We start from the raw sequence: 57,377 nt of genomic DNA, 5'->3' as shown, positions 1-57,377 counted from the left end.
GGCGGTTTTTTTATCTCTGAATCTAGCGCGTTTACCGAAACTGACCTGCTTCTGGCAAAAAGTCAAAGCCAGCGGTTGATAACTTCGCTTCTAACGCGACTCTATCAATATCGAAAAACGCGACGAGTTTATCTAAGTCGCCAGCAAAATCGTCACGCAGCTTCATGTTGATGATACTCATCAGCATAATTGGGTCCATTGACTCAAAGTTCGCTAAGTTCATTACTTATCCTCGAAATCTGAAATAAGTAAGTTTGCCGCAGCAAATGCTGCTTTTTCTCGAGTATCCTTTGGTAAGGACTCATCAGCAGCGATATCATTTAACGCTCTAACTGCACATGAGATAGCTTGTGGGACATAAGCTTGATCTCCACTACCAATCTGGGCATAAAGTTCACGAATTAGATCACAACAGCCGTATACTTGCATGGCCTTCACTCCAATAAATAGTCACTGCTGTCAAATATACACAGTCGCTCAAAGAAACTCAAAGCAGGTGCTTGTCCTAGCTCAAGGGTTACCTTTGGCTGTTGAATATCTGTTCAATGTTATGTCCTGTTTAACTGTTGTTCTAACTGAAAGGTTACTTCTGGTGACAAGTTGAGTTGTTTAGCGAGTTCTTGGAGATAGGCCTTCTCCATAAAGTTTTGTTCATCAATCACGATCAGCGAAGCGAGATATATTTCAGATGCTTGCTGAGGTGAGCGCGCTAAACGCGCAATTTCAGTCGGAACGAGTGGCTTATTCAGCTCTGAATGAAGAAAACTTTGCAGTTGAAGATCTGCGCCTGCTTGTTTTAGTGTCAGTTCAATTCGTTCCATTTCTTGCTGATCCACATGACCATCGGCTTTCGCTGCTGCAATCATCGCCGTTAAGATCAGTTCGCTGTGGATGCTATCTTCAGCGTTGAAGGTATCTTGCTGAGCATTGTGGTTTGATATCGAGGCGTTTTTATCCTGATAGTCGTTATACACCTTGTACGCCAAAGCGCCTAACGCAGCGACACTGCCAATTTTAAGTGCATTTTTGCCGAGTTTTTTGCTCTTCTTTGAACCCATCAGAAGGGAAACCAAACCGCCTCCGACGGCGCCAGCTCCCAGTGATTTTAAAGTGCCTGAGCTGGATTGTTGTTTGACGTGTTGTTGGCCTTGTTTAACAAGGTCGGAGTTAAGTGCTTGATTGAGTAAACTTTTCAGATCCATCGCATGCCTCCATTGGTTGTTAGCACCATAGCAGGGGCAAGATGAATGGAAGATTAATATTAGGCGAGAGAATAAAAAAAAGACGAGCACCTGGCTATAATGCCAGTCAGCTTAACTGACTGGCATTACGCGAAGGCGACCTTTATTGTTTGAGCTTAATATTCGTGACAGGGGTAAATGGTGTAGCCATCTATAAAGCTGATGCTTTGAATTTCTCGTTTTTTTAGCTCTCGTCGGAGGCTTCCGTGAAGTTGAGCTTTTGTAAATGAGCAGTATATATGTCTGCCTTGTGATAGCTCTGTTTTTAGGAAGTCCCCTAATGAATCGTTGTGTGAAGCAATATACAAATCCTTGTCGGTAATAGGAGTCCTTTCCGAAGATGGTAGTGAGGCTTGTGACAGCATCAAGCATTCTCCTAAGTTGGTTTAATGTTATTACTCATAAATCAAGCGACCCTGAAGGTCATATCTAATTCAGCGCTACCATACATGATAGTTTGGTAATATCTAGCTAGTTGATTACTTAAACATCAAGTTGTCGCATTTTTGGTCTAGAGTGATATAGGACATTTCTTCAAAAGCTCATTTTTGTCTTATTTGTTAGATAGCGGTATTTAGCGTTAACGCCTTGGCTTTCGAAGTCGCCCACGTTTAATTGCTCCCATTTCATCTGAGTAAAAATATTCCAGTGGTTTGAGTGATTTGATTTGCTCTACGGTGAGGTCTATCTCATTTGAGATGTACTTCGCATCTAATGAGGTTTTTTGTTTGCCACACCGGATTCGATTGGATTGAGAGATGACCGTTTTAGGGACTTGCTGCGGTCTCTGGTAAATACTATGCAGGATAAAACCAAACTTTCGACCTAGCTACACAAAGTTTGTTGAGTACGCCCTCTGCTTTGCCACTGCCAAGCTCACACACGGCTAATTCTTCTAGAACAAGGTGTAAAACTCGCCCACCATCCAGACGAACGCACAAAAAGCGGCGAGGTTTTGTCGCCTCAACCGTGCGCGCAATTCGAAAGCTGGCGCGTTTGCATGGCGGCAATCATAAACTCGCGCATGTCGTAATAACGGCGCACATTTAGACCCTGACCACCTAGAAGAGGCGTTAGAGCTAAATCCGTTAAATCAGCATTATCGTTATTAGGCGGCAGTTTGTCGTCTAATAAGGCTAACTCTTATTAATTGATTTTTAAACAAATCAACAAGATAAAAGGAAATATTGTGTCAGATATAGAACCGAGAATTAGTACATTATCTTTTGTAGGGTTCTACGTGAATTCGGCAATTGCCAATAGTCACCTTGAGAGCGTCTCATTACCGCCAAACAAAGTCATTTTGAGTGTGTATAACGTTACTTGTCTATTTTTGACTATGCTAAGCATTTGTTTTATTAGGGTTTAGGCGGTTTTACAAATCCGCGTGTTGGGAGTTCGAATCTCTCCACCCCAGCCATCTTCAATTGCATGTTTATGCAAACAAAAAAGGCCCAGTCATTTGACTGCGCTTTTTCATTTCTGGATGATATTCACATCGTAATATATTGATATTTTACATAATGAACTTTTGTTTTGTACGCTGCTGTTGCAAGTATGATACAGGGTGAAATTATGGCAGTCGCAGAATTTAGGCTTTTATATAGTGCTTTAGCGGCGATTTATGGTGAGGTGACTGGGAAGGTTGACTCGGAGCGAGTGTATCGAACTGTGGTCCCGTTAGTGTTAAATGCCATTGACGCTGGCGCAAAATATAACGATAAAGAAATTCAGGATGCGGTTGATGCACTTCATAAGCTGGCTCCTTACGGTATTAGAAGAATGCAATTCAAGCGTGACTATTTACAATCAATAGATGGGCTAAAACGCTTGCCTCGCAATCCAGATATGCTTTCTCCAGCCTATTGGTGGTAACTATGGGTAACAAGGTTATTTTTTATATTGTTATAACGCTGATGATTTTTAGTCGCGTAGCGCTTTTAACATTAACTGACGGGGCTTTGCTGAGTGAGCAATTTATACTAACAAACGTTTATTCAGTGGGTAGTGATGTAATTATTCTTCTAGGCTTATACTTCAGTGCATACAAGAAAAATGTGCCTTATATTTTTGCGCTAGTCATTGTAATTAATACCATCGTATTTGCGCTATACACGGTTAATGACATGCATAGTATTACTATGACGGAGCGTGAAAACATAGCTTTATGGGTTACTTGGTTTGTTTATTACGCCATGATATTAAAAAGCCTATTTTCGCTAGTTAAAAGACAACCGTTAGTTAGTTAGAAAAACAAAGGCCCAGTTAATCGAACTGGGCCTTCTAGATTGCGAATTCGTGTTTCTTGGTCTTTCTGGACGTGCTTAAAATTTTAATTGTCGATTTTAGGTCATGCTAAGTGGTTGTTTTGTTGTAATGTTAGGCAGATTACTCTTCTGCGTAGCCGTGAATGCTAAGTAGATTACCGTCTAGGTAAGCTTCTTTACCATCTTTCATGACCAAGCGCTCTTCGACTAACCACTTAACGACCATAGGGTAGATTCGGTGTTCTTGTGTTTGAACGCGCTCAGTCAATGTGTCTACGGTATCTTCATCGAAGATGGGTACTTTCGCTTGTAGAATCACAGGACCGCCATCCAGCTGTTCTGTGACAAAATGAACACTAGTCCCATGTTCTTCATCACCCGCGTGAATAGCACGTTGGTAAGTGTTCAACCCAGGGTATTTAGGCAGTAGTGAAGGGTGGATGTTGATCATTCGACCCATGTAGTGGCGAACAAACTCGCCACTGAGGATTCGCATGTAGCCAGCAAGTACGATGACATCAGGTTTGTACTCATCGATTTGCTTCATTAACTCATGATCGAAAGCATCACGGGTATCGAAGCTTTTTGGATCAAGAAAATGAGCCCCAGCCTCAGCCATTTTCGCACGTTCTAACGCGTACGCATCGGCCTTGTTTGAAAACACGGCTGTGACACGGCCACCAGTAATACTGGTATTACAAGCGTCAATGATTGCTTGTAAGTTTGAACCGTTTCCTGATACTAAAACAACGATACTTTTCATACTTGATTGAACTCTACTTGAATACTAGTTAATTTCTACTTGCTCTTCGCCTGATGCTGCGTTGGCAATCTCACCTATGATCCAAGCGTTTTCGCCTTCAGCTTTTAGCAGTTCAACAGCTGCGCTTGCTTGATCTTGAGGTAGCGCAACAATAAGGCCCACGCCACAGTTAAATGTGCGGTACATTTCGTGAGTGGTTACGTTGCCTTTTTCTTGTAGCCATTTAAAAATAACAGGCCATTCCCAACTGCTACCATCAATAACGGCTTTAGTACCTTCTGGTAGTACGCGAGGAATGTTTTCCCAGAAACCACCACCTGTAATGTGAGAAATCGCATGGATGTCGTGTTTCTCAATCATTTTTAGTGCTGATTTGATGTAAATCTTGGTCGGCTCTAATAGGTGTTCACCGATTGTGCGTCCAGCTAGCTCTTCATTTTTGTCTGCGCCAGATACTTCAAGGATCTTACGGATTAGTGAGTAACCGTTTGAGTGAGGGCCACTTGAACCAACGGCAATAAGGGCATCACCAGCGGCGACTTTAGTGCCATCAATGACGTCTTCTTTTTCTACAACGCCAACACAGAAACCTGCAACGTCGTAGTCTTCACCTTCGTACATGCCTGGCATTTCAGCGGTTTCGCCACCAATAAGAGCACAGCCCGCTTGAACACAGCCATCTGCAATACCTGAGACAACGTCAGCCGCAGTGTCGACGTCAAGCTTACCTGTTGCATAGTAGTCTAGGAAAAATAGTGGCTCAGCACCTTGAACGATAAGGTCGTTCACACACATAGCAACAAGGTCGATGCCGATTGTGTCATGCTTTTTCATATCCAAAGCCAGGCGCAGTTTTGTACCCACACCATCTGTACCAGATACTAGAACTGGTTGCTTATATTTAGTTGGTAGTTCACACAATGCGCCAAAACCACCAATTCCACCCATTACTTCTGGGCGACGTGTACGTTTTACAGCACCTTTAATACGGTCAACAAGCGCGTTGCCTGCATCGATATCTACGCCAGCGTCTTTATAGCTAAGAGATGTGTTATCAGCACTCACAGGGAAGTCCTCGGTTTTAAGTTGGATATGAAAACGGCGCTATTCTAACAGTGGATAAACCTATATAGCAAACGTTTGCGCAAGTTTTTTCTTTTGCGCTATGACAAGAAATTGAGAACGAAATCGTTTATAATCCTGAGGTTTGTTTAAATTTTACCTGATATCCGGAGATGGAAATGAAAGTTGTTGAAGTAAAACACCCTCTTGTGAAGCACAAACTTGGTCTAATGAGAGAAGGTGATATCAGCACTAAGCGCTTTCGTGAGCTAGCGACAGAAGTTGGCAGCCTATTAACTTATGAAGCGACAGCGGATTTTGAAACGGAAAAAGTAACCATTGAAGGTTGGAACGGTCCAGTTGAAGTGGACCAAATCAAAGGTAAAAAAGTAACAGTAGTGCCAATCCTACGTGCAGGTCTAGGCATGATGGATGGCGTTCTTGAGCATATGCCAAGTGCACGTATCAGTGTTGTTGGTATCTACCGTGATGAAGAGACGCTAGAGCCAGTACCGTACTTTAACAAGCTAGCGTCCAACATGGATGAGCGTATCGCTCTTGTTGTTGACCCAATGCTAGCAACTGGTGGTTCTATGATCGCAACAATTGACCTTATAAAAGAGAAAGGTTGTAAAGCTATCAAGGTTCTTGTTCTTGTCGCGGCTCCTGAAGGTATCGAAGCGCTAGAAAAAGCACACCCAGACGTAGAGCTATACACTGCGGCAATCGATCAAAAGCTAAATGACAAAGGCTACATCGTCCCAGGTCTTGGTGATGCGGGTGACAAGATCTTCGGTACACAATAAGCGAAGATTGTAATGATTGCGAAAGAGAGCCATAAGGCTCTCTTTTTTTGTCCTACGAAAATCTAGAACGCTGCGCTCCGAGAATCGAGACCGGACTTCGTCCTTCGAGGGAGCTTGTGATGAGAGAGTCGAAAGTTGCAGGCAGTGCTGGTTAGTATTTAAATCAAATTGCCTGAATTTAAAAGAAAAGACCCTGTAAATAATTCTGTGTAACTGTCGGGGTTACATGTATTCAGTGAGTCGGTCTTCGAACATAATCATAAAGCGGTTTAGAGCTTGTCGCCAGTTTCTAATCGGCATCGTCCACTTCTTGGAAGCATCTCGGATAGCCAGGTAGATCACTTTTCGAGCTGATTCATCTGTTGGGAAGAGCTTGCGCTTCTTGATCGCTTTTCTAATAACGCTGTTGAGGGATTCAATGGCGTTAGTCGTATAAATGGCTCGACGAATATCCTCTGGGTAGTTAAACAGGGTGTTGAGGTTGTCCCAATGCGCCGTCCAAGATCGACTGATTTGAGGATACTTACTATCCCATCGGTCAGAGAACTGCTCTAGAGCCAGCAGAGCCTCATCCTCTGTGGCTGATTGGTAGATTTTCTTCAGGTCAATCGTCACCGCTTTGTAGTCTTTCCAAGGGACGTACTTAACCGAGTTTCGCACCATGTGGACGATACAGAGCTGTATTTGCGTCTCTGGGAACGCGGTGTTGATGGCGTCAGGAAAGCCCTTGAGTCCGTCAACGCAAGCGATAAGAATGTCTTTTACCCCACGATTTTGAAGCTCGGTCAGCACGTTGAGCCAGAACTTGGCACCTTCCGTTTCAGAGAGCCACATACCGAGCAGTTCTTTTTGGCCTTCCATGTTGACGCCTAGCGCAAGATAGACTGCTTTGTTGATGACTTGCTTGTCTTGACGCACCTTAACCACGATGCAATCGAGATAGACGATAGGGTAAATCTCGTCGAGAGGTCGCGATTGCCATTCAATCACTTGCTCGAGCACCGAGTCGGTCACCTTTGATATCAGCGTTGGCGAGACATCAGCATCATACATTTCCTTGAACGTTGCGACGATTTCACGTGTGGTCATGCCTTTCGCGTACAGGCTCAATATTTTGTCGTCCATGGATTGGAATCGAGTTTGGTGCTTTCGTACGAGTTGAGGTTCAAAGCTAGCTTCACGGTCGCGAGGGACGTCGATATCGACCTCTCCATCATCAGTGATGATGGACTTACCCGAGTAGCCATTGCGGGAGTTGGAACTGGTTCTAGATTGGTGCTTTTGATATCCAAGATGCTCATCGAGTTCAGCGTTTAACGCCGTTTCAACGGTCACCTTGGTTAACATTTTTCGGAAGTCATCAAGATCAGATTCTGTCTTAATTGACTTTGCTGCTTCACGAGCAAAAGCTTCGAGTGCTTTCTTATCCATATTGTCCATCCTTAGCCTTTAAGGCTTAAGTCTAGACAGTTACACAGAATTCTCGCTTCTCGCTTCTCGCTTCTCGCTTCTCGCTTCTCGCTTCTCGCTTCTCGCTTCTCGCTTCTCGCTTCTCGCTTCTCGCTTCTCGCTTCTCGCTTCTCGCTTATTTCTTCAAACTCAACGTGCCGCCTTGTGACTTAGCTGGGCGCTGCGCTTTTTCTGAAGTAGGTTTGTAGAAAGTCTTTTTAGCAGGCTTGCCTTTCGATTCTGCTTGTTGGTCACCTTAGAGTTTGGAGCATGGCGGAACTCTTCGGCGTTGCGACCTTTAAAGGTACGTTGCTTTTGGTTGCGACGTGCTTTCGATTCTTGGTTCTCTTCACGGCTGTCAAATAGTTTCGCGTCAGTTGCTCGACGAATGCGTTTACCTTTCGCGTCCATCTTAGAAGCTTCTTCTGTGCCACTTGAATCTTCACACATAGCAAGAATTTCAGAGACTTCTGCGTCGGTTAGGTAGCGCCATTGTCCATTTGGAATACCATCAAGCGAAATGTTCATGATGCGGACGCGGCGAAGTTTAAAGACTTCGTAGCCGAGTGCTTCACACATACGACGTATTTGACGGTTAAGACCCTGAGTTAACACGATACGGAATGAGTATTTAGTCTCTCTTACAACTTTACAAGGTAAGGTTACGGTATCAAGAATGTTGACGCCGGAAGACATCTTGTTAATGAAGTCATCACTGATGGGCTTATCGACACGAACAACATACTCCTTCTCGTGGTTGTTACCAGCACGGAGGATCTTGTTAACGATGTCACCATCATTGGTCAGGAAGATAAGGCCGTCAGAAGGCTTGTCGAGACGACCAATTGGGAAGATACGTTTTTTATGGCCGACAAAGTCGACAATGTTGCCTGGTATATCGCGTTCGGTGGTACAAGTAATACCCGTTGGCTTATTCAGAGCGATATAAATCGGTTTGTCGACTGTGGCTGAAATCGGTTTGTCATCAACACGAACGTCGTCACCTGATTGAACCTTAGTTCCCATCTCAGGTACGAGGCCATTAATTGTTACGCGGCCCTGCTCAATCAGTCGGTCTGCTTCTCTTCGTGAACAGAATCCAGTCTCACTGATGAATTTATTTAGGCGTTTGCCAGTATCTTGTGTCATGTTGTTCTCCTAACGTTTCACAACGGCGGTTAATAAAATGTGCTGACCAAAATATCAACACAAAGAGGTCGCGTATTCTAGCACCGAGCGACAAGTTAACCCAGACGTTTTTGATGCCGTTCACGAGTTTCTATTTTTTTCTCAGCACTTTTCCTGAGGAGCACATAAACTGCGCCAGTCCCGCCATGAAAGCGTTGGGCACTATGAACACACTGAACTTCTTTGATTTGCTTTAGCCACCGAGCAACGAAACTCTTCATTAGAGCTGGTGGATTTGAACGTTCCCCTTTGCCGTGAACAATGACAACGGTACGGATATCCATACGCATACATTGTTTTAGGAACTTAGCCATTTCATCTCGAGCTTGTTCTAGTGTTCTTTTATGCAAGTCTAATCTAGCTTGAATAGGGTATTTGGCTAGACGCAGCTTTTTATACACGCCATCTTGGACACCATCACGTTTAAACTCGATGACGTCGTCTGGCTTGATCATTTCCGCGTGGTCAATAGACAGATATTCAGGATCATCTTCAGTCAGCCAAATTGCGGCTTCGCGTTTGGCGAGTTGAGCATCCGTTACTTGATGGTGTTTTTTATGTTCGGTTGTATCTTGCTTGAGAGGTTTTACATCCCCCATCATTTGTTGAAACAAACCGAATTCATCGTCTTGAGACATCACGAGATCTCAGCATGGGAAATTAATAACAGTATTATACTAAACAGGCGAAGGGAGAGGTCAAAATTTTGTAGCGAGGAAATAAAAAACCGAAGCAGACAATGTATCTACTTCGGTGCATAGCGAATTATCTATTCCGAGAAATAGGGCTAAGCGATTCTAGTGAGGAGATTTGTCGTTCATCACTTTGTAGACGATGAAACCGCCATAGAATAGCATTAGACCTAAGGCTCCAAAGATAACAATCATTGAAGATAGTCCTACCGCATTACCAAATAGGAGATCAAGCCAAAAGTCCATAGTTCCTCCGTTGTCTACAAAATGAGATGACAGGGCTTAAGGTAAGCCTTGATTAAATATGCAACACTGATCTGGATCAATTGTTGTTATTAGGTTGCTATTTTGTTTGTCTTGATGTGTTTTTGCTCACACTTTGTCGCCCGTCGATGATGTTTTAGTCAAACGAACTTAATTTTTCAAAAAGTTAGCTAAAACGGCTTGCGTATGTGCTGAGAATCCGTAATATACGCATCCGTTGACGGGCTAAGCCTGAAGAAACAACTCGGTGAATAGCGCAGCTTGGTAGCGCATCTGGTTTGGGACCAGAGGGTCGGGGGTTCGAATCCCTCTTCACCGACCACATTTAGAAAGCCGTAGCAGAAATGTTACGGCTTTTGTCGTTTAAGGGTGTTTCGTCGTTTATGGGCGGAGTAAGCACATTAGTACTTAAATTCACATTGAGCTTTGGTGCTTTGTGACAACTGAGATATTTTGAACCCATTATCTTTGAGTAATTGCAGGACGCTTTGCTCACCGAGTAAGTGCAGCGTGCCGACCACAACGACATAGTTTCCTTTATTGTCAGGAAGCCAGTTTGGATTCGATAGTTTCTCAGCCCAGTCTAAGTTTCTATCGGTCAACAATGCAGACTCGAGTTCCTCGGACATTTCGGCCAGTGTCGCAAATTCATTAAGCTTATCTAAATCGCCTGCCTTCCAGCTGTCTATTAGGCAATGGGTAGAATCTTCAGAATGATCAAACTCCTCGATTGCACTGATTAGCATCTCTTTACCGGCTTGGTCTTGCCCAGTAAGAAGATCAATCTGGAACTGCAAAGACTCGAGACCGATAACGGGTATGTTCCATAGCGTCGCTTTGTTGGCTAAACGTATATCAACGCCATCGGATGCTGAGTAACCAAGATACTCTATTTGCTTGAGCTGGATTGCCAGAGCGACGGCCCAAGGTGGTGAGAGGAGGAGTTCGTTGCCTTTAAGTTGTAGGAGAGTCGCAATGCCCAATAGCTCATCTTGCTGCTGTTTAGATAAAACATCCTTCGCCACTAAATCGATTGGAGGGTACTGAATTCCACTGGTTTGACGGATATCGGTTTCTACAATTAATCCCTTGCTGGCCTTTAGCTGTTTAAAGATTTTCTCGGGTAAGGGATACATGCTTTCATCGCCTACATGTACTGAACCAATGATGGTATAGGTCAATGGGCCTTTTTGAGCTTTCCAGTATAAAGGCTCAGCATTAAGGCTAATTGAAGCAACCAGTAAACTCAGAACCATCAGTATTTTCATTTCAGCTCCTAATACCATGCGGAAAAATCGTTAAATTGCGTCTTTTTGACGTAGCTTAGCGAGAGAAAAATGCGTGTTAATTCACGTTTTTATATTTCCCGCTGTTGTTAATTTTAAGATAGAAACGGCATATTGTGATCTTAATTCACCTCTCATAGTAAGCTTTCCCCAGATAATGTGAATTGCCTCTCAGTAATCTCGTTAAAATAAGTCTGTCGATTTTGACGTTTCGTTTAAATGTCTGTTTTTATTGCGTTTTAAATGCTCATGAAATCTAAATTTTGAGATTGATATTTTTCTGGGGTAAGTAAGATGTTTAAACAAAATCTGATTGCAGCGTCAGTATTGGTAACATTGGCTGGTTGTGCATCATTTCAATAAACGGAACAACGCGTGGTGAATTCACTGGCGGAGAATCTTGATGTTCAATATCAAGTACTCACTAACCACGGTGCAAATGAAGGTCTTGCATGTCAGGGCTTAGGTGCGGAATGGGCATCATGTAATCAAGTCAATATGACATTGGTGAATCAAGGTGAAGCGATCGACTCAAAAGAGTGGGCTATCTATTTCCACAGCATTCGTCTAATTCTCGATGTAGACAATGAACAGTTCAAAATCACACGAGTGACAGGCGACTTACATAAGTTGGAGCCGACAGATAAATTTGATGGTTTTTCTGCTGGGGAAACTATCGTCCTTCCTCTGATCGGCGAATACTGGCAGTTATTCGAAACGGATTTCATGCCAGGCGCATTCGTTGCAGCACCCAATGCTGAGCCTAAAATGATCGCATCTCTAAATACGGAAGATGTTGCGTCGTTTGTTACTGGGCTTGAAGGGAATAACCTAAAACGAACACCGGATGACAACAATGTTTTTGCTAACGCTGTGTCTCGCTTCGAGAAGAACAAAGATCTAAACGTTCAAGACGTATCGACTATCGTTTACCTGTACCTGGTGCGAAATTGGAAAATGGTCAACTTACAATGAATGTCCAGTTCCCAGGCGTTGTTCTTCAATACTCTATTGATGGTGAGACGTGGATGACTTATTCAGACCAAGACCGCCCGATGGTCGCAGGGGAAGTATTTATTCGTTCAGTATCAGCAACGGGTGATAAAGCGAGTCGTGTTACTCGTGTGAAATAGCTTTGCATTGCCAGATAAGCAAAACGCCCAGCCAAAAAGGCTGGGCGTTTGTTATTAAGATAATAAGATAAGCGAGTTACGCTACTTGAGCTTGTTGCTCTTCGACCTGCTCTGCGTTGCTAATTGGTGTTTCTGCACCGTGCATCCAACGAACGAGCGTATTTGAGAACAGAAGTAAGACTACACCAGAAATCGTTGCTGCCACAGCGATGCCTCCGAAAATCGGCAGCGCACCTAGCTCGCCTACGTGTGAACCGATCAAACCTGCGACATAGTTGGCAATGGCATTGAAGCCGAACCACGCGCCCATCATTAGCGATGCAAGACGAAGAGGTGCTAGCTTAGTGACAAGTGAGAGACCAATTGGTGATAGGCAAAGTTCGCCAAGCGTATGGAAGAAGAACGCACCTACCAGCCACAGCATTGATGTCTTAACGCTAGTGTCACCGCCTTGCTCCATTACAGCGCCAACCATGCATAGGAAACCAAGTGCCAAGAAGAAAAGCGCTAGCGCAAATTTAACCGGAGAATTCGGTTCTTTTGGCCCAAGTTTTACCCATAGTGCAGCGAGTAGCGGGGCGAGAGTAATAATGAAGAATGGGTTGAGTGACTGGAACCAAGCCGCTGGAACTTCAAAACTGCCAATCATACGATCGGTATACTGCTGAGTGTAGATGTTCATCAATCCGCCTGCTTGTTCAAAGCCCGCCCAGAAAACGATAACAAACAGCCCCATTACTAGAATGACTTTTAAGCGATCAACTTCTTGTTTGGTTAACGGCTGTTTGGTCGCCGATTGTTTCTTTTCGAGATCACGAGCTGCCGCGGGTACAACGCCTATGTCACCCAGCCAAGACTTAGCTAATGTCATTTGCATGATTAAGCTGATGATCATACCTAGACCCGCGACCATAAATCCGGCCTTCCAGCCAAATTCATTGGTTACAGAACCTGATACGACACCGGCAATCAGAGCGCCTAGGTTGATGCCCATGTAGAAGATAGTAAATGCGCCATCGCGACGGTTATCACCTTCTTGGTAAAGATCACCAACCATAGTGGAAATGTTTGGCTTGAACAGACCATTACCAAGGATCAGCAACGCAAGGCCAAGATAGAAGCTGTGAGTGACGCTCAACCCAAGCATATCGGCAGGCAGAGCGAGTGTGAACTGACCAACCGCCATCAAAGCACCACCAATTAGAATCGAACGGCGTTGACCTAAGTAGTTGTCGGCAAGATAGCCACCTATCATCGGTGTGATATAGACAAGTCCAGTATAGATGCCGTAGAGATCGAGGGCATCTTTAGTCGACCAACCCAATCCACCGTTAATAGTAGTATCGGTCAAATAAAGAACTAAGATCGCGCGCATCGCGTAGTAAGAGAAACGCTCCCAAAGCTCAGTACCAAAAAGTAGGAACAAGCCTCTAGGATGTCCAAAAAATTGTTGATGTTGGTTTGTCATAAGTTTTACTAATTTGAGTTATTACAGTTTTTTATTTTTCTCTACATATACTCCTTAGACTTACTCTCTGCAAATGGCGACTATCTATGGAATTTAGCGAAATTAATTCTAACTAATTGAATTGAATGGTTTATTTTCTTGGTGGGTAAGGGGTATAGTCGTGCCACAAACTTAGTTTCCAAAACTGAGGTGTGTTTTCGAGATTGTTACATTTATGGGGAGTGTGAATGGTTTGCTGGGGGATAAATAAAAAAAGACACCTAAATAGGTGCCTTTGAATCAGTTGCTGCTGGCTTAGTAAGCGTCGTTATGTACGCTCTTAACCGCACGTCCTGAAGGGTCAGCCATATTTTTGAATGACTCATCCCATTCAATCGCTTTCGCTGAAGAACAGGCTACCGATGGACCGCCAGGAACACATTCTGCTGCTGATGGCAGAGGGAACAACTCTTCAAAGATCTCACGGTATACGTAGCCTTCTTTAGTTGTTGGTGTGTTGTATGGGAAGCGGTAAGACGCCGTTTCCATTTGTTGGTCTGTGATTTTCGCTTCAGCCACTTCTTTTAGTGTGTCAATCCAGCTGTAGCCAACGCCATCTGAGAACTGCTCTTTCTGACGCCATGCGATTGAGTCTGGTAGGTAATGTTCGAAACACTCACGCAGGATATGTTTTTCCATCTTACCATTGCCGCACATCTTGTCTGCTGGGTTGAGACGCATTGCGACATCAATGAACTCTTTGTCTAGGAAAGGTACACGGCCTTCGACACCCCAAGCCGCAAGAGACTTGTTGGCACGAGCACAGTCAAACATATTAAGTGCAAGCAGTTTACGTACTGTCTCTTCGTGGAACTCTTGAGCGTTTGGTGCTTTGTGGAAGTAGAGGTAGCCACCAAAGATTTCATCCGCGCCTTCACCTGATAGCACCATCTTGATGCCCATCGCTTTGATCTTACGTCCCATCAAGAACATTGGTGTCGATGCACGAATCGTCGTTACGTCGTATGTCTCGATATGGTAAATCACGTCACGAATGGCATCTAGACCTTCTTGAATGGTGTAAGTCATTTCGTGGTGAACGGTACCGATTTTTTCAGCCACTTCACGTGCAGCTTTAAGATCTGGTGCGCCTTCTAAGCCAACCGCAAATGAGTGTAGTTGAGGCCACCATGCTTCTGATTTCTCATCATCTTCGATACGCATAGCCGCAAAGCGCTTCGCGACCGCTGAAGTGATTGATGAATCAAGGCCACCAGAGAGTAGAACACCGTAAGGAACGTCGGTCATCAGTTGGCGTTTAACCGCGGCTTCCAACGCTTCTTTTAGTTCTTCTTTGCTGCTGCTGTTACCTTGAACGGCCGCGTACTCATTCCAGTCACGAATGTAGTAACGTTGTGGCTCAGAGTCTGTGCTGCTGTAGTAACTGCCTGGAGGGAATTCACTCACGGTTTTACATACAGGCACTAATGCTTTCATTTCTGAAGCGACATAGTAGTTACCATGCTCGTCGTAGCCTTGGTAAAGAGGAATGATACCGATGTGGTCACGACCAATCAGGTATTGATCTTTCTCTTCATCGTACAGTACGAACGCAAAGATACCGTTCAGTTCTTCAAGTAAATCAGCACCCATATCTTGGTACAGGGCTAAGATCACTTCACAGTCTGAGTCTGTTTGGAAGTCGTACTTGCCTTCATAACGAGCGCGGATCTCTTTGTGGTTGTAGATTTCGCCGTTAACCGCAAGGATGTGTTTCTTGTCTGGACTGTATAGAGGTTGCGCACCACTGTTTAGACCTACGATTGCAAGGCGCTCATGCGCAAGAATGGCTTTTGGTGATGAGTAGATACCAGACCAGTCTGGGCCACGATGGCGAAGCTTTTTAGACATTTCCAACGCGACTGGACGTAGCGCTTCTGCATCACTTTTGATGTCTAAAATACCAAAAATTGAACACATACAACTTCCCTTTAAATTTTATTTAATCTGTTAAGTTCAATTTGCCATTCTGATTAAAAAAATCAACCTTCAATGATAAAAAAAATCAATAAAAAGTCATTGTGTTAGATGGCGTTTAATTAAAGTGTGTTTTTGGTGAATGATTTTCACTAAAGGTCGTTTTTTGTTCGCTAGGCATAAAAAAGGCAGCGAAATTGCTGCCTTAGTTTTATTTATGCTTCGAGAACGAAGGTTGTAATTGTTCACAAACATGGCGGGCAAAACCGCTGCCTGCCTCATTGTAGATATTGAATGCCGCATCGACACCATCTTGAATGAGTGCGTCCAACTGATCGGGATACTCAGCAATTGCGGCAATTTGACCTTGGAAGTTACGACGCTTTAACTGTTCGAGCGCGATTTGATTACCTTGGTGGTGCGGCATAGCTAATAGCACCAGCTTAACATTTGCGGTGTCTAAGATGCGCTCCCAGAAGTCTGGGTCGGTCGCATCGCCTGCAATAACGTTTCGACCATGGCTTTTATGAACGTGTGCAGCGTCTTCACGTACTTCAATACCTAAACTGATTTTTCCATAACGTTTACGCAGTTCATCGTAAGCACCTGTACCAATTCGACCCATGCCGAGGATAAGTACTTGAGCGTCTCCAGGGTTGATTAACTGGTCACGTGTGTTTAACGTTTCTGCTGCGTGCTCGCGCAACCAACGACCAGAGCGTTGATACAATGCATGACCGTGACGGTTGATAGGGGCGGCTAAGACAAATGAAATTGATACAGATATCGCCAAGGCAACGAGAATGTCACTGCTCATCCAACCCATTTTATACGCCAGTCCCCCAACAATAAGGCCGAATTCACTGAAGTTGAATAGGCTTAATGATGCCAATAGAGACGTACGGACACGGAACTTAAAGCCGTTAAGTACCAGAAAATAGAGGATGCCCTTGAGAGGCAGTAGCATCAAGAAGAGTAACGCCAACGCAAGGCCTGATAGCGTTGGTTGAGCTGACAGGCCGATATTGAGGAAGAAACAGACTAAGAACAGCTCTTTGAGGTTGAAAAGCGATTTAGATAGCTCTGACGCTTTTTTATGCCCAGCAAGCAGCATTCCGAGGATCAGTGCGCCTAAATCTGGCTTCATTCCAACCAACTCGAATAACCCCGCGCCTGCGACGAGTGCAAAGAAGATTCCAAGTAGAACCAACATCTCACCATGGCCTACCCAGTCAAGCATCTTGTAAAACAGAGGTCTGAGAAGTGGTAACGCGAATAGACCAATAGCATACCACTCGGGGAGTTTACCCGTTGATGCAGTTAAGAAGACAACAGCAAAAATATCCTGCATGACTAAGATACCAATGGCGATGGTACCGTAGGTCGCGTTCATTTCCCCTTTCTCTTGCAGCGATTTCACTGCAAATACGGTACTTGAGAAAGAGAGCGCAAAGCCAAGTAGCAGCAGTTGGTCCACTGACATTGCCGCTAATGAACTTACGCCAAGAAACTTAAAGCAGAACAGAACAACGCTGAAGAGGGCAGTAGAGAGTAGGTTATGAACCGTTGCCCCTGCCCATATTTCTTTGGAGAGTAGGGTTTTAATATCGAGCTTTAAGCCAATGGTAAACAGAAGTAGCGTGACTCCTAAATCGGCCAAAGTGATGATGGTTTCATTAGATTGATAGCCAAATGCATGTAAAGCAAAGCCTGCTAACAAAAAACCGACCAGTGGAGGTAGGTTACATTTGAGCGCAATAAAGCCAGCTAGGAAAGCGGCTGAAATTAAAATGAGTTCCATATAGTTGCGATTTCGTCCTAAAAAAACGGGCTACATATTCGTAGCCCGTTATTCTAACTCAATTAGTTGCTTACTGGTGCAGAAGATTAATCTTCTAACAATTTTTGTAACAAAACGCCATTTAACATGGCACGCTTAACCATAGCAAACGCACCTAAGGTCGGTTTCTTGTCGATTTGAGAGGCTACAATCGGTAATCCGCTATGGAATGTGGTCAAAGATTGATTTTCGACGTTACGGCGGATGGCTGGGAAGACGATCTCTTCACACTGAGTGATATCACCCGCGATAACGACTTTTTGTGGGTTGAATAAGTTAATGGTAATTGCAATTGCTTTACCAAGTTGATTACCCACGCGAACCAGACTCTGTTTTGCTAACTCATCACCTAGGTTGGCGTGTTCGCAGACATCAGATATACGGATAGTTTCAAGAGCAGTCAGACTAGACTCATAGCCTTGTTTAATCAGCTTGTTTACGCGCTCAACGATGGCAGGGTTAGCTGCAACCGTTTCAAGACAGCCAAAATTACCACATTGGCATTGCTCGCCCAGTGGGTCGATCTGGATGTGACCAATCTCACCTACGTTGCGGTTATAGCCAAGGAATACCTGACCATTAACGATGATACCTGCACCGGTACCGCGGTGAACACTGACTAAGATTGAATCCTGACAATCTTTACTCGCACCAAAGTAATGCTCTGCCAATGCCATACCACGCACGTCGTTGCCGACAAAACATTGGACATGGAAAGTCTTTTCAATCACATCCGATAGCGCAAGGTTATCAATAGTGATGTTTGGCATGTATTCAACAACACCGGCTTCTGGATTCACCAGACCCGGTAGAATGACGCCAATAGCGATCAATTGATTGATGCTTGTTTGATGGGTTTGAATAAAAGCCTTTAAGTGAGACAGCAAACCTTCAACTAATTCTTCCTCGGTGGTGTAGAAGAATTCGTTGTAGTCTGAAGCAAGCTCTTTGGCACCTAAATCATAAAGGCTGAATTGAATGTAATCTCGCCCTAGGCGAATCGCGACAGAGTGGAATGGCTCTACTTCTGTTGTGAGTGATATCGCGCGACGTCCACCTGTAGAAGCTTGTTGCGCGACCTCTTTGATTAGGCCGCGCTCGAGGAGTTGGCGGGTGATTTTTGTAACACTGGCAGGAGCCAGTTGACTGACGTCTGCAACTTGGATCCTAGAAATAGGGCCCTGCTGGTCAATCAGTCTATAAACTGCTGCACTATTTAGTTGTTTTACTAAATCTACGTTACCTATTTGTCCGCCATTCATTCTTAATTTTGCTCGTATTGTCCGTTAACAACCGTCGCTTGGACGTTGAAGTCACGGTCAAAAACAGTCAGGTTGGCAATCATACCTTTTTTCACAAGGCCAAGTTTGTCTGCCATACCGATTGCTTTTGCAGGATACAGAGTAGCCATACGCAGTGCTTCGTCCAGAGCGATACCGACGTGCTCAACAGTATTTTGTACTGCTTCAATCATAGTGAGTGCAGAGCCGCCTAGTGTGCCATTTTCATCAACACACTTACCATCTCGGTAATATACTTTCTTACCAACAAAAATAAAGTAATCCATGTCGGCGCCTGCAGGAGCTGTGGCATCGGTCACTAATACTAATTTTTCGCCCTTAATTTTGTGAGCGATTCGAATGTTTGCATAGTCGACATGGAACCCATCAGCAATGATACCTGCATAGACATCTGGCGTGTCGTAAATGGCACCGACGACACCAGGTTCACGACCAACCATAGGTGTCATCGCGTTGAATAGGTGTGTTGCGAAGGTAATACCAGCCTCAAACCCACGTCGTGCTTCAGCATACGTCGCATTGGTATGACCGATAGACACAACAATACCTGCTTGTTTAAGGCGCTCGATATGAACCAAGTCGTTGTGTTCCGGTGCTAACGTGACTTTTGCAATGACATCTGCGTTGTCACACATGAAGTCAATCATGTTGTTATCTGAAGGGCGAATGTAGTCGACGCTATGAATCCCTTTCTTCATGACGTTAAGGTACGGTCCTTCAAGATGAAGACCTAGAGACTGGTTTTGGTATTTGGCGTGGTATTCACGCGCTGCAGCAACCGCTTGACGCATATCTTCGTCAGAGGAGGTGATAAGAGTCGGGAGGAAGCTTGTACAGCCTGACTTTAGGTTAGCTTGATGCATGATTTGCATTGTTTCAGCAGTGATTTCGTCATTGAGCATCACACCGCCGCAGCCGTTTAACTGTAGATCAATAAAACCTGGGCTGACATTAGCACCATTTAGGTCGCGAGTTTCGATACCTTGAGGAAGTTCAGAAACAGGGCATACTGAATCAATAACATCGTTGTTAATGATGACAGCATGGTCAACGAGCACATCGCTGCCAGTATAGATTTTACAGTTAGTTAGCGCATACATAGTTAGCTAATCCTTATAGGTTAGATTCTTAATACTTTTAGGTGTCTAATTGAGCCCTTCTCGTCACAAGGTGGCACTTTATTCGTACGCTTCAATTAGATCGCAAAATATCTTTAGCAAACGGACAATTGGGTCTTCTAAATCACGTCAGTCACCGTGGTCGATGCTGGTGGAACATACGTGTCATATTGGCTCGATAAATGTAGGCGATACCTTATATAACAGTAATCGTAGCTCTTATCTATAATGTAAGAATACCGCGAATATCGGGTAATGAATGCTATTTTTTTGGATTGTAAAATAAGTTTTATGATCTCGCTAGCAAAAACCTTGGATATTGGCTGTTTCTGGTGATTATGATCACAAATGATGAGGTTTTAATTTGCGGAGCAAAATTAATGTCATAAACTGAGCAGGACTAAATTGAGCGACTAAAAAAAGTAGCTCAGCCAAAAACAAAATCCTATAGGGGGAACTTAAGGTGAATATTCTTGGATATGCGCAAAAGTTAGGTAAAGCTCTTATGCTTCCTATCGCAACGCTTCCAGTTGCGGCGCTCTTACTACGTTTAGGTCAAGGCGACCTACTAGATATTCCATTCATGGCGCAAGCAGGTGGAGCAATCTTCAGTCAATTACCACTTCTATTTGGTCTTGGTATCGCAATTGGTCTATCTAAAGATGGCCAAGGCGCTGCTGGCCTAGCTGGTGCCGTTGCATACTTCGTGCTAACAGCAACAGCAACAACAATTAATGCTGACATCAACATGTCATTCTTCGGTGGTATCATCGGCGGTATTATTGCGGGTCACTCATACAACGCTTTCCATGCAACCCGTCTTCCTGAGTGGTTGGCATTCTTCTCTGGTAAACGTCTAGTCCCTATCATGGCAGGTCTATTCGCTCTAGTTGCAGGTGCAATCGCAGGTGTTGTATGGCCAAGCATTCAAAGTGGTCTTGACGCTCTTGCACACGCAGTTTCGACTTCTGGCGCAATTGGTCAGTTCGTTTACGGTACTCTTAACCGTGCGCTAATCCCTGTAGGTCTTCACCACGTTCTTAACTCATACTTCTGGTTCGGTATGGGTACGTGTCAAGAAGTTCTAGTTACTGGTGCTCAAGCTGCTGGTCAGGCTCTACCTGCACTACAACAGCTTTGTGTTGACCCAGCTCTAGCTAAGACTCTTGTTGCTGGTCAAACTCACACATTTGAATTTGCTAACGCTGTAACTCCAGAAATCACTGCAACTGTTAAAGAAGTAACTGAAACAGTTAAGTCTGGTGACCTACACCGTTACTTCGGTGGCGACAAAGCTGCTGGCGTATTCATGAACGGCTTCTTCCCTGTAATGATGTTCGGTCTACCAGGTGCGGCTCTAGCTATGTACTTCGCAGCTCCAGCTGAAAAACGTAGCCAAGTTGGTGGTGCACTATTCTCAGTAGCTTTCTGTTCATTCCTAACTGGTATCACAGAGCCGCTAGAATTCATGTTTGTGTTCCTAGCTCCAGCTCTATACGCAATGCACGCTGTATTCACTGGTCTATCTCTAGTTGTTGCTAACATGTTTGGTACGCTACACGGCTTTGGTTTCTCTGCTGGTCTAATCGACTTCGTACTGAACTGGGGTCTAGCAACTAAACCGTTCACTCTACTGCTAATCGGTCTAGGCTTCGGTGCTCTATACTTCTTCACTTTCACGTTCGCTATCCGCGCATTCAACCTGAAATCTCCAGGTCGTGAAGATGACGACGAAGAAGCGTCAGCTGCTCCAGCAGGCGATGCTAAAAACGGCGACCTAGCACGTCAGTACCTGAAAGCTCTAGGCGGTCATGACAACCTAACTTCAATTGACGCTTGTATCACTCGTCTACGTCTTACTCTAAAAGACCGCTCTGTAGCTGACGAAGTTGTACTTAAGAAGCTTGGTGCTAAGGGTGTTGTGAAACTAGGTGAGAACAACCTTCAAGTTATCCTTGGTCCTCTAGCTGAAATCGTTGCTGGCGAAATGAAAGCAATCGGTGCTAACGAAGACCTATCTGATGTAAAACTTCCATAATAACCTCTGGTTAATTGGTAAGTGACGAAAGCCTCCTTTGGGAGGCTTTCTTGCGTTTGAAGCTAAACAAAACGGATTCGCTGAAAAGCTAACCAGCTTTTGACTGTTATCAATATAAAACAGGGATTATTTGCGAATAAAGCTTCGGTTGTAGTTGTGTATTGATTAAGAATTGTGGATCATTAGTCGTTATATGCTTTGAACATGCTCACGCCTGTTCGAAGATCAATTTCTCTGACAATACTACAACAATTGAGGTGCTATAGATGAGTGAAGCTGAAGCTCGTCCATCGAATTTCATTCGCCAGATCATTGATAAAGATTTAGCGGATGGTACACACACAAGCGTGCATACTCGTTTCCCGCCAGAGCCAAATGGCTATCTGCATATCGGTCACGCTAAGTCAATTTGCTTGAACTTCGGTATTGCTCAGGACTATCAGGGTAAATGTAACCTTCGTTTTGATGATACAAACCCAGAAAAAGAAGACGTTGAATACGTTGAGTCAATTAAGAATGATGTGAGCTGGTTAGGCTTCGAGTGGGATGGTGAAGTATGTTATTCATCAGACTATTTCGACAAGCTTTACGGCTACGCAGTGGAATTAATTAACAAAGGCTTAGCGTACGTTGAAGAGCTAAGTCCTGAGCAGATCCGAGAGTACCGTGGCACACTTACTCAACCAGGTAAGCCAAGTCCGTACCGTGACCGTACTCCTGAAGAAAACTTAGCGCTATTTGAAAAGATGCGAGACGGCGGTTTCGAGGAAGGTAAGGCGTGTCTACGAGCTAAGATTGACCTAGCGTCTTCTTTCATCGTACTGCGCGATCCTGTGCTTTACCGTGTTCGTTTTGCTGAACATCACCAAACAGGCAATAAATGGTGCATTTACCCAATGTACGATTTCACGCACTGTATTTCTGATGCGTTAGAAGGCATTACACACTCAATCTGTACGTTAGAGTTCCAAGACAACCGCCGTCTGTATGACTGGGTTCTTGAGAACATCACTATTGATTGCCAACCTCGTCAGTACGAGTTCAGCCGTCTGAATCTTGAATACACAGTAATGTCTAAGCGTAAGCTGAACCAACTAGTCACAGAAAAACTGGTTGATGGTTGGGATGACCCGCGTATGCCGACAATCTCAGGTCTACGTCGTCGTGGCTTCACGCCTGCTTCAATCCGTGAGTTCTGTAAACGTATCGGTGTGACTAAGCAAGAAAACATGATCGAAATGGGCTCACTAGAGTCTTGTATTCGTGATGATCTGAATGAGAACGCACCACGCGCGATGGCGGTGCTAGATCCTGTTAAGATTGTTATTGAAAACTTCGAGGAAGGTAACATTGAGTCACTGACTGTCGCGAACCATCCAAACAAACCTGAAATGGGCGAGCGTGAAGTGCCATTTACTCGTGAACTTTGGATCGAACGTGAAGACTTCCGTGAAGAAGGTAACAAAAAGTACAAGCGTCTAGTTCTTGGTAAAGAAGTTCGTTTGCGCGGTGCTTACGTGATCAAAGCGGAACGCGTAGAGAAAGATTCAGAAGGTAACATCACAACTATCTTCTGTAGCTACGACAATGAAACGCTAGGTAAGAACCCTGCGGATGGTCGTAAAGTGAAAGGTGTTATTCACTGGGTATCAGCAGATAAAGGCCTACCAGCTGAAATTCGTCTGTATGATCGTCTGTTTACCGTGCCAAACCCAGCAGCAGCAGATAACTTCGCTGAGACAATTAACCCAGACTCATTGGTAAAACTAAACGGCTTTGTTGAGCCTAGCCTAGCGGATGCAGAGGGTGAGAAAGGTTACCAGTTTGAGCGTATGGGTTACTTCTGCGCTGATGCTAAAGACTCTAAAGCCGATGCGTTGGTCTTTAACCGTACCGTTGGTTTGCGTGATACTTGGGCGAAGATCGAAGCTCAGTAATCACAACCAAAGTGACCACAAATGCCAGTCTTGAAACTGGCATTTTTTTCGCTTCAGAGATGAGCACTATGCTTGTTAAAAAAGCACCCTAGGGTGCTTTTTTTATTATTTAGCTTTGTGCGCGTCTGGATTGCCTTTGCACGTACCATCACTGCACTTACCGTACAAGTATAGGCTGTGGTTGGTTAGCGTCACGTTGTATTTGGCAGCAATTTCCTTCTGACGCTCTTCAATTACGTCGTCCGAAAATTCGATAACCTCACCGCAATCAAGACACACTAAGTGGTCATGATGGTGCTGTGTAGAGAGTTCAAACACAGATTTACCACCTTCGAAGTGGTGGCGAGTTACGATACCTGCATCATCAAATTGGTTTAATACGCGGTAAACGGTAGCTAGACCGATCTCTTCCCCTAGATCAATCAGCTTCTTATATAAATCTTCAGCGCTAATATGTTGGCAGTCTGGCTGCTGTAGGACTTCTAAAATCTTAAGTCTAGGAAGGGTTACCTTTAGACCTGCATCCTTGAGCGCTTGGTTATTGTCTGACATATACTTTCCTGTTGATGATCTGCAGTAATTAACAGAATTCAATATTCCTATCATTATAGGGTAGTAAACATCAACAATAAACCACGAACTTCAAGGGGTTACTAGTATTTTTCTATAAACTAGTGCAAAGTCACTGATAAAGGACATCCGACCAGTTACAATCAGTTAACAATTCGCAATTAGACACAGCTAGGGAAGAACAATGAATAAGTCTTTGGCGAAAATCTATAAGCCAGGTGTGGTTAAATTTGCTCTCAACTCATGGCCTCCGTTTTGGGGGGCTGGAATTAAAATCCTATCGATCAGTGATGACTTTCGTGAAGTTAAAATGAAATTGAAGCTGCGTTGGTGGAACAAAAATGCCAACAGAACCCAATATGGTGGCAGTATTTTTTCTTTAACCGATCCAACTTACTCTCTGATGCTGATGGGGATTCTGGGTGAACGGTATTACGTTTGGGATAAGGAAGCCAGTATCAACTTCATTAAGCCCGGCCAGAGTGATCTGTTTGCCGAATTTCGAGTGACAGACGATCAATTGCAAAACATTTTGTCGCAGACGGCGGAAGGTGAGAAATGTTTCCCCGAGTTTGTTATCTATGTCAAAGATAAACAGGGCAACATTGTTTCTGAAGTGCAGCGCAAGCTATACGTGAGGAAGAAACCCCAATTCAGGGATGAGGGTGAACAACAGACCGCATAAAAAAAACCTCCCAATGGGAGGTTTTAAACAACCTGAATTGCGATTAGTCTTCTAGCTCTGCTAAGCACATCTCTTCGTGGATTTGCTTACACCAGTTGATGACGCGCTGTTCAGTCAGTTCTGGTTGACGATCTTCATCAATACATAGACCAACGAATAGGCTGTCGTCGCCTTCGACTAGACCTTTTGATGCTTCGAATTCGTAGCCTTCAGTAGAAGTATGGCCAAGGATAGTGCCGCCTTTCGCTTCAACAATGTCACGTACTGTACCCATTGCATCACAGAAGTACTCTGCGTAGTCTTCCTGATCACCACAACCAAAGATTGCAACTAGCTTAGTTGAGAAATCAATTTGCTCTAGCTCTGGGAAGAAGTCGTCCCAGTCACATTGCGCTTCGCCGTAGTACCATGTTGGGATACCAAGAAGAAGAAGGTCGAAGTTATCGATGTCTTCTTTGCTACTTTTCGCAATATCTTGAACATGAACCAGTTGTTTACCTAGTTGCTTTTGAATCATCTTTGCAACAGCTTCAGTGTTACCTGTGTCGCTACCAAAGAAGATGCCTACACTTGCCATAGATTCGTTACCTTTAACTATTATCTGTTGTGACCTGACTTGATCAGCCTAGACCACCACCTTCCCAACTTAGCTGGATAATGCCTTTAGCAATAAACCCAGCACAGCCAAGAAATAGGACTAACCATACAATGCGACGACCGAAAGGGGGAACATTACCCGCTTGTAAGACATCTTTTATCGCCATACCAATCAAGAAAAAGATAGACGCGAAAAGTAGATCGAGACCAATAGACTCGAGCATATTCATGTAGTCGTAAAGCATGGAATCCCTTTGTGCCAAATTACTTGCGCCGCACTATACCATTGTTGCTCACTAAAGTTAACGGTCAGAGCACAACTGACCTCTCATTCTGTTTTAAGCAATAAATTTACGTATTGCACGCAGCACTTCAGCTGGCTTTTCTGCATGAAGCCAGTGACCAGTATTCGCGATCACATGAGCTTTGGCGTGACGAAATTGCTGTTGGACGAGCGGTTGATGTTCACCAGTGAGGTAATCTGAATCTCCTCCTTTGATAAAGAGGGTCGGAGTGTCAATGGATTCGATAGGTTGCCAGCCGAGTATTTCCGTATAGTTAGCCAATAAGCTCTCTACATTGAAACGCCACGCGAGATGAGTGCCGTTGTTGTATAAGGACTTGCCAAGAAATTGTCGCACGCCTTCGAGTTCAATATGTTGTGCGAGGATATCGAGAGCTTGCTTGCGGTTAGCTGGTTTCTCTGCAGTAACTGCTTGTAGTCCTTGGAAAACATTGTCGTGACGGTTTTGCGTGTATTTCACTGGTGCCATGTCTAAAACGATCAGTTTTTCAACTCGATCTGCTGCCATTTCAGCTACCTTCATGGCCACTTTTCCACCCATTGAATGACCAATAAGAGTGTAGGACTTAAACTCCAGTGATGTCAGTAATTGGTAGACATCCTCCGCCATGAGCGGATAACTGTGCTCTTCGCTCTGAAACGATTGACCATGGTTTCTTAGATCGACACTAACCACTTGATGATCTTGGCGCAAATCTCGAGCCAATAGCCCAAGGTTGTCCAAATTACCAAACAAACCGTGGATCAAAACTATGGTGTGACCCTCACCTTCGACTTTGTAGTTGAGCAGATGTGACATTTTATTTTATTCGTTACCGGTTAACCGTAGAGTCTCTTTAAAGATCTCGCTATAATCCCCCCAGAGTTTAAACATAGAGATTGTGAAAAGCGAATGAAAACAATTGAGGTTGATGAGGATCTATACCGTTACATCGCAAGTCAAACCCAGCATATTGGCGAGAGTGCTTCGGATATCTTACGCCGTCTATTGATGACGGATGTACAGAGCTCGGTAGCACGCCAACCGCAGGTAGCGACGCAACCAAAGGGTGTAGTGGTTAGCAAAGATGCAATTAAAGAAGAGACAGTAGACAGTGTCAAAGAGATACGTTCTCTGCTTATTTCCGATGAGTTTGCTGGTCTTAAAAAAGCGATTGATCGCTTCATGCTTGTTTTATCTACGCTGCATCACATTAATCCAAATGGTTTCTCTGAAGCAACGCAAGTTAAAGGCCGTAAGCGAGTTTACTTTGCGGATAACGAGCAGACCCTACTTGCCAACGGTAATACGACTAAGCCAAAAGCGATTCCAGGTTCACCTTTCTGGGTTATTACCAATAATAATACCAGTCGAAAAAGACAGATGGTTGAGCAACTCATGACGCGAATGAGTTTCCCATCAGATCTCATCGAGAAAGTGACAAACTCGATTTAAAAATCAAAATTATCTGATTCAAACCTCATAATGCGTTACATAGTTCACGTATTATGAGGTTTTTTTATTTCTCTGTATTTTAGAAAGGATGTCAAAATGGCGATGCACCCACGAGCGGGACAAAAAGCTCAGCAGCAAGATCTACACAATATTCCAGCGTTAGTTTCAAATTACTTCCTTCTCCAACCTAATCCTTCAAACCCAGCACACAAAGTTGAATTTGGTACTTCTGGTCATCGCGGTACGGCGGATAAAGTGACCTTTAACGAGCACCATATTCTGGCGATTGCTCAAGCTGTTGCTGAAGTACGTGCTGAAAAAGGAACGACAGGACCACTTTTTGTGGGTAAAGATACTCACGCACTTTCTGAGCCTGCGTTTTCGACAGTGGTAGAAGTGCTAGTCGCCAATGGTGTGCAAGTGATTGTACAGGAAAATAACGGCTATACCCCGACACCTGGTGTCTCTCATGCAATCCTGACGCACAATTTAGTAAACCAAGATAAAGCCGATGGTATCGTTATTACGCCTTCCCATAACCCACCACAAGATGGTGGTATTAAGTACAACCCGACACATGGTGGCCCTGCCGAAGGTGAACTGACTCAGGCTATCCAAGATCGTGCGAATGCACTGATTGCTGAAGGGCTTCAAGGCGTGAAACGCATGCCGTTAGCACAAGCAAAAGCGTCAGAGCTATTCATTCAAAAAGATCTTGTGAAACCATACATCGATGACTTAGTGAATGTGATCGATATGGAAGCGATTCAAAAATCGAATCTTAAAATTGGTGTCGATCCATTAGGGGGGAGTGGCATTGATTACTGGCGTCAGATCGCAACAGCGTACAATCTAGATTTAACCTTGGTCAGTGAAGCGATTGATCCTTCGTTCCAGTTCATGTCTCTAGATAAAGATGGCGTGGTACGTATGGACTGCTCTTCGCCTTACGCGATGGCTGGCCTGTTAGCACTTAAAGATGAATATGATTTAGCGTTTGGTAATGACCCAGATTACGACCGCCACGGTATTGTTACACCGAAAGGCCTAATGAACCCGAACCACTTCTTAGCTGTGTGTATTGACTACCTATATCGTCATCGTGAAGGCTGGGGTAAAGATGTCGCGGTAGGCAAGACGCTAGTATCAAGTGCCTTGATTGACCGAGTTGTCGCGGACTTAGGTCGCGAACTATGCGAAGTACCTGTGGGCTTTAAGTGGTTTGTAGATGGCCTTTACGAAGGTAAGTTTGGCTTTGGTGGTGAAGAGAGTGCAGGGGCGTCTTTCTTACGTAAGGACGGTACGCCTTGGTCAACCGACAAAGATGGCATTATTTTATGTCTGCTAGCCGCTGAAATTACCGCAGTAACTGGCAAAAATCCTCAGCAATACTATGAAGAGCTTGCAGCTAAGCACGGCACTTCTGAATACAACCGTATTCAAGCTGTGGCGAACGGCCCGCAAAAAGAGGTACTGAAGAAGCTTTCAGCTGAAATGGTGACGGCGGAGACTTTAGCGGGTGATGCTATCACAGCGCGTCTGACTCATGCTCCGGGCAATGGCGCAGCGATTGGCGGTCTTAAAGTAACGACTGAAAATGGCTGGTTTGCAGCGCGTCCGTCAGGTACCGAAGATATTTACAAAATCTATTGCGAGAGCTTTAAAGGTGCAGAACACCTGAAACAGATCGAAGCCGAAGCGCAAGAGATTGTGAATCAGGTTTTCGCTAAAGCTGGGCTTTAAAGCGAAGGTGCCTCTTAGGTTACGCTTCGTCCTTCTAGAAGGCGAGCAATGGTCTGAAGTTGCAGTTTCAGTATCAAGAAAGGGTTGACGCCGAGCGTCAGCCCTTTAATTTTTCGCTACTCGCTACTCGCTACTCGCTACTCGCTACTCGCTACTCGCTACTCGCTACTCGCTACTCGCTACTCGCTACTCGCCCCTGGCCAACTATCCGGCACAACAAACCAAAACTGTCCTTCTTTACTCTGTGCATGCACAAAGCGCCCGTTCGGTTTATCTATCGGGGTGTCAAATAGTTCCGTCCCTGTGGCCCACTGTGGTTTTTCAAGTGGGTAGAGTGGCTCTCCAATCTGCTCCCACTGACTTTGATAACACCAATAGCCACTAATCTGACTGTGATTCAATCGATAGCCTAAACACTGTTGAGGAACCTCTTCAGGGGAAAAAGGATTGATATAAAGTCGACCTTGCAGGAGTAAGTGCTCTGACAGATCTTCATATTGTGGGTACTGTTTTAAGAACTCAGGACGAGAGCTCATCTTGAGTTGATGAGATAACATTCTATTGAGTTTGATATCGAGTTGGTCGTGAGCATTCGGCCCATACCATGTACCTTGGTGCAATAGGTAGAACTTTATGGCGACTTCCCAATGCTCCAATCGGTGCTCAATAGTGTTGTTTAAAATGACATCAATGGCACCAAGCGTCTGACCTGACGGCTGGTTGACCTGAATCTCTTCGGCTTCTAACTGATAGTGACCGCTATGCTTGAGTAGCTCTGTACACAAATATTGATAGAGAAAACCGAGTCTAGGATTACCACGATATTCACTCGCTTCCAGTGGGGGAGGTATCAAGTGTTCAAGGCTCTCTAAAGGGGCTTTTAATTCAAATAGTGAAGGCGCAGCCGCTATCCAGTGATAGAAACGTTCGAGTTGGCTCATCCAAAGACCTGATAATTTGGGTTTGGCACTATTGTAACGAGCTGCTGGTATCGTTGCTATGGTTGGAATACACTTTGAAGCAACTAAGTAAACAGTCATCGATCGGACAAGAGAATGAACAACTTAAAACTAGAAAAGATTCTGAATGAGAAGCTGTCTCCGCAGTTGATCAAGGACTATGCGCCAAACGGGCTCCAAATTGAAGGCAAAGAGACCATTGAGAAAGTCGTGACGGGCGTAACCGCTTCACAGGCATTGATTGATAAAGCGATCGAACTCAATGCGGATGCAATTATTGTCCATCACGGTTATTTCTGGAAAGGCGAACCTGAACCGATTCGTGGCATGAAAGGGAAACGCATTCGTAGCCTGATAAAAAATGATATCAACTTACTGGGTTACCATCTGCCTTTAGATATTCACCCTGAATTAGGTAACAACTCGGAACTTGCACGCCTGCTCGACATTGAGGTCGAAGGGGGAATGGAAGGTCATGAACAATCTGTCGCAATGTTTGGGCGCGTAAACCCGCCTATGTCTGGTGGTGAGTTCGCCCATAAAATTGATAAAGTGCTTAATCGCCAACCTCTGCACATCGCACCTGAAGATGACAGTAAACTCATTGAGACCATCGGCTGGTGCACCGGTGGTGGTCAGGACTACATTGAATTGGCAGTTCGTCTCGGACTTGATGCGTTTATTTCGGGTGAGATATCTGAACGTACGACCTACACGGCTCGTGAAATGGGGGTGCACTACTTTGCTGCCGGCCACCATGCCACTGAACGTTACGGGATCAAAGCTCTGGGTGAATGGTTGGCACAGGAGCACGGATTAGATGTGACATTTATCGACATTGATAATCCAGTTTAGGAAAAGGATGGGCTGTGCCCTTCTAGATACTAAAACGCTTCGCTTCGAGACCGGACTTCGTCCTGCGAGAATTTAGAACGGGCTGCGCCCTTCGAGATTTTCTCGACTCTAAAAAAGGGTTGATGCGTTCACATCAACCCTTTATCTATTCAGAAACTAGAAACTAGAAACTAGAAACTATCTTTCTTATTCACGCTCGTGGATAGGCGAGAATTCACGTTGAACTTCACCTGTGTAAAGCTGACGAGGACGACCGATACGGTTAAGTGGGTCGCTGTGCATTTCGTTCCAGTGTGCAATCCAGCCAATCGTGCGTGATAGAGCAAAGATTACCGTAAACATAGAAACTGGAATACCAATCGCTTTAAGAATGATACCTGAGTAGAAATCTACGTTCGGGTATAGTTTCTTAGATACGAAGTATTCGTCAGAAAGGGCAATACGCTCAAGTTCCATAGCTACGTCTAGTAGTGGATCCTGAATGTTTAGCTCTTTAAGAACTTCGTGACACGTTTCGCGCATTACTGTCGCACGTGGGTCGTAGTTCTTGTAAACGCGGTGACCGAAGCCCATTAGGCGGAACGGGTCATCTTTATCTTTCGCGCGTGCAACATACTCAGGGATGTTGTCTACGCTACCGATCTCTTCAAGCATCTTCAGGCACGCTTCGTTAGCACCGCCGTGAGCAGGGCCCCAAAGTGATGCGATACCAGCCGCAATACATGCAAACGGGTTAGCGCCTGAAGAACCAGCTAGACGTACAGTAGACGTCGATGCGTTTTGTTCATGGTCTGCGTGTAGAGTGAAGATCTTGTCCATTGCGCGAGCAACAACAGGATTAACTTCATACTCTTCACATGGGTTAGCGAACATCATGTGTAGGAAGTTCTCTGCATAGCTTAGGTCATTACGTGGGTAAATGAACGGCTGACCAACTGAGTACTTGTAACACATTGCCGCAAGTGTTGGCATTTTTGACAATAGTCGGAATGCCGTGATCTCACGGTGTACGTCATTATTAATGTCGAGTGAATCGTGGTAGAAAGCAGCTAATGCGCCAACAACACCACACATTACAGCCATTGGGTGAGCATCACGACGGAAGCCGTGGAAGAAGCTTGCGATTTGCTCATGGACCATAGTGTGACGAGTTACTGTTGTTTTGAACTGCTCGTATTGCTCACGTGTAGGGGCTTCACCATAAAGAAGGATGTAACATACTTCTAAATAATCAGCATTATTAGCTAGCTGATCAATCGGGTAACCGCGGTGCAAAAGAATACCTTTGCCGCCATCGATGTAGGTGATTTGAGATTCACAGGATGCAGTGGCAAGAAAACCTGGGTCAAAAGTGAAAAATCCGTTTGCTCCCAGTTTACGAACGTCAATTACTGGTGTGCCTAAAACACCTTCAGTAATTGGTAGCTCGATAGGCGCTTGACCTTCAACGTGAAGGGTAGCTTTCTTATCTGCCATAACAATCTCCTTTGTTTATTATTTAATCCGTCCAGGATGTTTGTGTGACATTTTTGTACGTGTGTTCGTTATCAAAGTCAATTTTTCTCCTCTGATGTGTGCACTTGTTATGATTTTTTGAAGGTGTAACGTTAAAAATCTGGTCTGTGTAGCAAAAATTGTTACATCAATTGTATTAGAATGTTGCCAGCCGTATAGTGGCGCAGTAAATTTTGGTGGAAACCTTATAAATTCAAGGCTTGAAACAAATGTGAGGTGAAGTTTTAATCCTTGTTGTTAACAATTATTTTACAAAATACTCCGACAATTGTTGCAGTCAACTGTTAAATAAATGTTAACTTTTGTAGGTTTGCAATCAAAATTCGTTCATAACTATAAATGCTCAATGGAGCTGAGTGAGCAAGCCCGTGAAAGAAAGAAAGTCAAGACCTGTTAATTTAGATTTACAGACCATTCGCTTTCCGATCACTGCAATCGCATCTATCTTACACCGTGTCTCCGGTGTGATTACGTTTGTGGCTGTCGGAATTTTGCTGTGGTTATTATCCATTTCGCTATCCTCCCCAGTCGGTTATGCAGAGGCTGTTGATATTGTCGACGGTTTCTTTGTGAAGTTTATCTTATGGGGCATCTTAACGGCTTTGGCCTATCACATCGCTGGTGGTGTTCGTCACCTACTGATGGATATGGGTCATTTTGAAGAGCTGGAATCTGGTGCAATGAGCGCTAAGGTTGCATTCGCAGCTACAGCCGTTCTGTCTCTACTGGCGGGGGTAATGGTATGGTAAAACATATTTCATCTTTTGGTCGTAATGGTGTCCACGATTTCCTATTGATTCGTGCGACTGCGATCATCATGACACTTTATACTATTTATCTGGTTAGCTTCTGTGCTTTCACGGATATTTCTTACGTATCTTGGACTCAGTTCTTTGGTGGCACATTCACTAAAGTGTTCACGATGCTAGCGTTAGTTTGTGTTTTAATCCACGCATGGATTGGCTTGTGGCAAGTTCTTACTGACTACATCAAGTGCGCTAAGCTTCGTGGCGGCCTACAGTTAGGCATTATCGCTGTACTGTTTGGTTACTTCTTCTCTGGTCTATTTATTCTGTGGGGTGCGTAAGTGTCTATTCCAGTTCGCGAATTTGATGCCGTTGTAATCGGCGCTGGTGGTGCAGGCATGCGTGCTGCGCTACAAATTTCTGAGCAAGGCCTATCATGTGCGTTGCTTTCTAAAGTTTTTCCTACTCGTTCTCACACGGTATCAGCACAGGGCGGTATCACGGTTGCGTTAGGTAACGCACATGAAGACCACTGGGAACAGCATATGTACGATACCGTTAAAGGTTCAGACTACATCGGCGACCAAAACGCTATCGAGTACATGTGTAAGAACGGTCCTGAGTCAGTTATCGAACTAGAGAAAATGGGTTTACCTTTCTCTCGTTTTGACAACGGTACTATCTACCAACGTCCTTTTGGCGGTCAGTCGAAAAACTTTGGTGGCGAGCAGGCTGCTCGTACCGCAGCGGCTGCGGACCGTACAGGTCACGCGCTTCTACACACGCTTTACCAACAAAACATCAAACACAAAACAACGGTTTTCTCTGAGTGGTATGCACTTGACCTTGTTAAGAATGAAGATGGTGTTGTTCTAGGTTGTACAGCGCTATGTATGGAAACGGGTGAAGTTTGTTACTTCAAAGCTAAAGCGACCATCCTAGCAACGGGTGGTGCAGGTCGTATCTACGCATCAACAACTAACGCTCACATCAACACGGGTGATGGTGTTGGTATGGCACTACGTGCTGGCGTACCTATGCAAGATATGGAAATGTGGCAGTTCCACCCAACGGGTATCGCTGGTGCAGGTGTTCTTGTAACTGAAGGTTGTCGTGGTGAAGGTGGTTACCTCTTAAACAAAGATGGCGAGCGCTTTATGGAGCGTTATGCACCAAACGCGAAAGACCTTGCTGGTCGTGACGTTGTTGCTCGTTCAATGATGATCGAAATTCGTGAAGGCCGTGGCTGCGATGGTCCATGGGGTCCTCACATTAAACTGAAACTGGATCACCTAGGTAAAGAGACGTTAGAGTCACGTCTACCTGGTGTTTGTGAACTGTCTCGTACGTTTGCACACGTTGACCCAGTTAAAGAGCCAATTCCAGTCATCCCAACCTGTCACTACATGATGGGTGGTATCCCAACTCAGGTATCTGGTCAGGCAATCAAGCAAGATGCAAATGGCGCGGACGTTGAGGTTCAAGGCCTATTTGCTTGTGGTGAGATTGCGTCTGTATCGGTTCACGGTGCTAACCGTCTAGGTGGCAACTCACTACTAGACTTAGTCGTATTTGGTCGTGCAACAGGTCTGCACCTAGGTGAAACTCTAGCGAAGCAAGCGGAAGCGAAACCAGCGACAGAAGCGGATATCGAACGTTCTCTAGAGCGTTACAACCGTTGGGAAAACAGCACTGAGGGTGAAGACCCAGCGCAAATTCGTAAAGATCTACAAAGATGTATGCAGAACAACTTCTCGGTATTCCGTGAAGGCGATGCTATGGCTAAAGGTCTAGAAGAGCTGAAGGTAATCCGTGAGCGTCTGAAGAACGCACACCTTGCTGACAAGTCAACTGAGTTCAACACGCAACGTATTGAGTGTCTTGAGCTAGAAAACTTAATGGAAACAGCTTACGCAACTGCTGTAGCGGCAAACTACCGTACAGAAAGCCGCGGTGCGCACGCTCGTTTTGACTTCCCAGATCGTGATGATGAGCAGTGGCTATGTCACTCTATCTACAATCCAGAAACGGAAGGCATGAGCAAGCGTGACGTAAACATGGAACCGGTTCACCGTGAAGCGTTTCCACCGAAAGCTCGTACGTACTAAGGAAAGGAGAATAAGAATATGAAACTGAATTTCTCTTTGTACCGCTACAATCCGGACGTCGACCAAAAGCCATACATGAAAGACTACACACTTGAAGTGGAAGATGGTTCTGACATGATGCTACTGGATGCTTTAATCCTGCTGAAAGAGCAAGATCCAAGCATCTCATTCCGCCGTTCATGCCGTGAAGGCGTATGTGGTTCAGACGGTCTGAACATGAACGGTAAGAATGGTCTTGCGTGTATCACACCGCTATCTGCTCTTAAAGCAGACAAGATTGTGATTCGCCCACTACCAGGTTTGCCAGTGGTTCGAGATCTTATTGTTGACATGACGCAGTTCTACGATAACTATGCGAAAGTTAAGCCTTTCTTGATTGATGACGGTGCTCTGCCGCCATCACGTGAGAATCTGCAAACACCTGACGAGCGTGCTCATCTAGATGGTCTGTACGAATGTATCATGTGTGCATGTTGTACAACTTCATGTCCGTCATTCTGGTGGAACCCTGACAAATTTATTGGTCCAGCTGGTCTACTAGCCGCTTACCGTTGGTTAATTGATAGCCGCGATACAGCAACAGATGAACGTCTATCAAATCTTGATGACGCATTTAGCGTTTTCCGTTGCCACGGCATCATGAATTGTGTAAGTGTTTGTCCTAAAGGACTAAATCCGACGAAAGCTATCGGTCATATCAAAACGATGCTGGTTAATCGTTCGGTGTAATTAACAACAAATTGCCGACCTATCCTAGGTCGGCTCTTAATAGCTCGGCGTAGACCGAAGCAAACGTGAAAACTACTGGTTAAGGGAAAATATGCACAACGGCGTGATGAAGGCGTGGCTCGAGTCTTCACACTTGGCTGGCGCCAATGCAACGTATGTAGAGGACCTCTACGAACTGTATCTAAGTGATCCCGATCTGGTAAGTGAGGAGTGGAAACGTGTTTTTGATGGTTTACCTAAGCCATCAGAAGAGGTGGTCGAACAACCACACTCACGTGTCCGTGACTACTTCCGACGACTCGCTCAAGAAACGAAGCATTACAATGTCCAAGTTAGTGATCCTGATGTCGACGCTAAACAGGTAAAAGTACTTCAATTAATCAATGCTTATCGCTTTCGTGGTCACGAAGCGGCTCAGCTTGACCCTTTAGGTTTATGGCAACGTCCACCAGTGGCGGAGCTAGATCCTTCATTCCATAATCTTACACAAGATGATCTTGAAGAAACTTTCAACGTAGGTTCTTTTGCTATTGGCAAAGATACAATGAAGTTGAGAGACATCCACTCTTCGCTGAACAAAATCTATTGTGGTTCGGTTGGTGCTGAATACATGCACATGACTGACACTGAGCAAAAACGTTGGATCCAGCAGCGTTTGGAATCAGTCGTTGGCCAACCAACGTTCAGCAAGGAAGAAAAACAAGAATTTCTTGAAGAGCTGACAGCAGCGGAAGGCTTGGAGCGTTACTTAGGAGCAAAATTCCCAGGTGCAAAACGTTTCTCGCTTGAAGGTGGTGATGCGCTAATCCCAATGACTAAAGAGTTAATTCGTCATGCCGGTAAGAGCGGTATGCGCGAAGTCGTTATTGGTATGGCTCACCGCGGACGTCTTAACATGCTGGTTAACGTTCTTGGTAAGAAACCACAAGACCTATTTGATGAGTTTGCGGGTAAGCATGGCGATTCGTGGGGTACGGGTGATGTTAAATATCACCAAGGTTTCTCTGCTGACTTCGCAACACCAGGTGGCGATGTCCACTTAGCGCTAGCATTCAACCCGTCTCACCTTGAGATTGTTAACCCAGTAGTTATCGGTTCGGTTCGTGCTCGTCAGGATCGTTTAGGTGATACTGATGGTTCAACTGTGCTTCCTATTACCATTCATGGTGACTCAGCGATCGCAGGTCAGGGTGTTGTAGCTGAAACCTTCAACATGTCGCAAGCTCGCGGTTTCCGTGTTGGCGGTACGGTTCGTATCGTAGTTAATAACCAAGTAGGTTTCACTACGTCAAACCCGAACGATACCCGTTCGACTATGTACTGTACTGACATCGCTAAGATGGTTCAGGCGCCAATTTTCCACGTTAACGCTGATGACCCAGAAGCGGTGGCCTTCGTTACTCGTATCGCTCTTGATTACCGTAATGAATTTAAGCGCGATGTGGTGATCGATCTTGTTTGTTACCGTCGCCACGGTCACAACGAAGCTGATGAGCCAAATGCGACTCAGCCACTGATGTATCAAAAGATCAAGAAGCACCCAACGCCACGTAAGCTTTACGCAGACGTGTTGATTGAGCGCGGTGACTTCGGGATCGATACAGCGACGCAGCTAGTGAATGAATATCGTGACGCTCTAGACCGCGGCGAAGTGGTTGTTAAAGAGTGGCGCCCGATGGCATTACACTCTGTTGACTGGTCGCCATATCTTGGACATGACTGGGACGTTGAGTGGAAAAACGAGTTTGACAAAGGTCGTCTGGTCGAGCTTGGTCAGCGTATTTGTCAGTATCCAGAAAGCCACAAACTACAGAGCCGCGTTAACAAGCTATACAATGACCGTACAGCAATGTTAAGTGGTGAGAAGGCAATTGACTGGGGTATGGCAGAAACACTTGCCTACGCCACTTTGCTTGATGACGGTAAGCGTATTCGTATCTCAGGTCAGGATTCTGGTCGTGGTACTTTCTTCCACCGTCACTCGGTACTGCATAACCAAAATGATGCTAGTACGTTTGTTCCGCTAGCGAACATTCATGATAAGCAAGGTCCGTTCGAGGTCTTCGACTCAGTGCTATCTGAAGAAGCAGTACTTGCGTTTGAGTACGGTTACGCGACGGCTGAGCCTGGCGGCTTAACGATTTGGGAAGCGCAGTTCGGTGATTTTGCTAACGGTGCACAAGTTGTTATCGACCAGTTCATCTCATCTGGTGAGCAGAAGTGGGCACGTCTATGTGGCCTAACAATGCTATTACCGCACGGTTATGAAGGTCAGGGTCCTGAGCACTCGTCTGCTCGTTTAGAACGTTACCTTCAGTTATGTGCTGAACAAAATATGCAAGTTGTTGTTCCTTCAACTCCGGCTCAGGTTTACCACATGATTCGTCGTCAGGTTGTAAGACCGATGCGCCGTCCACTTGTGGTTATGTCTCCAAAATCTCTGCTTCGTCATCCGCTATGTACTTCAACCATTGAAGAGTTAGCAGAAGGCACATTCCAAGCGGCGATTGGTGAGATTGATGACCTAGAAGCTGCGAAGGTGAAACGCGTTGTTTTCTGTTCTGGTAAAGTTTACTTCGATCTGCTCGAGCAGCGTCGTAACAATGAACAGGATGACGTGGCGATTGTTCGTATTGAACAGCTATACCCATTCCCATTGGATGAAGTTAAGGCTGTCATTGAGCAATACACCAATGTAGAAGATTTTGTCTGGTGTCAGGAAGAGCCTCAAAACCAAGGCGCTTGGTACTGTAGCCAACACAACTTCCGTGCTGCCATCCCAGCAGGTGCAGATCTTAAATACGCTGGTCGTCCAGCATCAGCATCACCTGCAGTAGGTTACATGTCAGTACACTTGAAACAACAGAAAGCGTTGGTTGAAGACGCACTTAACGTGAATACAAAAACTTCGGATTAAGAGCTAGAAGTTAAAGGAAGAAACAGATATGACAATTGAAATTCTGGTTCCAGATTTACCTGAATCTGTCGCTGATGCAACAGTGGCAACATGGCACAAACAACCAGGCGACTTAGTTGCGCGTGATGAAGTACTGGTTGATATCGAGACAGACAAAGTCGTACTTGAAGTACCAGCACCTGAAGCGGGTATTCTGGAAGCCATTATTGAAGAAGAAGGCGCAACAGTACTTTCTAAGCAGTTGATTGCTCGTATTAAGCCAGGTGCGGTAGCGGGTGAACCGACTACGGACACGACTGAAGAGTCAGAAGCGTCTCCAGATAAGCGTCATAAAGCGTCTCTAACTGAAGAGAGCAACGATGCACTAAGCCCAGCAGTTCGTCGTCTTCTTGCTGAACACGGCCTCGAAGCTAGCCAAGTCAAAGGCACTGGTGTAGGCGGTCGTATCACTCGTGAAGATATTGAAGCACATCTTGCGAACGCTAAAGCGGCACCAAAAGCAGATGCTCCTGCTGTTGATGCGCCAGCGGCTGCTCGTAGCCAGAAGCGTGTGCCAATGACGCGTTTACGTAAGACGGTAGCCAACCGTCTTCTAGAAGCGAAAAACAGCACAGCAATGCTAACGACGTTCAACGAAGTAAACATGAAACCAATCATGGATCTTCGTAAGCAATACAAAGACCAGTTCGAAGAGCGTCACGGTATTCGTTTAGGCTTTATGTCTTTCTACGTGAAAGCGGTGACAGAAGCACTGAAACGTTACCCTGAAGTCAACGCATCGATTGATGGCGATGATATCGTTTACCACAACTACTTCGACATCAGCATGGCGGTATCTACGCCACGCGGTCTAGTCACTCCAGTTCTAAAAGATTGTGACACACTAGGCTTCGCTGATATCGAAAAAGGTATCAAAGATCTAGCCATCAAAGGCCGTGATGGAAAACTGACGGTTGAAGACTTGATGGGTGGCAACTTCACTATCACTAACGGTGGTGTATTTGGTTCACTGATGTCTACGCCAATCATCAACCCGCCACAATCAGCGATTCTTGGTATGCACAAGATTCAAGATCGCCCAATGGCAGTTGATGGCAAAGTAGAAATTCTGCCGATGATGTACCTTGCGCTGTCTTACGATCACCGTTTAATCGATGGTCGTGAATCAGTGGGCTTCCTAGTGACGATTAAAGAGTTGCTAGAAGATCCAGCACGTCTGCTATTAGACGTTTAATATCGCCAAAACGTCTAGTCAGTCATTCTGGCTAGGCGTGCGATAGTTTTAAAGGCTAGACTAGCTCAACTGTCTGGCCTTCATTTGAATCGTTAAGCTACTAGAAAATAGATCGCGGTTGATTTGAGAAGACCCTACAGACGAGTGCTAAAACAGCGCCGTTATGGAAATAATAAAATAAACGGAATATCAAAATGAATTTGCATGAATACCAAGCCAAACAGCTGTTTGCAGAATTCGGTTTGCCTGTACCGGAAGGTTACGCGTGTGATACACCACAAGAAGCTTTTGAAGCGGCGGGTCGTATCTCTACTGAGAAGAAAGTAGTCAAATGTCAGGTTCACGCAGGTGGACGTGGTAAAGCGGGTGGCGTCGAGCTACACGATACGAAAGACGGCGTTAAAGAGTTCGCACAAAAGTGGCTAGGTAAAAACCTAGTGACTTACCAAACAGACGCGAATGGCCAGCCTGTAACAAAAATCCTAGTTGAAGAAGCATCAAACATTGCTAACGAACTTTACCTAGGTGCGGTTGTTGACCGTGCAACTCGTAAAGTTGTATTCATGGCTTCAACTGAAGGTGGTGTTGAAATCGAGAAAGTTGCAGAAGAAACGCCAGAGTTGATTCATAAAGCAGCTATCGATCCACTCGTAGGCCCTCAAGCTTACCAAGGCCGTGAGCTAGCGTTCAAGCTAGGTCTTGAAGGCGACCAAATTAAGCAGTTTGTTAAGATCTTCATGGGTCTTGGCAACATGTTCTCTCAGTACGACCTAGCTCTACTAGAGATCAACCCTCTTGTCATTACTAGCGAAGGCAACTTGCTGTGTCTAGACGGTAAGATCAACATTGACTCTAACGCAATGTACCGCCAGCCTAAGCTACGTGAAATGCACGATCCTTCGCAAGAAGATGAGCGCGAAGCGCACGCAGCTCAGTGGGAACTGAACTACGTAGCCCTAGACGGTAACGTTGGCTGTATGGTTAACGGTGCTGGCCTAGCAATGGGTACGATGGATATCGTAAACCTACACGGTGGTAAGCCAGCGAACTTCCTAGATGTAGGTGGTGGCGCGACAAAAGAGCGTGTAGCAGAAGCATTTAAGATCATCCTTTCTGATGACAATGTTAAAGCAGTACTCGTTAACATCTTCGGTGGTATCGTACGTTGTGACATGATCGCTGAAGGTATTATTGGTGCGGTTAAAGAGGTAGGTGTAAACGTACCTGTTGTTGTTCGTCTAGAAGGTACTAATGCAGACTTAGGTCGCGAAGTTCTTGCTAATTCTGATGTTGATATCATTGCAGCTGAGTCTCTAACTGACGCAGCTCAGAAAGTTGTTGCTGCTGCGGAGGGCAAATAATGTCTGTACTAATTAATAAAGACACGAAAGTAATCTGTCAGGGTTTCACTGGTGGTCAAGGTACTTTCCACTCTGAGCAAGCTATCGCATACGGCACACAAATGGTTGGTGGTGTCTCTCCTGGTAAAGGCGGTCAAACACACCTAGGTCTTCCTGTATTCAACACAGTACGTGAAGCAGTAGAAACGACTGGCGCAACAGCAACAGTTATCTACGTACCAGCACCTTTCTGTAAAGATGCCATCCTTGAAGCGATTGATGCGGGCATCGAGCTAATCGTAACTATCACTGAAGGTATCCCTACAACAGATATGATCGACGTGAAAGTGAAGCTAGAAGAAACTGGCGTTCGCATGATCGGTCCTAACTGTCCGGGTCTTATCACTCCTGACGAGTGTAAGATTGGTATCATGCCTGGTCATATCCACAAGAAAGGTAAAGTGGGGATCGTATCTCGTTCAGGTACACTAACTTACGAAGCAGTTAAGCAAACTACTGACGAAGGTTTTGGTCAGTCGACTTGTGTCGGTATTGGTGGTGACCCAATCCCAGGTTCAAACTTCATTGATATTCTGAAGTTGTTCCAAGAAGATCCTGAAACAGAAGCTATCGTAATGATCGGTGAAATCGGTGGTACGGCTGAAGAAGAAGCGGCAGCGTTCATTAAAGAGAACGTCACTAAGCCAGTCGTTTCTTACATCGCTGGTGTTACTGCTCCTCCAGGCAAGCGTATGGGCCATGCTGGTGCGATCATCTCTGGTGGTAAAGGTACAGCAGAAGACAAGTTCGCTGCACTAGAAGCTGCGGGCGTTAAGACGGTTAAGTCTCTTGCTGATATCGGCAAAGGTCTACGCGAAGTAACAGGTTGGTAATTCAACCGTTGACACTAAAAGGCTTGGCAATACGCCAAGCCTTTTTTGTTTGTGTTTAAAAGAGTGGTTCACGGCTTCCATCGCTGTCAAATGAATCAGCCCAGTGATATCCACTTAGATATCGAGCTTCTTCTCCAGCGCTATAAGTCTTTCTGTTAAGTTGGCGACTTGCACTTCGAGTTCAGCTATTCGCTCCATTTCAGAACCTGAGCTTTGAGCGGCGACTTCTACCTTGGGTACGTGGTTTGCGCTTTTCCAGCTTTTGATTGTTGTGATCAACGCTGGCATGGGTACAGTCGTGCTCAATCTAGCCTTCACCAGAGCAACCGTTGGCTCTTTCCCTTCTGATTGTAACTGTTCAAGGATACTTCTTAGCTCTTGGCTAACGTCTTGAGTAAGCATAAAACCTCCATTGTGCTGATAAGGGTAATAATACTGGTCCTATGATTTATTGACTAATGGAAAATTAAGAAAAGTCGTGTGAGATATATCTTACAAGTGTTGTAAGACAATCTGTGTTTTAAACGGGCGGATAGATGGAATTTTTGTTGTAAATTATTGATATTTAATGCTTTGGTGCTTTTGTGAACAACGAAGTCAAAAATTATTTTTTACAGATGGATTGTACCTAAACGCTAATAGGGTAAATTAGAACCTGTCGGTAGGATGCTGACTCGGAACAGGAAAACCAAGGATTGGAGTCTTCAGGAAGAAGAATGGTTGACTAGGATAGTTGATCAGGCATGGAGCGAAAGGACATTGTATGGATACGTTCACTAGCTAGGATGGTTGGTGACTAAGGAAAGACAATGGACACCTCGAGGATGAGGTCAGGACAGTATCAGGATGATACTAAGGACACCGCTCAAGGAACAAGTGAAGTGAGCTGACGGGGATGTTAGCTATCAGGATGATTAGGACACCGCTAGGACGGCGAAGTTAGGACAATACTGAAGGATTCAGTAACTATTATGGAAGATGCATGGAGCAACTTTTGTAGCCGGACTGCTGCGAGTAAGACTATAGCCCCGATACTAACGTATCGGGGCTTTTCTTAGATCTCACCTTTAGAAAAACTCAAACAACAACGTGCCAAAAAACGTTCTAGATCAATAAAGATTGCCATCAGTTGGTTTAACTTCTCGGCTTTGTTTTAAAAGACAATTATTGCTGCTTACAAGGATGTGTCATGACGATAGTGACTCGCCGATCGTTATTGGTCCCTTATAACGACTCTCTACAATCTGAATTTTTGATGCTCAACTGTTGTGCTATTAACCGTGCTCAGATGAATGGAGCACAGACGGTATCTTCTGCTAAAAACCAGTTTGAGAAAGTACTCAATGATCGCACCATATTTGCGATGGCAGTGCTTGATAGTCACACAAGAGAGTACATGGGACACGTGTTTATTTCTGATTTAGACACGCTTCCTGAGCTTGGTTATATCTTTGACAAAGAGTACTGGGGCAGGGGTATTGCCAGTGAAGTAGTGCAGGCTTTCTTTTCCAAAGCAGCAAGAGATTTGAACCTAGAGCGAGTTATCGCTACCGCCAATGTCGATCATGAGGCGTCGATTCGAATTCTGAAGAAACTTGGTTTCGTATTGAATGCCCACAAACAAGATACGTTTGGTCCCTATGATGAGTTTGTCTTTACATCCGATGTGGCGGCAACTCCACCTTGGCTAGTTGGAAACCTTGCATAAAGATGTGGCCTTGATAGCAGTCATCACCAAGCGACGAAAACTCGAACTGATAAACCGAATGCCAACGCCAGACACCGTCTGGCGTTTTCAGTTTGTGACCTTTAAGCGCCACGCTCAGCAACTGCAAATCGAGCTCTTTACATTTTCGAGAGGCGATACTTTTCGCTAACTCTGCCTGACGTCTTTGTTGCCAAAAAATTAGGCATACAATGGCAAGTGCGAGGATGGCGAACAGGTCATAAATCATAATTACGCCTTAGCGGCTTGCTGTAGGTTAATCAGTGCTTTTGCCAACTCTTCTGATGGGCTGGAGTGAAGCAAAGGAAGCAGTACCATACGAAGCTCAGGGAGCATAACCAAATCGGCGAATAGCTGGTTAAACAGTGTCTGGTTGCCCGTCTGTGCGAGGCGCAGTAGGAATTGTTCGGCAATATCGGCCTCTCTTAACCAGTGCCAACATCGTCCCGCGATACCAATCAGTACCTCTTGATGACTCAAACGCGCACTTGAAAGAATCTTACCAATGATAGGTTGAGCGATGGCTTCCTCTGCTCCGGATAAGGCTCTCGTGAGCGCGGATAGTAGAAAGAGATCTGGATCGTGACTGTCAATCTGTGTCTGAGCCATTTCGGCAAGGTTTTGTGCGAGTTTTGTTGGTAACTCGGTATGTTCAAGCGCACCTAGCAAGGCATAGAGAGGTTCGGAAGGCAGATGTTTTAGTGCCTTACGAACGTTGACGCCATTTTGTTCCTGCCCAAGTCGCGCACAGATATCGGTCACCCCTTGTAAACCAACTGTGTGCCATTTATCCCATTCCAACTCGCCTGCAAAGTATAATTGCGCATGTTCGTAGTACTGGCTGCAAGGTAAATTCATCGCCGCGCGGACTTGGCTATGAAAGACCGCCATTTTGTCGTCTGCCGGCTTAAAGGTATAGGGATTGTTTGCCAGTTTGTCTTGTTGCTCTTCACTTAGCTCTTGGCTAAGACGCGTGCCCATTGCTTCAATGACATATTTGATGAAGTTACCAATATCTGCTTGTTTAAGTAAGCCACGCTCATCTAATTCAAATTTTAGAAACCAAATCCAAGGCTGCTGCTCTTGATTCCAGTAGGCGATAGCGATGTGTGCCTTACGCTGCATTGGATAGGGATAGGCAAGCTGGCCTTTTTCAGCGTCAGCAAAGACCTTTGCGTCGATCTGTTTAATACGACGTCCAAGATCAAAGACCTGATATTGGCAATCACTGTCGGTAAGGAGTTGAGTGAGAGTATGAATGGTTTCCATTGAAGCAATTGTCCTAACTTTATTTACTCTATAAATGGTATTCTATTGCCAATTTTCAAGGTTCCAAACAAAGATTAATGACAAAAGTGAAACAATTGACCGAGCTTATCGACGAGTTAGAGTTGTTGATGCAACAACTTGGTCAATGGCAAGCGACACCCCCAAGCAAACAGGCTCTGAGTAGTCATCAGCCGTTTGCCATTGACACCTTAACGCCAAGCGAGTGGTTGCAGTGGATCTTCATTGCCCGTATCCGTTTGCTGATAGAACAAAATCAGCCACTACCGAGCGGATTTTCAATTGCGCCTTACTTTGAGGAGTGCTGGAAAGAACAGCCGCAATTAACATCTTTAGTTACAATTATTCAAAAGTTAGATGAGGAATGCCGCTAGTGCTGGAGATCGTATATCAAGACGAGTATTTCGTTGCCGTCAACAAACCTGCGGGTATGTTAGTTCATCGCAGTTGGCTGGATAAGCACGAAACTCAATTTGTCATGCAAACATTGCGTGACCAAATTGGTCAGCATGTCTTTCCGCTTCATCGCTTGGATAGACCGACTTCCGGGGTTCTTATTTTTGCATTATCAAGTGAGGTTGCGTCTCAAGTGATGCCGATGTTTGCGAATCACGAGATGGAAAAAACCTATCATGCGGTTGTTCGCGGTTGGATCATGGAATCCGGTCGTCTCGACTATGCACTTAAGGTTGAGTTGGACAAAATTGCAGATAAGCATGCTAGCCAAGATAAAGAAGCACAAGAAGCGATCACTGACTATCAACCACTGGCTCAAGTCGAAATCCCCCATTCCACGGGGAGCTTTCCGACCACTCGTTACTGCTTAATGGAGATGAAGCCACTGACTGGACGAAAACACCAGCTCAGACGCCATATGGCTCATCTACGCCATCCAATCGTTGGTGATACGACACATGGTGACGGTAAACACAACAAGTTGTTTAGAGAATTGTACGACTCGCATAGACTCTTGCTTCACGCTTCTTCCCTTAAGTTTGTTCATCCATTTACTCAGCGAGAAATTACCATTGAAGCGGGGTTAGATGAAACGTGGCAAAAACTGTGTGCTGAGTTTGGCTGGTCAGCGCCTTAAACTGATCACGTTGAGATTGACCTTTCTCGATAAAAAAGCTCGTCATAATGTAATGACGAGCTGATTCTAGCCTAATGGACTAGTAAAGGTGGCACGCGCCAGTATTGAGCAACGTGAGTGGTTTCTTTATGGTTTGCTATGACGTGTGACAGGCGTGGCAGCAATAATAACAGCCGTTTATTTTAAGCTCAGGGAATGTGTTTTTTGCATGCTCTAAGGCGCTTTGACTTGAGGAATGAAGCCCTAGTTTGATGAGATTCTCCACCCTTGGCATATATGTACAACCCGTTGTGGCATTATGAATTTCGTGTTCACCAGCGTATTGCGACTGTTTGGTGAGAATGTATTTGTGATTCATGGTTTTGCCTCGTTATAGTTTTGATTCACATATCAAAAAAAGTGTGCCTACAAGTAAGCAACGCAGCAAATTACAGTCATTGTTCTGGAATATTATTCCCAAATGTTAATGCTTACTTTGGTAATTGCGATCTAAGATCGTAGGAGAGCGGAGACAAAAATGCCCTCATTGAGAGGGCATTGGATAGGTTGCAAGCTGTTTAACTAGCTTGCTAAATATTGACGAATAGCAACTTCGATACCTTTGCCATCAAGGCCAAGCTCTTGATACAGCTCTTCTTGAGTACCCTGATGAATGAACTTATCCGGGAGGCCAAGGTTGAGTACTGGCTTGATAAGTTTCTCTCTCATCATAAATTCGACTACGCCAGAACCTGCACCGCCAGCGATGGCGTTTTCTTCGATGGTGACGATGACGTCGTGTTCAGCGGCAAGCTGTTTAATCAACTCTTCATCGAGTGGTTTGACAAAGCGCATATCCGCTACCGTGGCATTGAGTGCTTGTGCGGCCTCAAGTGCATTACCTAAGAAGGTGCCGAAGTTGAGGATAGCGATTTTCTCACCTTGACGAACTAGGCGGCCTTTACCGATTTCTAATGCAGTAAACTGTTTCTCTATGTCAACGCCCATGCCTGTACCACGAGGGTAACGGACAGCCGATGGGCCAGTATGTTGATGACCAGTGTAGAGCATTTGACGGCATTCGTTCTCATCGCTCGGCGCCATGATGACCATATTCGGGATACAGCGCATAAAGCTCAGGTCAAAGGCACCTTGGTGAGTTTGACCGTCCGCACCAACCAGCCCTGCACGGTCTATAGCAAACATTACCGGTAAATCCATGATAGCAACATCGTGAATGAGCTGATCGTAGCCACGCTGCAAGAAGGTAGAATATATCGCCACAATAGGGTGATCGCCAGCAATGGCCATGCCTGTAGCCAAGGTCACTGCATGTTGCTCAGCAATCGCAACATCGAAGTATTGGTCAGGATACTCTTTAGAGAAGCGAACCATCCCAGAACCTTCACGCATAGCGGGAGTGATCGCCATAAGCTTAGGATCTTGAGCCGCCATATCACACAGGAAGTCACCGAAAATTTTTGAGTAACTTGGCAGTCCACCGCTGCTTTTTGGCAGGGAGTTGTGGCTCGGGTCGAACTTAGGCACGCCGTGGTAGCCAATCGGGTCTTTTTCTGCTGGCTCGTAGCCTTTGCCTTTTTTGGTCATGATATGCAAAAACTGCGGACCTTTTAGTTCACGCATGTTCTTTAGAGTTTTGACCAACTCATTTACGTCATGGCCATCGACAGGGCCGATGTAGTTAAAACCTAACTCTTCAAATAGAGTGCCTGGTACCACCATGCCTTTAAGATGTTCTTCAGTACGACGAACCAACTCTTTAATCGGGGGGACACCTGACAGTACTTTTTTACCGCCTTCACGGATCGAGGTGTACAAGCTTCCTGATAGTACTTGAGCTAAATGATTGTTCAGAGCACCAACGTTCTCAGAAATCGACATTTCATTGTCGTTTAAGATCACCAGCATATCAGGGTGGACATCACCCGCATGGTTCATGGCTTCAAATGCCATCCCTGCGGTGATAGCACCATCGCCGATCACACTAACGACTTTGCGGTTTTTGCCTTCTTTACCCGCACTGATAGCCATACCAAGGCCAGCACTGATCGATGTCGAAGAGTGGCCGACTGATAGTGTGTCGTACTCGCTCTCTTCACGCCATGGGAAGGGGTGTAAACCATCTTTTTGGCGAATCGTTGGCATTTGGTCGCGACGACCCGTTAGGATTTTATGCGGGTACGCTTGGTGACCAACATCCCACACCAATTGATCAAAAGGTGTGTTGTAGACGTAGTGAAGCGCCACAGTCAGTTCAACTGTGCCTAGACCAGAAGCTAGGTGGCCGCTGGATTGACTTACTGAATTAAGTAAGTAAGTGCGTAATTCATCACACAGCTTTGGCAGCACTTCCTTAGGAAGGCTGCGCAGCTCATCAGGAGTATCTGCTAGAGCCAGTGTCGGATATTTCGAAATATCAAGAGTCATATAAATGCGCGCTTATAGTGTTAGTTCTTGCGCTCGATGACGTATCGGGCGAACTCTTCGAGTAACTCTGTATTGTATGGGATTGCGTCCAAAGCTTGAAGAGCTTCATTTAACAGAGTGTGAGCTTTGTTTATAGCTCCGTCCAATCCTAGCAAAGCGGGATAGGTACTTTTGTTTAATTGTTGGTCAGAACCTTGTGGTTTACCCAAGGTTTCAGTATCACTAATGATATCTAGAATGTCATCTTGGACTTGGAAAGCGAGACCAATAGCATCGGCATATTGATCTAGAAGCGGCAGGACTTGCGCTCCTTTTTCACCGGCGGCTAAGGCGCCTAAACGAATGGCTGATTTCATTAACGCCCCCGTTTTGTTGCGGTGAATCTCTTCCAACTCTTCGAGCGTTACGCTGCGGTTTTCTGCGGCTAAGTCTAGGGCTTGGCCCATACACATACCATTGGCACCGGAAGCATCGGCAAGCACCTTTACCATCTGAATACGTTGCCTTTCTGCATGTGGAGCCAAAGGGCCTTCTGCGAGAATGGTAAACGCAAGGGTTTGCAGTGCATCACCCGTCAAGATAGCGGTCGCTTCGTCAAACTTGATGTGGCAGGTTGGGTGACCACGACGCAGTTCATCGTCATCCATAGCCGGTAAGTCATCATGAATTAACGAGTAAGCATGGATGCACTCAACAGCGGAAGCCGGAGTGTCTAAGTCGTTAAGTTCGCATCCGAGCATCTGGCCAGTAATATAGACCAGAAACGGACGGGCGCGTTTGCCACCAAGCAATAAGCCATAACGCATCGCCTCGATAAGAGGTAGGTTTTGATGGGGCAATGACTTGAGCCAGTTTTCTAACTGGGCATTGTTTCGTTGTTGTAGTGAGGATAGTGCCTCTTGCATAACAGACATCTTCTCGTTCAATTACTCTGGTAGAGCATCGAAATCACTCAGTGGCGATTCGTCATCGTTTTGTAACAAAATACTGACACGTTGTTCAGCATCACTGAGTTTGGCTTGGCCTGCGCGAGCAAGCGTAATACCACGCTCAAAGTTCTTGAGTGCATCGTCTAATGCTAAATCACCATTTTCGAGGTTTTCTACAATCGCATCGAGCTCTTCAATCGTCGCTTCGAAGGTCATGTTTTCCGGTTTTTTGCTCGCCATAACTTTTCTACACAGGTAAAGATGCTCGAAAGTTACCTTAGCCATTAATGATGGTCAAATTTAACCGAGTAAATTTGTCAGAAAAATGGAGTTAAAGCGTTCATTTTATGTAGCCAAGTAAATAATAGGGTTAAAGGCCTAGTACTCAGAATGGGGTAAGCATCTATATTTATGTGAATGCGGTATCAATAAAATACTAAAGATCTGAAGATGTTGCCGATATAATTTGTTAGAAGCTCAAAGATAGCATGAGGAGTGCTCTGTGGATTTAGCAACGCTGATAGGACTGATTGGCGGTTTGGCTTTCGTTGTCATGGCGATGATACTCGGCGGAAGCATTATGATGTTCGTCGATGTCACATCAATACTTATCGTGGTGGGTGGTTCTACCTTCGTGGTGTTGATGAAGTTCACTATGGGGCAGTTTTTTGGTGCCGCCAAGATCGCCGGTAAAGCCTTTATGTTCAAAGCTGATGAGCCTGAAGATTTGATCGCTAAAGTGGTTGAAATGGCTGACGCAGCTCGTAAAGGTGGATTTCTTGCCCTTGAGGAGATGGAGATCAGTAACAGCTTTATGCAAAAAGGCATCGACTTACTCGTCGATGGTCACGATGCTGATGTTGTTCGTGCCGCGCTGCAAAAAGACATCGCGCTGACGGATGAGCGACATGATTTTGGTTCGAGTGTTTTCAGAGCATTCGGTGACGTTGCGCCTGCGATGGGGATGATCGGTACACTGGTTGGTCTGGTTGCGATGCTGTCTAACATGGATGATCCTAAAGCGATCGGTCCTGCAATGGCGGTTGCGCTTTTGACAACCTTATACGGTGCGATCTTGTCTAACATGTTGTTTTTCCCGATTGCGGACAAGCTTTCACTGCGCCGTGAGCAAGAAAAATTGAATCGTCGTCTGATTATGGATGGCGTCTTAGCAATCCAAGATGGCCAAAACCCTCGAGTGATAGATAGTTATCTGAAAAACTACCTCAATGAAGGTAAACGTGCTCTTGACGTAGATAACGAGTAAGGACGCAGTTATGGATGATGATAACGACTGCAAATGTCCGCCGCCCGGCCTCCCGCTTTGGATGGGAACATTTGCAGACTTGATGTCACTATTGATGTGTTTCTTCGTACTGCTTCTTTCGTTTTCGGAGATGGACGTACTGAAGTTCAAACAGATCGCAGGTTCGATGAAGTTTGCATTTGGTGTTCAAAACCGTCTTGAAGTGAAAGATATCCCTAAAGGTACCAGTATCATTGCGCAAGAGTTTAGGCCAGGTCGCCCTGAGCCAACACCGATTGACGTGATTATGCAACAGACCATCGATATTACTCAGCAGACGCTTGAATTTCACGAAGGTGAATCAGATAGAGCTGGTGGTACTCAAAGGGATCAAGGTTCCTTAACTGGTGGACAATCACCAGATACTTCAACGCAGAACAATCAAAATTCTGAGTCGGATAATGAGCAGCAACAGTCTGCTGAGATGTCTCAAGAGCTTGAAACTGTAATGGAAAGTATCAAGAAAGCTCTAGAACGCGAGATAGAGCAAGGCGCGATTGAAGTTGAAAATCTCGGTCAGCAAATAGATATACGCATTAGAGAAAAAGGCGCGTTCCCAGAAGGCTCAGCATTCTTACAACCTAAGTTCCGACCTTTGGTGCGTCAGATAGCCGATTTGGTCAAAGACATTCCGGGGGTTGTGAGAGTATCAGGGCATACAGACAATCAACGTATTGATTCTGAACTCTACCGATCTAACTGGGATCTGTCGGCGCAGCGTGCTGTCTCTGTTGCTCAAGAAATGGAGAAGGTACGTGGGTTTAATCACCAACGTCTCCGAGTGAGGGGTATGGCAGATACAGAGCCGTTGGGGCCAAATGATACTGAAGCTCAACGTTCAAGAAATCGACGAGTAGAAATCAGTATTATGCAAGGTGAACCACTTCTGAGTGACGAAGTTACTGCTTTACAATAGCAAGCTAAAAAGACGAGCAAAAAGCTCGTCTTTTTTATGGGCATTGCTTCATGTATAATCTTGCGCCCTTAGAGGCAGTACATGGCGAAAGACCGCTGCTACGCTCTAATAGAGCATTAAACTAGCGAAACAGTTAACTTGTGAAGTGAATTATGAAATTTATCGTAAAGCCCCATCCAGAAATTTTTGTAAAAAGTGAGTCTGTGCGTAAGCGCTTCACAAAGATTCTTGAATGCAATATCCGTAACATCGTCAAGAGTCGTACAGAGTCTGTTGCTGTCTTTAACCGCCGTGACCATATTGAAGTGACTTCTGAGTCATCTGAATACTACAAAGAGACTCTTGAAGTATTGACGCAAACTCCAGGTATCCACCATGTACTGGAAGTTCAGCAGTCAGAGTTCAAAGATCTGCATGACATCTACGAACAGGTGTTAGAGCTAAATCGTCCACTTATTGAAGGGAAAACCTTTGTGGTACGTGCTAAGCGCCGTGGTAAACATGACTTTACTTCAATTGAATTAGAGCGTTACGTCGGTGGTGGTCTGAACCAAGCGGTAGAAAGTGCGAGTGTTCGTTTACGCAACCCAGATGTGACCGTGAAACTTGAAGTCGCAAATGAAAAGCTAAATCAAGTAATCGCTCGTCACAAAGGTCTTGGTGGTTTCCCTCTGGGAACACAAGAAGATGTTCTTAGCTTGATCTCTGGTGGCTTTGATTCGGGCGTCTCTAGCTACCTGCACATCAAACGTGGTTCTAAAGTACATTACTGTTTCTTTAACCTAGGTGGTCCAGCGCACGAAATTGGCGTTAAGCAAGTCGCTTACTACCTATGGAATAAATACGGTTCTTCGGCAAAAGTACGTTTTATTTCCGTAGACTTTGAGCCTGTTGTAGGCGAGATCTTAGAGAAAGTGGATGACGGCCAAATGGGCGTTGTTCTTAAGCGTATGTTTATGCGTGCTGCGGGTATGGTGGCAGAGAAATTTAAGATTGAAGCTTTGGTGACTGGTGAGGCACTCGGTCAGGTTTCAAGCCAAACTCTGACCAACCTACGTCATATCGATAATGTGACTGATACGCTAATCCTACGTCCACTGATCAACTGGGATAAAGAAGACATCATTAACCTAGCTCGTGATATCGGCACTGAAGACTTCGCGAAAACAATGCCAGAGTACTGTGGTGTGATTTCTAAGAAGCCAACGGTTAAAGCGATTAAAGCGAAACTGGACGCTGAAGAAGAGAAATTCGATTTCGATATCCTTGAGCAAGTTGTCCGTGACGCGCGAGTGATGGATATTCGTGATATTGCTAAAGAGACAGAAAAAGCGGCTCCTGAAGTTGAGCAAGTTCAAGCAATTGAACAGCATGCGATTGTACTTGATATTCGTAGCCCTGAAGAGGAAGACGATAACCCGTTAGAAATTGACGGGGTAGAGGTTAAACACATTCCATTCTTCAAACTAGGCACTCAGTTTGGTGATCTAGACCAGTCGAAGACTTACCTGCTGTACTGTGACCGAGGCGTAATGAGCCGCCTACAGGCTCTTTACCTACAAGAGCAGGGCTTCCATAACGTGAAGGTTTACCGCCCTTAATCTCGGTAAATTCAAGGTTATTAAAAAGCGCAAATCGGTCACTCGATTTGCGCTTTTTTTATATCTATAAATTTCGCGCATAAAAAAACACCGCCATAGAGGCGGTGCTAAAAAATTTGACAGACAGGTCAAAATAAATACAGGAAGTATATGTTTCGTTGTTTTCAACGAAACTGGTAGAAACCTACCTAACTCGAAATACGAGTTTGCAAACACAACATCGCAACAAGAAGTCAATTGATTCAAAAGGGAACCAAGCCGTTCTGATTCCTCATTGCGGGGTGAAATATAGAATTTCTCTGGTCGTCAGGCAATGGACATTTTATAATGTTTCAGATTAAAAAAACTAATCCACTTTTTAGAAGGCTGCTATGTCTAGAAGATTACCTCCCTTAAACTCATTGAAAGTGTTTGAGGCTGCTGCTCGTCACTTGAGCTTTACTCGTGCGGCAGAGGAGTTGTTTGTGACTCAGGCTGCGGTTAGTCACCAAATTAAAGCGCTAGAAGAATTCCTCGGCTTAAAGCTATTTCGACGTCGAAATCGCTCGTTACTACTAACAGAAGAAGGGCAAAGCTACTTTCTCGATATAAAGGATATTTTTACATCTTTAGCAGAAGCTACTGACAAAGTGCTAGAGCGTAGTGAGAAGGGGGCGTTAACGATCAGTTTGCCACCTAGTTTTGCTATCCAGTGGCTAGTGCCTAGACTGGCCGATTTCAACCAGCAAGAACCGGATATCGATGTACGTATCAAGGCAGTGGATATGGATGAGGGTTCACTGACTGATGATGTTGATGTTGCTATCTATTATGGTCGAGGTAACTGGCCTGGCTTACGTGCCGATAAACTCTACCAAGAATTCTTGATCCCACTTTGTTCACCATCGTTACTTTTAGGTAACAAACCATTAGAAACTCTAAGTGATCTAAAGCAGCATACCTTGCTGCACGACACATCTCGTAAAGATTGGAAACAGTTTGCGAAACAAAATGGTATTGAAGGGGTAAATGTCAATCACGGACCGATATTCAGTCACTCAACCATGGTGTTACAAGCCGCTGCTCACGGCCAAGGTGTCGCTCTCGGAAACAATGTTCTGGCACAACCTGAGCTGGAAGCGGGTCGTTTAATTGCGCCATTCGATGAAGTATTGCTATCTAAAAATGCGTTTTATGTGGTTTGCCACGAGAAACAAGCCGATATGGGGCGAATTGCGACTTTCCGTGATTGGATGTTAGCGAAAGCACAGAGCGAGCAAGAGGAGTTGCTGGATGACTGATTATTTACGTGATGGCAAGTCATCCGATCCTCTGTTTATTTTCGCCCATGGTGCCGGTGCAGGGATGGATCATGAGTTTATGAACTCGGTTGCTAAAGGACTCGCAGACAAAGGTATTGAGGTTGTACGGTTTAACTTTCCATACATGGTCAAGCGAGCGGAAGATGGTAAGAAGCGTCCGCCAGATAGAGCGCCTAAGCTGCTTGAGGCCTTTCAAAAAGTGATTGGTGAGCTTGCTGGGGATACTCCCGTTGTGATTGGCGGCAAATCGATGGGTGGGCGCATGGCAAGTTTACTCGCAGATGCCCCTTTGGTGGCTGGCGTCGCGTGTTTAGGTTTTCCATTTCATCCTCCTGGTAAGCCGGAAAACTACAAAGGCGAACACTTAGCAACGCTGTCTAAGCCATGCCTTGTTTTGCAAGGAGAACGAGATACGTTTGGTAAACGTGAAGAGTTGAAAGACTTTCGTCTATCAGAAAGCGTTCAGACCGTGTTTATCCCAGATGGCGATCATAGCTTTAAGCCGCGAGTACGTTCAGGCCACAGCGAGCAAAGCAATATTGCTTTGGCAGTGGACAATCTCGCTGCTTTTATACTTGAGGTGTACGGTGAAAAGTAAATACCTATTGGCATTCGGTGGCTCATTAATGGGGGTAGGCGTTGGATTAGGCGCTTTTGCGGCCCATAGCCTCAAGTCGATGCTGTCACCTTATCTTATCGGTGTGTTCAACACTGGCGTTCAGTATCAGTTTATTCACGCGTTGGCGATTGTGGTTTGTGGTCTATTACTGCAGGTTAAATTGCAGCCAAAGTCACAAAAATATTTCGCCCTTGCAGCGATTTGCTTTATCATCGGCATCTTTTGTTTTAGCGGCAGCCTCTACGCACTTGCGTTAACCGGTATCAAATGGTTTGGTCCAATTACGCCATTGGGTGGTTTAACCTTTATGCTTGGGTGGGGACTGTTTGTCTACGCAGCACTACAGACTAAAGAGGTGAATCAGTGAAACAGTTAATGCTCTACTGCCGTAGTGGCTTTGAAAAAGAGTGTGCCGGAGAAATCCAAGATAGAGCCACTCAGTTAGAAGTGTTTGGTTTCCCACGCCTCAAGAAGAATACAGGTTATGTGCTGTTTGAATGCTACCAAGATGGTGATGCAGAAAAACTGGTAAAAGAGCTGGATTTTAAAGCGCTGATTTTTGCTCGTCAGATGTTTGCGGTAGCCACTGAAATTGAAGATCTCCCACGAGAAGACCGTATTTCTCCAATGCTTGAAGCGTTGAACGATGTTGATAGTATGCCTCGTTGTGGTGATATCCGCATTGAAACACCAGATACCAATGAAGCTAAAGAATTGCTTAAGTTCTGTCGTAAATTCACTGTCCCAATGCGTCAGGCGTTACGTGGTAAAGGTATTCTTTTTGCAAAAGATAGCCCTAAAAAGCCTGTGTTGCATATCTGTTTTGTTGCCTCTGGGCACTGTTTTGTTGGTTACTCTCTACCAGAGAATAACTCTCAATTCTTTATGGGGATCCCGCGTTTAAAATTCCCGGCAGATGCACCGAGTCGTTCTACGCTTAAGCTAGAGGAGGCCTTCCATGTCTTTATCCCTCGTGAAGAATGGGATGAGCGTTTAGCCGCAGGTATGTGGGGTGTTGATTTAGGTGCTTGTCCAGGTGGCTGGACGTATCAGCTCGTTAAACGTTCAATGTTTGTTCACTCGGTTGATAACGGCATGATGGCGGATAGTTTAATGGAGACGGGTCAGGTTAAGCATCACCAAGAAGATGGTTTCAAGTTCGAGCCAGCTCGTAAGAACGTTACTTGGTTAGTCTGTGACATGATTGAAAAGCCATCACGCGTAGCACAATTGATGGGTGAGTGGATCATCAGTGGTTGGGCTAAAGAGGCCATCTTTAACCTCAAACTACCGATGAAAGGCCGCTACGACGAAGTACTGCAAGATATTGAAAACTTGAAAATATTTATGATTGAAAACGGTGTTAAGTTCCGTCTGCAAGCTAAGCATCTGTATCATGACCGTGAAGAGATCACGGTTCATGTGAAATGTTTATCCAACATTTCGCCGCGCTAAAAGAGCCGCAAGTTTTTATTAACTGACAGTGACATGAAAGGGTTGACTTATAGAGTCAACCCTTTAGTTTTTTCGCCACTCGCCACTCGCCACTCGCCACTCGCCACTCGCCACTCGCCACTCACTTTCACTCTGGTGTGCTTGGAACAACATCTGCTAGATTCTGTACTTTGTAGCCTGGGTTATACCAGACTTGATTGACTTTATCCCACGGGATCGGGTCATCAAGTGATGGTCTTGGGTACATCTTGGGTGGTTGTGGTCTCTTTTTGGGTTTC

Annotated in this window: 55 protein-coding genes, 1 tRNA gene and 1 pseudogene; 30 read left to right on the top strand and 27 right to left on the bottom strand. The window is 45.1% G+C overall.

Translation table 11 applies throughout. The features are described 5' to 3' along the window. Window positions 1-31: 31 nt before the first annotated feature. From QTN94_RS11785 to QTN94_RS11775, 3 genes are all read right to left on the bottom strand, one after another. Window positions 32-223, bottom strand: a complete 192-nt coding sequence (locus tag QTN94_RS11785) for a DUF4250 domain-containing protein (protein WP_331427736.1) — start codon at window positions 221-223, stop codon at window positions 32-34. After that, on the bottom strand, window positions 223-429 hold the full coding sequence (locus QTN94_RS11780; protein WP_138971762.1) for a YaeP family protein: 207 nt from the start codon (window positions 427-429) through the stop codon (window positions 223-225). Before QTN94_RS11780 ends, QTN94_RS11785 begins: the two co-directional genes overlap by 1 nt. Window positions 430-548: 119 nt before the next feature. Next, entirely contained in the window at window positions 549-1,202 is a 654-nt protein-coding gene (locus QTN94_RS11775; RefSeq protein ID WP_331427735.1) for a tellurite resistance TerB family protein, read from the bottom strand. A gap of 1,614 nt (window positions 1,203-2,816) precedes the next feature. On the opposite strand from QTN94_RS11775, the gene QTN94_RS11770 reads away from it, so the two are divergent. Together QTN94_RS11770 and QTN94_RS11765 are read left to right on the top strand one after the other, a co-directional pair. Further along, window positions 2,817-3,116 carry a hypothetical protein gene (locus tag QTN94_RS11770; RefSeq protein WP_331427734.1) on the top strand — a complete coding sequence of 100 codons (300 nt, stop codon included), beginning with the start codon at window positions 2,817-2,819 and terminating at the stop codon, window positions 3,114-3,116. Window positions 3,117-3,118: 2 nt separating this feature from the next. Continuing rightward, window positions 3,119-3,490: a hypothetical protein gene (locus QTN94_RS11765; protein WP_331427733.1), complete on the top strand. Its 372-nt coding sequence runs from the start codon at window positions 3,119-3,121 to the stop codon at window positions 3,488-3,490. Between the two features lie 139 nt (window positions 3,491-3,629). On the opposite strand, the gene purN is transcribed toward QTN94_RS11765, so the two are convergent. Further along, window positions 3,630-4,271 (bottom strand): phosphoribosylglycinamide formyltransferase, encoded by a 642-nt coding sequence (gene purN / locus QTN94_RS11760; RefSeq protein ID WP_331417701.1) that lies wholly within the window; start codon window positions 4,269-4,271, stop codon window positions 3,630-3,632. A 24-nt stretch (window positions 4,272-4,295) separates the two neighbouring features. Then, window positions 4,296-5,336: a phosphoribosylformylglycinamidine cyclo-ligase gene (purM, locus tag QTN94_RS11755; protein ID WP_331427732.1), complete on the bottom strand. Its 1,041-nt coding sequence runs from the start codon at window positions 5,334-5,336 to the stop codon at window positions 4,296-4,298. 176 nt (window positions 5,337-5,512) lie between these two features. Between purM and upp the strand changes: the two genes are divergently transcribed. After that, a complete protein-coding gene (gene upp / locus QTN94_RS11750) occupies window positions 5,513-6,139 on the top strand; it encodes a uracil phosphoribosyltransferase (RefSeq protein WP_331427731.1) in 627 nt (208 codons plus the stop codon). 222 nt (window positions 6,140-6,361) lie between these two features. Here upp and QTN94_RS11745 read toward each other — a convergent pair whose 3' ends face one another. The 4 genes from QTN94_RS11745 to QTN94_RS11730 all read right to left on the bottom strand — a co-directional run bounded on the left by QTN94_RS11745 (window position 6,362) and on the right by QTN94_RS11730 (window position 9,714). Next, window positions 6,362-7,570 carry an IS256 family transposase gene (locus tag QTN94_RS11745; RefSeq protein ID WP_331427730.1) on the bottom strand — a complete coding sequence of 403 codons (1,209 nt, stop codon included), beginning with the start codon at window positions 7,568-7,570 and terminating at the stop codon, window positions 6,362-6,364. A 168-nt stretch (window positions 7,571-7,738) separates the two neighbouring features. After that, complete coding sequence (rluF, locus tag QTN94_RS11740) at window positions 7,739-8,737, bottom strand: 23S rRNA pseudouridine(2604) synthase RluF (RefSeq protein ID WP_331427729.1); 999 nt, start codon at window positions 8,735-8,737, stop codon at window positions 7,739-7,741. A 95-nt stretch (window positions 8,738-8,832) separates the two neighbouring features. Next, a complete protein-coding gene (gene smrA / locus QTN94_RS11735; protein ID WP_331427728.1) occupies window positions 8,833-9,414 on the bottom strand; it encodes a DNA endonuclease SmrA in 582 nt (193 codons plus the stop codon). Window positions 9,415-9,573: 159 nt separating this feature from the next. After that, a complete protein-coding gene (locus QTN94_RS11730; protein WP_011078358.1) occupies window positions 9,574-9,714 on the bottom strand; it encodes a DUF3149 domain-containing protein in 141 nt (46 codons plus the stop codon). A gap of 263 nt (window positions 9,715-9,977) precedes the next feature. Here QTN94_RS11730 and QTN94_RS11725 point away from each other — a divergent pair. Then, a tRNA-Pro gene (locus QTN94_RS11725) sits at window positions 9,978-10,054 on the top strand. 79 nt (window positions 10,055-10,133) lie between these two features. Here the strand turns inward: QTN94_RS11725 and QTN94_RS11720 are convergent. Next, on the bottom strand, window positions 10,134-11,000 hold the full coding sequence (locus QTN94_RS11720; RefSeq protein WP_331427727.1) for a TraB/GumN family protein: 867 nt from the start codon (window positions 10,998-11,000) through the stop codon (window positions 10,134-10,136). 312 nt (window positions 11,001-11,312) lie between these two features. On the opposite strand from QTN94_RS11720, the pseudogene QTN94_RS11715 reads away from it, so the two are divergent. After that, a pseudogene (locus QTN94_RS11715) lies at window positions 11,313-11,942 on the top strand (carbohydate-binding domain-containing protein); the annotation flags it as partial. A 47-nt stretch (window positions 11,943-11,989) separates the two neighbouring features. Beyond that, a complete protein-coding gene (locus QTN94_RS20650) occupies window positions 11,990-12,151 on the top strand; it encodes a chitobiase/beta-hexosaminidase C-terminal domain-containing protein (RefSeq protein WP_443088792.1) in 162 nt (53 codons plus the stop codon). A 76-nt stretch (window positions 12,152-12,227) separates the two neighbouring features. Here the strand turns inward: QTN94_RS20650 and QTN94_RS11710 are convergent, their stop codons facing one another. From QTN94_RS11710 to nagA, 5 genes are all read right to left on the bottom strand, one after another. After that, window positions 12,228-13,619 carry a peptide MFS transporter gene (locus QTN94_RS11710; protein ID WP_331417697.1) on the bottom strand — a complete coding sequence of 464 codons (1,392 nt, stop codon included), beginning with the start codon at window positions 13,617-13,619 and terminating at the stop codon, window positions 12,228-12,230. Window positions 13,620-13,913: 294 nt separating this feature from the next. Beyond that, the gene (gene asnB, locus QTN94_RS11705) at window positions 13,914-15,578 is read right to left on the bottom strand and encodes an asparagine synthase B (RefSeq protein WP_269378188.1); all 1,665 of its coding nucleotides are present in this window, start codon (window positions 15,576-15,578) and stop codon (window positions 13,914-13,916) included. A gap of 208 nt (window positions 15,579-15,786) precedes the next feature. Continuing rightward, the gene (locus QTN94_RS11700; RefSeq protein WP_331417696.1) at window positions 15,787-17,376 is read right to left on the bottom strand and encodes a cation:proton antiporter family protein; all 1,590 of its coding nucleotides are present in this window, start codon (window positions 17,374-17,376) and stop codon (window positions 15,787-15,789) included. 86 nt (window positions 17,377-17,462) lie between these two features. Next, complete coding sequence (nagC, locus tag QTN94_RS11695; RefSeq protein WP_331417695.1) at window positions 17,463-18,677, bottom strand: DNA-binding transcriptional regulator NagC; 1,215 nt, start codon at window positions 18,675-18,677, stop codon at window positions 17,463-17,465. 2 nt (window positions 18,678-18,679) lie between these two features. Beyond that, window positions 18,680-19,816: an N-acetylglucosamine-6-phosphate deacetylase gene (nagA, locus tag QTN94_RS11690; protein ID WP_331417694.1), complete on the bottom strand. Its 1,137-nt coding sequence runs from the start codon at window positions 19,814-19,816 to the stop codon at window positions 18,680-18,682. A 481-nt stretch (window positions 19,817-20,297) separates the two neighbouring features. Between nagA and nagE the strand changes: the two genes are divergently transcribed. Both nagE and glnS read left to right on the top strand, forming a co-directional pair. Further along, the gene (gene nagE, locus QTN94_RS11685; protein WP_331417693.1) at window positions 20,298-21,872 is read left to right on the top strand and encodes an N-acetylglucosamine-specific PTS transporter subunit IIBC; all 1,575 of its coding nucleotides are present in this window, start codon (window positions 20,298-20,300) and stop codon (window positions 21,870-21,872) included. Between the two features lie 266 nt (window positions 21,873-22,138). Beyond that, window positions 22,139-23,809: a glutamine--tRNA ligase gene (gene glnS / locus QTN94_RS11680; protein ID WP_331417976.1), complete on the top strand. Its 1,671-nt coding sequence runs from the start codon at window positions 22,139-22,141 to the stop codon at window positions 23,807-23,809. A 105-nt stretch (window positions 23,810-23,914) separates the two neighbouring features. On the opposite strand, the gene fcrX is transcribed toward glnS, so the two are convergent. Beyond that, window positions 23,915-24,361 carry a ferric iron uptake transcriptional regulator FcrX gene (gene fcrX / locus QTN94_RS11675; RefSeq protein ID WP_138971777.1) on the bottom strand — a complete coding sequence of 149 codons (447 nt, stop codon included), beginning with the start codon at window positions 24,359-24,361 and terminating at the stop codon, window positions 23,915-23,917. A 202-nt stretch (window positions 24,362-24,563) separates the two neighbouring features. Here fcrX and QTN94_RS11670 point away from each other — a divergent pair, with 202 nt between their 5' ends. After that, the gene (locus QTN94_RS11670; RefSeq protein WP_331417974.1) at window positions 24,564-25,064 is read left to right on the top strand and encodes a DUF4442 domain-containing protein; all 501 of its coding nucleotides are present in this window, start codon (window positions 24,564-24,566) and stop codon (window positions 25,062-25,064) included. Window positions 25,065-25,107: 43 nt separating this feature from the next. Here QTN94_RS11670 and fldA read toward each other — a convergent pair whose 3' ends face one another. The 3 genes from fldA to QTN94_RS11655 all read right to left on the bottom strand — a co-directional run bounded on the left by fldA (window position 25,108) and on the right by QTN94_RS11655 (window position 26,764). Next, on the bottom strand, window positions 25,108-25,641 hold the full coding sequence (gene fldA, locus QTN94_RS11665; RefSeq protein WP_138971779.1) for a flavodoxin FldA: 534 nt from the start codon (window positions 25,639-25,641) through the stop codon (window positions 25,108-25,110). A gap of 43 nt (window positions 25,642-25,684) precedes the next feature. Next, window positions 25,685-25,906: a DUF2788 domain-containing protein gene (locus tag QTN94_RS11660; protein WP_138971780.1), complete on the bottom strand. Its 222-nt coding sequence runs from the start codon at window positions 25,904-25,906 to the stop codon at window positions 25,685-25,687. Window positions 25,907-25,999: 93 nt separating this feature from the next. Beyond that, complete coding sequence (locus QTN94_RS11655; protein WP_331427726.1) at window positions 26,000-26,764, bottom strand: alpha/beta fold hydrolase; 765 nt, start codon at window positions 26,762-26,764, stop codon at window positions 26,000-26,002. A 93-nt stretch (window positions 26,765-26,857) separates the two neighbouring features. Here QTN94_RS11655 and seqA point away from each other — a divergent pair, with 93 nt between their 5' ends. Next, window positions 26,858-27,400 (top strand): replication initiation negative regulator SeqA, encoded by a 543-nt coding sequence (seqA, locus tag QTN94_RS11650; RefSeq protein ID WP_331427725.1) that lies wholly within the window; start codon window positions 26,858-26,860, stop codon window positions 27,398-27,400. Window positions 27,401-27,496: 96 nt separating this feature from the next. Beyond that, window positions 27,497-29,143, top strand: coding sequence for a phosphoglucomutase (alpha-D-glucose-1,6-bisphosphate-dependent) (gene pgm / locus QTN94_RS11645; protein ID WP_331417971.1), 1,647 nt, complete (start codon window positions 27,497-27,499; stop codon window positions 29,141-29,143). A 179-nt stretch (window positions 29,144-29,322) separates the two neighbouring features. On the opposite strand, the gene QTN94_RS11640 is transcribed toward pgm, so the two are convergent. Then, the gene (locus QTN94_RS11640) at window positions 29,323-30,084 is read right to left on the bottom strand and encodes a DUF1853 family protein (protein WP_331427740.1); all 762 of its coding nucleotides are present in this window, start codon (window positions 30,082-30,084) and stop codon (window positions 29,323-29,325) included. 114 nt (window positions 30,085-30,198) lie between these two features. Between QTN94_RS11640 and QTN94_RS11635 the strand changes: the two genes are divergently transcribed. Continuing rightward, window positions 30,199-30,957 carry a Nif3-like dinuclear metal center hexameric protein gene (locus QTN94_RS11635; RefSeq protein WP_331427724.1) on the top strand — a complete coding sequence of 253 codons (759 nt, stop codon included), beginning with the start codon at window positions 30,199-30,201 and terminating at the stop codon, window positions 30,955-30,957. Between the two features lie 186 nt (window positions 30,958-31,143). On the opposite strand, the gene QTN94_RS11630 is transcribed toward QTN94_RS11635, so the two are convergent. Further along, window positions 31,144-32,433 (bottom strand): citrate synthase, encoded by a 1,290-nt coding sequence (locus QTN94_RS11630; RefSeq protein WP_269378199.1) that lies wholly within the window; start codon window positions 32,431-32,433, stop codon window positions 31,144-31,146. 395 nt (window positions 32,434-32,828) lie between these two features. Between QTN94_RS11630 and sdhC the strand changes: the two genes are divergently transcribed. The 8 genes from sdhC (at window position 32,829) to sucD (ending at window position 42,439) form a co-directional block, all read left to right on the top strand. Then, on the top strand, window positions 32,829-33,221 hold the full coding sequence (gene sdhC / locus QTN94_RS11625) for a succinate dehydrogenase cytochrome b556 subunit (RefSeq protein WP_006881303.1): 393 nt from the start codon (window positions 32,829-32,831) through the stop codon (window positions 33,219-33,221). Beyond that, entirely contained in the window at window positions 33,215-33,559 is a 345-nt protein-coding gene (gene sdhD, locus QTN94_RS11620; RefSeq protein ID WP_138971787.1) for a succinate dehydrogenase, hydrophobic membrane anchor protein, read from the top strand. The genes sdhC and sdhD overlap by 7 nt, the downstream gene beginning before the upstream one ends. Then, window positions 33,560-35,326, top strand: coding sequence for a succinate dehydrogenase flavoprotein subunit (gene sdhA / locus QTN94_RS11615; RefSeq protein ID WP_269378202.1), 1,767 nt, complete (start codon window positions 33,560-33,562; stop codon window positions 35,324-35,326). It abuts the gene before it with no gap. Between the two features lie 18 nt (window positions 35,327-35,344). Then, the gene (locus QTN94_RS11610; RefSeq protein ID WP_138971789.1) at window positions 35,345-36,055 is read left to right on the top strand and encodes a succinate dehydrogenase iron-sulfur subunit; all 711 of its coding nucleotides are present in this window, start codon (window positions 35,345-35,347) and stop codon (window positions 36,053-36,055) included. Between the two features lie 91 nt (window positions 36,056-36,146). Then, window positions 36,147-38,972: a 2-oxoglutarate dehydrogenase E1 component gene (gene sucA, locus QTN94_RS11605; protein ID WP_331417968.1), complete on the top strand. Its 2,826-nt coding sequence runs from the start codon at window positions 36,147-36,149 to the stop codon at window positions 38,970-38,972. 28 nt (window positions 38,973-39,000) lie between these two features. Next, window positions 39,001-40,206: a 2-oxoglutarate dehydrogenase complex dihydrolipoyllysine-residue succinyltransferase gene (gene odhB, locus QTN94_RS11600; protein WP_138971791.1), complete on the top strand. Its 1,206-nt coding sequence runs from the start codon at window positions 39,001-39,003 to the stop codon at window positions 40,204-40,206. Between the two features lie 194 nt (window positions 40,207-40,400). Then, window positions 40,401-41,567 carry an ADP-forming succinate--CoA ligase subunit beta gene (sucC, locus tag QTN94_RS11595; protein WP_138971792.1) on the top strand — a complete coding sequence of 389 codons (1,167 nt, stop codon included), beginning with the start codon at window positions 40,401-40,403 and terminating at the stop codon, window positions 41,565-41,567. Next, window positions 41,567-42,439, top strand: coding sequence for a succinate--CoA ligase subunit alpha (gene sucD / locus QTN94_RS11590; protein WP_138971793.1), 873 nt, complete (start codon window positions 41,567-41,569; stop codon window positions 42,437-42,439). The genes sucC and sucD overlap by 1 nt, the downstream gene beginning before the upstream one ends. Window positions 42,440-42,553: 114 nt before the next feature. Here sucD and QTN94_RS11585 read toward each other — a convergent pair whose 3' ends face one another. Beyond that, the gene (locus tag QTN94_RS11585) at window positions 42,554-42,841 is read right to left on the bottom strand and encodes a hypothetical protein (protein WP_331427723.1); all 288 of its coding nucleotides are present in this window, start codon (window positions 42,839-42,841) and stop codon (window positions 42,554-42,556) included. Window positions 42,842-43,628: 787 nt separating this feature from the next. Here QTN94_RS11585 and QTN94_RS11580 point away from each other — a divergent pair. After that, window positions 43,629-44,147 carry a GNAT family N-acetyltransferase gene (locus QTN94_RS11580; RefSeq protein ID WP_331427722.1) on the top strand — a complete coding sequence of 173 codons (519 nt, stop codon included), beginning with the start codon at window positions 43,629-43,631 and terminating at the stop codon, window positions 44,145-44,147. Here QTN94_RS11580 and QTN94_RS11575 read toward each other — a convergent pair. Together QTN94_RS11575 and QTN94_RS11570 are read right to left on the bottom strand one after the other, a co-directional pair. Next, entirely contained in the window at window positions 44,095-44,394 is a 300-nt protein-coding gene (locus tag QTN94_RS11575; protein WP_138971819.1) for a DUF3301 domain-containing protein, read from the bottom strand. The genes QTN94_RS11580 and QTN94_RS11575 overlap by 53 nt on opposite strands. Before the next feature lie 2 nt (window positions 44,395-44,396). Then, the gene (locus QTN94_RS11570) at window positions 44,397-45,434 is read right to left on the bottom strand and encodes a DUF3549 family protein (RefSeq protein ID WP_331427721.1); all 1,038 of its coding nucleotides are present in this window, start codon (window positions 45,432-45,434) and stop codon (window positions 44,397-44,399) included. A gap of 77 nt (window positions 45,435-45,511) precedes the next feature. On the opposite strand from QTN94_RS11570, the gene QTN94_RS11565 reads away from it, so the two are divergent. Beyond that, entirely contained in the window at window positions 45,512-45,826 is a 315-nt protein-coding gene (locus QTN94_RS11565; protein WP_331427720.1) for a YqcC family protein, read from the top strand. Next, the gene (gene truC / locus QTN94_RS11560) at window positions 45,817-46,545 is read left to right on the top strand and encodes a tRNA pseudouridine(65) synthase TruC (protein ID WP_331427719.1); all 729 of its coding nucleotides are present in this window, start codon (window positions 45,817-45,819) and stop codon (window positions 46,543-46,545) included. The genes QTN94_RS11565 and truC overlap by 10 nt, the downstream gene beginning before the upstream one ends. A 561-nt stretch (window positions 46,546-47,106) precedes the next feature. Here truC and dxs read toward each other — a convergent pair. From dxs to xseB, 3 genes are read right to left on the bottom strand one after another with little or no spacing between them, the layout of a single operon-like run. Continuing rightward, window positions 47,107-48,972 carry a 1-deoxy-D-xylulose-5-phosphate synthase gene (gene dxs, locus QTN94_RS11555; RefSeq protein ID WP_138971800.1) on the bottom strand — a complete coding sequence of 622 codons (1,866 nt, stop codon included), beginning with the start codon at window positions 48,970-48,972 and terminating at the stop codon, window positions 47,107-47,109. 20 nt (window positions 48,973-48,992) lie between these two features. Then, complete coding sequence (gene ispA, locus QTN94_RS11550; RefSeq protein WP_331427739.1) at window positions 48,993-49,877, bottom strand: (2E,6E)-farnesyl diphosphate synthase; 885 nt, start codon at window positions 49,875-49,877, stop codon at window positions 48,993-48,995. A gap of 21 nt (window positions 49,878-49,898) precedes the next feature. Continuing rightward, window positions 49,899-50,141, bottom strand: a complete 243-nt coding sequence (gene xseB / locus QTN94_RS11545; protein WP_138971801.1) for an exodeoxyribonuclease VII small subunit — start codon at window positions 50,139-50,141, stop codon at window positions 49,899-49,901. Between the two features lie 262 nt (window positions 50,142-50,403). Between xseB and pomA the strand changes: the two genes are divergently transcribed. From pomA to rlmM, 7 genes are all read left to right on the top strand, one after another. After that, window positions 50,404-51,168 carry a flagellar motor protein PomA gene (gene pomA / locus QTN94_RS11540; protein WP_138971802.1) on the top strand — a complete coding sequence of 255 codons (765 nt, stop codon included), beginning with the start codon at window positions 50,404-50,406 and terminating at the stop codon, window positions 51,166-51,168. Between the two features lie 10 nt (window positions 51,169-51,178). Next, a complete protein-coding gene (locus QTN94_RS11535) occupies window positions 51,179-52,123 on the top strand; it encodes a flagellar motor protein MotB (RefSeq protein ID WP_331427718.1) in 945 nt (314 codons plus the stop codon). 152 nt (window positions 52,124-52,275) lie between these two features. After that, entirely contained in the window at window positions 52,276-53,724 is a 1,449-nt protein-coding gene (thiI, locus tag QTN94_RS11530) for a tRNA uracil 4-sulfurtransferase ThiI (protein WP_331427717.1), read from the top strand. 371 nt (window positions 53,725-54,095) lie between these two features. Continuing rightward, entirely contained in the window at window positions 54,096-55,004 is a 909-nt protein-coding gene (locus QTN94_RS11525) for a transcriptional regulator GcvA (protein WP_138971806.1), read from the top strand. Continuing rightward, complete coding sequence (locus QTN94_RS11520; protein WP_331427716.1) at window positions 54,997-55,623, top strand: alpha/beta fold hydrolase; 627 nt, start codon at window positions 54,997-54,999, stop codon at window positions 55,621-55,623. Before QTN94_RS11525 ends, QTN94_RS11520 begins: the two co-directional genes overlap by 8 nt. After that, window positions 55,613-56,011, top strand: a complete 399-nt coding sequence (locus QTN94_RS11515; protein ID WP_331427715.1) for a DUF423 domain-containing protein — start codon at window positions 55,613-55,615, stop codon at window positions 56,009-56,011. The genes QTN94_RS11520 and QTN94_RS11515 overlap by 11 nt, the downstream gene beginning before the upstream one ends. After that, on the top strand, window positions 56,008-57,099 hold the full coding sequence (rlmM, locus tag QTN94_RS11510; protein ID WP_331427714.1) for a 23S rRNA (cytidine(2498)-2'-O)-methyltransferase RlmM: 1,092 nt from the start codon (window positions 56,008-56,010) through the stop codon (window positions 57,097-57,099). The genes QTN94_RS11515 and rlmM overlap by 4 nt, the downstream gene beginning before the upstream one ends. Window positions 57,100-57,377 lie beyond the last annotated feature (278 nt).

This window comes from Vibrio sp. M250220, assembly GCF_036533795.1.
Classification (GTDB): Bacteria; Pseudomonadota; Gammaproteobacteria; order Enterobacterales; family Vibrionaceae; genus Vibrio.
The sequence above is the reverse complement of the archived record's forward strand: the minus strand, read 5'-3'. Positions and strand labels throughout refer to the sequence as shown.

Excerpts from the sequence above, each read along its gene's own strand:
- sucD (WP_138971793.1), top strand. The coding sequence starts at position 41,567 with ATGTCTGTACTAATTAATAAAGACACGAAAGTAATCTGTCAGGGTTTC.
- QTN94_RS11660 (WP_138971780.1), bottom strand. The coding sequence starts at position 25,906 with ATGCTTTACGACTACATGAATATGCTCGAGTCTATTGGTCTCGATCTA.
- QTN94_RS11775 (WP_331427735.1), bottom strand. The coding sequence starts at position 1,202 with ATGGATCTGAAAAGTTTACTCAATCAAGCACTTAACTCCGACCTTGTT.
- odhB (WP_138971791.1), top strand. The coding sequence starts at position 39,001 with ATGACAATTGAAATTCTGGTTCCAGATTTACCTGAATCTGTCGCTGAT.
- upp (WP_331427731.1), top strand. The coding sequence starts at position 5,513 with ATGAAAGTTGTTGAAGTAAAACACCCTCTTGTGAAGCACAAACTTGGT.
- QTN94_RS11745 (WP_331427730.1), bottom strand. The coding sequence starts at position 7,570 with ATGGATAAGAAAGCACTCGAAGCTTTTGCTCGTGAAGCAGCAAAGTCA.
- QTN94_RS11785 (WP_331427736.1), bottom strand. The coding sequence starts at position 223 with ATGAACTTAGCGAACTTTGAGTCAATGGACCCAATTATGCTGATGAGT.
- QTN94_RS11670 (WP_331417974.1), top strand. The coding sequence starts at position 24,564 with ATGAATAAGTCTTTGGCGAAAATCTATAAGCCAGGTGTGGTTAAATTT.
- smrA (WP_331427728.1), bottom strand. The coding sequence starts at position 9,414 with ATGTCTCAAGACGATGAATTCGGTTTGTTTCAACAAATGATGGGGGAT.
- rluF (WP_331427729.1), bottom strand. The coding sequence starts at position 8,737 with ATGACACAAGATACTGGCAAACGCCTAAATAAATTCATCAGTGAGACT.
- QTN94_RS11655 (WP_331427726.1), bottom strand. The coding sequence starts at position 26,764 with ATGTCACATCTGCTCAACTACAAAGTCGAAGGTGAGGGTCACACCATA.
- QTN94_RS11585 (WP_331427723.1), bottom strand. The coding sequence starts at position 42,841 with ATGCTTACTCAAGACGTTAGCCAAGAGCTAAGAAGTATCCTTGAACAG.
- QTN94_RS20650 (WP_443088792.1), top strand. The coding sequence starts at position 11,990 with ATGAATGTCCAGTTCCCAGGCGTTGTTCTTCAATACTCTATTGATGGT.
- QTN94_RS11700 (WP_331417696.1), bottom strand. The coding sequence starts at position 17,376 with ATGGAACTCATTTTAATTTCAGCCGCTTTCCTAGCTGGCTTTATTGCG.
- QTN94_RS11570 (WP_331427721.1), bottom strand. The coding sequence starts at position 45,434 with ATGGAAACCATTCATACTCTCACTCAACTCCTTACCGACAGTGATTGC.
- sucA (WP_331417968.1), top strand. The coding sequence starts at position 36,147 with ATGCACAACGGCGTGATGAAGGCGTGGCTCGAGTCTTCACACTTGGCT.
- thiI (WP_331427717.1), top strand. The coding sequence starts at position 52,276 with ATGAAATTTATCGTAAAGCCCCATCCAGAAATTTTTGTAAAAAGTGAG.
- seqA (WP_331427725.1), top strand. The coding sequence starts at position 26,858 with ATGAAAACAATTGAGGTTGATGAGGATCTATACCGTTACATCGCAAGT.
- QTN94_RS11535 (WP_331427718.1), top strand. The coding sequence starts at position 51,179 with ATGGATGATGATAACGACTGCAAATGTCCGCCGCCCGGCCTCCCGCTT.
- nagC (WP_331417695.1), bottom strand. The coding sequence starts at position 18,677 with ATGAATGGCGGACAAATAGGTAACGTAGATTTAGTAAAACAACTAAAT.
- QTN94_RS11520 (WP_331427716.1), top strand. The coding sequence starts at position 54,997 with ATGACTGATTATTTACGTGATGGCAAGTCATCCGATCCTCTGTTTATT.
- QTN94_RS11580 (WP_331427722.1), top strand. The coding sequence starts at position 43,629 with ATGACGATAGTGACTCGCCGATCGTTATTGGTCCCTTATAACGACTCT.
- dxs (WP_138971800.1), bottom strand. The coding sequence starts at position 48,972 with ATGACTCTTGATATTTCGAAATATCCGACACTGGCTCTAGCAGATACT.
- fldA (WP_138971779.1), bottom strand. The coding sequence starts at position 25,641 with ATGGCAAGTGTAGGCATCTTCTTTGGTAGCGACACAGGTAACACTGAA.
- QTN94_RS11720 (WP_331427727.1), bottom strand. The coding sequence starts at position 11,000 with ATGAAAATACTGATGGTTCTGAGTTTACTGGTTGCTTCAATTAGCCTT.
- QTN94_RS11765 (WP_331427733.1), top strand. The coding sequence starts at position 3,119 with ATGGGTAACAAGGTTATTTTTTATATTGTTATAACGCTGATGATTTTT.
- sucC (WP_138971792.1), top strand. The coding sequence starts at position 40,401 with ATGAATTTGCATGAATACCAAGCCAAACAGCTGTTTGCAGAATTCGGT.
- QTN94_RS11730 (WP_011078358.1), bottom strand. The coding sequence starts at position 9,714 with ATGGACTTTTGGCTTGATCTCCTATTTGGTAATGCGGTAGGACTATCT.
- fcrX (WP_138971777.1), bottom strand. The coding sequence starts at position 24,361 with ATGTCAGACAATAACCAAGCGCTCAAGGATGCAGGTCTAAAGGTAACC.
- QTN94_RS11770 (WP_331427734.1), top strand. The coding sequence starts at position 2,817 with ATGGCAGTCGCAGAATTTAGGCTTTTATATAGTGCTTTAGCGGCGATT.
- truC (WP_331427719.1), top strand. The coding sequence starts at position 45,817 with ATGCCGCTAGTGCTGGAGATCGTATATCAAGACGAGTATTTCGTTGCC.
- QTN94_RS11565 (WP_331427720.1), top strand. The coding sequence starts at position 45,512 with ATGACAAAAGTGAAACAATTGACCGAGCTTATCGACGAGTTAGAGTTG.
- QTN94_RS11610 (WP_138971789.1), top strand. The coding sequence starts at position 35,345 with ATGAAACTGAATTTCTCTTTGTACCGCTACAATCCGGACGTCGACCAA.
- QTN94_RS11640 (WP_331427740.1), bottom strand. The coding sequence starts at position 30,084 with ATGAGCCAACTCGAACGTTTCTATCACTGGATAGCGGCTGCGCCTTCA.
- QTN94_RS11710 (WP_331417697.1), bottom strand. The coding sequence starts at position 13,619 with ATGACAAACCAACATCAACAATTTTTTGGACATCCTAGAGGCTTGTTC.
- xseB (WP_138971801.1), bottom strand. The coding sequence starts at position 50,141 with ATGGCGAGCAAAAAACCGGAAAACATGACCTTCGAAGCGACGATTGAA.
- purN (WP_331417701.1), bottom strand. The coding sequence starts at position 4,271 with ATGAAAAGTATCGTTGTTTTAGTATCAGGAAACGGTTCAAACTTACAA.
- QTN94_RS11575 (WP_138971819.1), bottom strand. The coding sequence starts at position 44,394 with ATGATTTATGACCTGTTCGCCATCCTCGCACTTGCCATTGTATGCCTA.
- QTN94_RS11630 (WP_269378199.1), bottom strand. The coding sequence starts at position 32,433 with ATGGCAGATAAGAAAGCTACCCTTCACGTTGAAGGTCAAGCGCCTATC.
- sdhD (WP_138971787.1), top strand. The coding sequence starts at position 33,215 with ATGGTAAAACATATTTCATCTTTTGGTCGTAATGGTGTCCACGATTTC.
- ispA (WP_331427739.1), bottom strand. The coding sequence starts at position 49,877 with ATGCAAGAGGCACTATCCTCACTACAACAACGAAACAATGCCCAGTTA.
- QTN94_RS11780 (WP_138971762.1), bottom strand. The coding sequence starts at position 429 with ATGCAAGTATACGGCTGTTGTGATCTAATTCGTGAACTTTATGCCCAG.
- QTN94_RS11525 (WP_138971806.1), top strand. The coding sequence starts at position 54,096 with ATGTCTAGAAGATTACCTCCCTTAAACTCATTGAAAGTGTTTGAGGCT.
- asnB (WP_269378188.1), bottom strand. The coding sequence starts at position 15,578 with ATGTGTTCAATTTTTGGTATTTTAGACATCAAAAGTGATGCAGAAGCG.
- nagA (WP_331417694.1), bottom strand. The coding sequence starts at position 19,816 with ATGTATGCGCTAACTAACTGTAAAATCTATACTGGCAGCGATGTGCTC.
- pgm (WP_331417971.1), top strand. The coding sequence starts at position 27,497 with ATGGCGATGCACCCACGAGCGGGACAAAAAGCTCAGCAGCAAGATCTA.
- QTN94_RS11635 (WP_331427724.1), top strand. The coding sequence starts at position 30,199 with ATGAACAACTTAAAACTAGAAAAGATTCTGAATGAGAAGCTGTCTCCG.
- glnS (WP_331417976.1), top strand. The coding sequence starts at position 22,139 with ATGAGTGAAGCTGAAGCTCGTCCATCGAATTTCATTCGCCAGATCATT.